This window comes from Enterobacter chinensis (assembly GCF_034008295.1).
Taxonomy (GTDB): domain Bacteria; phylum Pseudomonadota; class Gammaproteobacteria; order Enterobacterales; family Enterobacteriaceae; genus Enterobacter; species Enterobacter chinensis.
This window is the reverse complement of record NZ_JARDVI010000011.1, coordinates 1-57,209: the sequence shown is the minus strand read 5'-3', so window position 1 is coordinate 57,209 and position 57,209 is coordinate 1. Positions and strand designations below refer to the sequence as shown.

Here is a 57,209-nt window from a genome sequence, read left to right as displayed (position 1 = left end):
TCTTTATTCACCGTGGCCGGAGGAGGCCAACCGTACGCTAACCGGTCATCTGGCGATGTACCATTTTGCGCCAACGGAAAATTCCCGCCAGAACCTGCTGCGTGAAAATATCGCTGAGAACAAAATCTTTGTGACCGGCAATACGGTTATTGATGCTTTGATAGGAGTTCGTGACCGTATATTGGCAAATAGCTCCCTTCAGCAAGACCTCGCTGCCCGCTATCCCTTCCTGCACAACGGTAAAAAAACCATCCTGGTCACCGGTCACCGCCGCGAGAGCTTTGGCCGGGGTTTTGAGCAAATCTGCCATGCGCTGGCTGAAATTGCCGCGCAAAATGAAGATGTGCAGATTGTCTATCCGGTGCATCTCAACCCTAACGTCAGCGAGCCGGTTAACCGCATTCTGGGCCATGTCGACAATGTTCTACTGATTGAACCGCAGGACTACATGCCGTTTGTCTGGCTGATGAACCATGCCTGGCTGATCCTCACCGATTCCGGCGGAATTCAGGAAGAAGCGCCTTCCCTCGGTAAACCGGTGCTGGTGATGCGTGAAACGACCGAGCGTCCGGAAGCCGTCAAAGCGGGAACCGTGCGCCTGGTCGGAACCAACACACAGTTGATTGTCGAAGAGGTCACGCGCCTCCTGCACGACGATGAAGCGTATCAGGCGATGAGCCGAGCCCATAATCCTTATGGTGACGGGCAGGCTTGTGGCCGTATTTTGCATGCACTTAAAAACAATCGGGTATCGCTATGAGTTTTACTACCATCTCTGTCATTGGTCTTGGCTACATCGGCTTGCCCACCGCGGCGGCGTTTGCCTCTCGTCAAAAACAGGTTGTCGGTGTGGATATCAACGCCCGCGCGGTGGAAACCATTAACCGTGGCGAAATTCATATTGTGGAGCCCGATCTCGACCGTGTGGTGAAAGAAGCGGTGGATGGAGGTTTCCTGCGTGCCAGTACAACACCTGTTGAAGCGGATGCGTACCTGATTGCCGTTCCAACGCCTTTTAAAGGTGACCACGAGCCCGACATGGCCTTCGTCGAGGCGGCAGCGAAATCCATTGCACCTGTGCTGAAGAAAGGGGCGCTGGTGATTCTGGAGTCGACCTCTCCCGTCGGTGCTACCGAGCAGATGGCACAGTGGCTGGCCGAAGCGCGCCCTGATTTACGCTTCCCGCAGCAGGCGGGCGAGCAGGCTGATATCAATATCGCCTACTGTCCGGAGCGCGTGCTGCCGGGCCAGGTCATGGTGGAACTGATTAAAAACGACCGCGTCATTGGCGGTATGACGCCAGTCTGTTCCGAGCGTGCCAGCGCGCTGTACAAGATTTTCCTCGAAGGCGAATGCGTGGTGACAAACTCCCGCACCGCTGAGATGTGCAAGCTGACGGAAAACAGCTTCCGGGACGTGAATATCGCCTTCGCGAATGAACTGTCGCTGATCTGCGCCGATCAGGGAATTAACGTCTGGGAGTTGATCAGCCTGGCCAATCGTCATCCGCGCGTAAACATTCTCCAGCCTGGTCCGGGCGTGGGCGGACACTGTATCGCCGTCGACCCATGGTTTATCGTGGCGCAGAATCCTGCGCAGGCTCGTCTGATCCGCACCGCGCGTGAAGTGAACGACAGCAAACCTCACTGGGTGCTCAATCAGGTAAAAACCACGGTGGCGGATTGTCTGGCAGAGAGCGGCAAGCGCGCCAGCGAGCTGAAAATTGCCTGCTTTGGTCTGGCATTTAAACCGAACATTGACGACCTGCGCGAAAGCCCGGCAATGGAAATTGCTGAGATGATTGCCGAATGGCATAAGGGCGAAACGCTGGTGGTCGAGCCAAACATTCATGACCTTCCGGCAAAACTGGCAGGCCACTGCACGCTGACAGCGCTGGACGATGCGCTGGCGACGGCGGATGTGCTGGTGCTGCTGGTGGATCATAAAGAATTTAAAGCGATGTCCGGTACTGCTGTTCGTCAGCAGTATATTGTGGATACCAAAGGCGTCTGGCGGTGAGCAACCTGAATGGGGTACTCGAGCCTCTGCAGTGGGAGAGTACCTTTTTCGGCCTGCCATCGGCTATCGTGCGCCTGCGCGACGATGCGCCAGTACTGACTGAATCGGATTTTACCGCCTGGCAACGGGTGCAGGCTAAGATCCCGGCGGACCGTGCTGACCTGCTTGACGCGCTCCAGCACCACGGTTTTCAGCTGGTTGAAGGTGAGGTAGACCTTTCCATTACCCTTTCCCGCCACGATGCATCTGGCGCGGAAATGGCAACCGAACGGGATATTCCCGTGCTGCGTCAGATGGCGGCCCAGGCGTTCGCGCAGAGCCGCTTTCGCGCGCCCTGGTACGCACCTGACGATAGTGGACGTTTCTACGCCCAGTGGGTGGAGAATGCGGTCAAAGGCACGTTCGACCATGTCTGCCTGGTTTTTCGTGCAGCGGACGGGCAGAACCAGGGATTTGTCTCGCTGCGTAAGCTCAACGAGCGCGAGGCGCGTATTGGCTTATTAGCCGGGCGTGGCATGGGTGAGAAACTGATGCAGGCAGCGCTGCACTGGGCGCAGCAGCAAAAGCTCGTGACGCTGCGGGTGGCGACCCAGGTGGGTAACACCGCCGCGCTTAAACGTTATATTGCGAGTGGTGCCAACATCGACGCCACCGCCTACTGGTTATACAGGTGACAAGATGATTCCATTTAACGCACCCCCCGTCGTCGGAACTGAACTCGACTATATGCAGTCTGCCATGGGCAGCGGCAAACTCTGCGGTGACGGCGGTTTTACCCGTCGCTGTCAGCAGTGGATGGAGCAGCGTTTTCGCAGTGCCAAAGTGCTGCTGACTCCGTCCTGTACGGCATCGCTGGAAATGGCGGCCCTGTTGTTGGATATCCAGCCCGGTGATGAAGTGATTATGCCGAGTTATACCTTCGTCTCCACGGCGAACGCGTTTGTCCTGCGCGGGGCGAAAATCGTCTTTGTGGATATCCGCCCGGATACCATGAACATTGATGAGACGCTGATTGAAGCGGCGATCACTGACAAAACGCGAGCGATTGTTCCGGTTCACTACGCGGGCGTGGCCTGTGAAATGGACACCATCATGGCGCTCGCCAAAAAACATAACCTGTATGTGGTGGAAGATGCTGCGCAGGGTGTGATGTCCACCTACAAGGGACGTGCGCTGGGTACCATCGGTCACATCGGCTGCTTTAGCTTCCACGAAACTAAAAACTACACCGCGGGTGGAGAAGGTGGTGCGACGCTGATTAACGATCGCGCGCTGGTTGAGCGTGCGGAAGTGATCCGCGAAAAAGGCACCAACCGCAGCCAGTTCTTCCGCGGGCAGGTAGACAAATACACCTGGCGCGATATTGGCTCAAGCTATCTGATGGCGGATCTGCAGGCGGCGTACCTGTGGGCGCAGCTGGAAGCGGCGGAACGTATCAACCTTCAGCGTCTTTCCCTGTGGCAAACGTATTACGATGCGCTTGAGCCTCTGGCAAAAGCCGGGCGTATTGAACTGCCAACCATCCCGGCAGACTGCGTCCACAATGCCCACATGTTCTACATCAAGCTGCGCGATAACGACGACCGTAGCCAGCTCATCGCCTGGCTGAAAGAAGCCGAAATTATGGCGGTGTTCCACTATATCCCGCTGCATTCCAGTCCGGCCGGAGAAGCGTTTGGCACGTTTGCGGGTGAAGATCGCTACACTACCAAAGAAAGTGAGCGTTTGCTTCGCCTGCCACTGTTCTATAACCTCGCGCCAGTTAACCAGCGTACGGTGATCAATACCCTTCTGAGCTATTTCGGCTGATATGTCTCTGGCAAAAGCATCGGTGTGGACCGCCGCGTCCACACTTGTAAAAATTGGCGCCGGTCTGCTGGTCGTCAAGCTGTTGGCCGTCTCCTTTGGCCCCTCCGGCGTGGGGCTGGCGGGTAATTTCCGCCAGCTTGTCACCGTCCTTGGCGTGCTGGCGGGTGCCGGTATCTTCAACGGCGTGACCAAATACGTTTCTCAGTACCATGATGATGCGGCTCAGCTTCGCAGGGTGGTGGGCACCTCTTCGGCGATGGTCACGGTTTTTTCGACCCTGATGGCGATAGTCTTTCTGCTGGCGGCGGCCCCCATCAGCCAGGGATTGTTCGGGCACACCCATTATCAGGGGCTGGTGCGTCTGGTTGCGTTGGTTCAGATGGGCATTGCCTGGGCTAACCTGCTGCTGGCGTTGATGAAAGGTTTTCGTGATGCTGCCGGGAACGCCCTTGCCTTAATCCTGGGCAGCGTCATTGGCGTTATTGCTTACTACTTCTGCTATCGCCTCGGTGGCTATGAAGGCGCGCTGCTCGGGCTGGCGCTGGTGCCGGCACTGGTTGTTGTTCCCGCGGCGCTTATGCTGATGCGTCGGGGCGTCATCCCGCTGAGCTACCTGAAACCGCAATGGGATAAGGTGCTTGCCAGCCAGCTGGGTAAATTTACCCTGATGGCGCTCATCACCTCCGTCACGCTACCTGTAGCCTACGTGATGATGCGAAACCTGCTGGCGGCGCATTATAGCTGGGATGAAGTCGGGATCTGGCAGGGAGTAAGCAGCATTTCCGACGCCTACCTCCAGTTTATTACGGCTTCCTTTAGCGTTTATTTGCTGCCAACATTATCGCGTCTGACGTCGAGGCAGGATATCACCCGTGAGATTTTCCGATCTCTGCGCTTTGTGTTGCCGGCTGTTGCGGCTGCCAGCTTTACCGTCTGGTTATTGCGCGATGTCGCCATCTGGCTGCTGTTCTCGGCGAAGTTCACCGCCATGCGCGATCTCTTTGCCTGGCAACTGGTGGGCGATGTGTTGAAAGTGGGTGCTTACGTTTTCGGCTATCTGGTGATTGCAAAAGCGTCCCTGCGGCTGTATATCCTGGCGGAAATTAGCCAGTTCGCATTACTGACCTCGTTCTCGCACTGGTTGATACCCGCACACGGTGCGTTGGGGGCGGCTCAGGCCTACATGGCAACCTATATCGTTTATTTCGCTGCCTGTTGCGGCGTATTTTTATTGTGGCGTAAACGCGCATGACTGCACTGATTCACATCCTGGGATCGGATATCCCACACCATAACCAGACCGTTTTGCGGTTCTTCAACGACGAGCTGGCATCGGGTAATCCTGATGCGCGTGAGTTTATGGTTGCAGGTCAGGATAAGGGCCTGAGTTCAGCATTTCCGACGCTGAAGATCAGCTTCTGGCCGGATAAGGCCACGCTGGCGAAAGCGGTCATTGCCAAAGCCAAAGCGGATCGTGAGCAACGATTCTTCTTTCACGGACAGTTTAATACCGGCCTGTGGCTGGGGCTTCTCAGCGGGGGAATCAAGCCTTCCCAGTGTAGCTGGCATATCTGGGGAGCCGATCTCTACGAAGTCTCCCGCGGCTGGAAATTCCGTCTTTTCTATCCGCTGCGCCGCATGGCACAGGGAAGGGTGGGCTGTGTTTTTGCTACCCGTGGCGATCTCAACTATTTTGCGAAGCAGCACCCGAACGTGCGCGGCGAATTACTCTATTTCCCAACCCGCATGGATCCGTCGCTAAACGCCATGGCGAATGACGCGGTGCGTGAAGGCAAGCTGACGATCCTGGTGGGGAATTCCGGCGATCGCAGTAACGAACATGTGGCAGCGCTCAGAGCGGTGCATCAGCAGTTTGGCGACACGGTGAACGTGGTGGTGCCGATGGGCTATCCCGCCAATAATGACGCCTACATTGATGAGGTTAGCCATCAGGGGCTTGCGTTATTCAGCGCGGATAATTTGCATATTCTGCGGGATAAGCTGGAATTTGATGAGTATCTCGCGTTGCTGAGAAAATGCGACCTCGGGTATTTCATCTTTGCCCGTCAGCAGGGCATTGGCACACTTTGCTTGCTTATTCAGGCAGGGATCCCTTGCGTGCTAAACCGCGACAACCCGTTCTGGCAGGATATGGCCGAACAGCATCTTCCGGTGCTGTTCACCACCGATGTGCTCAATGAAGAGGTTGTTCGGGAAGCACAGCGACAGCTGGCGCTGGTGGATAAAAATTCCATCGACTTCTTTAGCCCGAATTACCTCACGCCGTGGCACCGTGCGCTGCGTATCGCTGCAGGAGACAAAGCATGAGCCAGTTGCAATTCAGCGGGTTGCTGGTCGTTTGGCTCCTGAGCGCCCTGTTTATCGCCACGCTCACCTGGTTCGAATTCCGTCGCGTACGTTTCAACTTTAACGTGTTCTTCTCGTTATTGTTTCTGCTGACGTTCTTTTTCGGTTTCCCGCTGACCAGCATTCTGGTCTTCCGTTTTGACGTGAGCGTCGCGCCCCCGGAAATTCTGCTCCAGGCGCTTCTGGCAGCGACCTGCTTCTATGCGGTGTACTACGTCACCTATAAAACGCGTCTGCGTTCCGTGCAGGCTGCCGCGCCGCGTCGGGCGCTTTTTACCATGAATCGAGTGGAGACCCACCTGACATGGGTGATGTTGATGACGATTGCCCTGGTCAGTGTCGGCATCTTCTTCATGCATAACGGCTTCCTGCTGTTCAAGCTCCACTCCTACAGCCAGATTTTTTCTGCCGAAGTCTCGGGCGTGGCGCTTAAGCGGTTCTTCTACTTCTTCATCCCGGCGATGCTGGTGATCTTCTTCCTGCGCCAGGACAGTAAAGCGTGGCTGTTCTTCCTGGTCAGCACCGTCGCGTTTGGTATTCTGACCTATATGATTGTGGGCGGTACGCGCGCCAATATCATCATCGCCTTCGCCATCTTCCTGTTTATCGGCATCATCCGCGGCTGGATCTCACTGTGGATGCTGGTTGCGGCCGGGGTGTTTGGCATTGTGGGGATGTTCTGGCTGGCGCTGAAGCGGTATGGAATGAACGTGGCAGGTGACGAGGCGTTTTACACGTTCCTTTACCTCACGCGCGATACGTTCTCGCCGTGGGAAAACCTGGCATTACTGCTGCAAAATTACGACAAGATTGATTTCCAGGGGCTGGCGCCGATTGTTCGCGACTTCTACGTCTTTATCCCTTCCTGGCTATGGCCTGACCGGCCTGGCGTGGTGCTGAATACGGCGAACTACTTTACCTGGGAAGTGCTGAACAACCATTCCGGTCTGGCAATCTCCCCTACGCTTATCGGTTCACTGGTGGTGATGGGTGGGGCGTGGTTCATTTTGCCCGGGGCGGTTGCCGTGGGGTTGATTATTAAGTGGTTCGACTGGCTTTACCTGCGCGGCAACGAAGAGACTAATCGCTACAAAGCGGCCATTTTGCACAGCTTCTGCTTTGGTGCCATTTTCAATATGATCGTTCTGGCGCGTGAAGGGCTGGACTCGTTCGTTTCACGCGTGGTGTTCTTTATGGTCGTTTTCGGCGTCTGCCTGTTGCTGGCCAAACTGTTGTACTGGCTGTTTGACAGCGCAGGGCTTGTGCACAAGCGCGAGCGACAGGGCAGCACATCGCTGTCGCAAGTCTGAGTAAGGATAGTAATGACTGATAATATTTCTGCACCGCGCTATGCGCTACGTGGTCTGCAGCTTATTGGCTGGCGCGACATGCAGCACGCGCTGGATTTTCTGTTCGCCGACGGCCAGATGAAATCCGGCACGCTGGTCGCCATCAATGCGGAAAAGATGCTGGCGGTGGAAGATAACGCCGAGGTCAAAAGCCTGATAGAAGCGGCTGAATTCAAATACGCGGACGGGATCAGCGTGGTCCGCTCTATCCGTAAAAAGTTTCCTGATGCTAATGTTTCCCGCGTGGCGGGTGCCGATCTCTGGGAGCAGCTCATGGCTCGCGCAGGCGCGCAGGGCACGCCAGTGTTCCTGATTGGTGGGAAGCCAGAGATACTGGCTCAGACTGAGGAGAAACTGCGTCGTCAATGGAATGTTAATATTGTCGGCAGCCAGGATGGTTACTTCAAACCTGAAGATCGGCTGGCGCTGTTTGAGCGCGTTCGTGACAGCGGGGCGAAAATTGTCACCGTGGCGATGGGCTCCCCGCGCCAGGAGATCCTGATGCGTGACTGCCGTCAGGTTTGTCCGGACGCTCTCTACATGGGCGTCGGCGGCACGTACGACGTCTTTACCGGCCACGTTAAGCGCGCGCCGAAGGTTTGGCAAAATCTGGGGCTGGAATGGTTGTATCGCCTGTTATCGCAACCGACGCGTATTAAACGACAGATCCGTCTGCTTCGCTACCTCGCCTGGCATTACACCGGAAAAATGTAATCAAAATGTAGCGCGATATGCTATTCGCGCTGCAACTCGCCTGCAAAACTGCTGATAATCTGTGCAATGCATTCATTTTTTTAATGCATCGTTTGCCATTTGGCAGATTTTAAGAAACCATTCGCACCGTATTTTAGTACCCCTAAAAAACAATACCCGGTCTTAAGCCGGGAAACAGCAAACACAATCGAGGATCTATGGCAGAGAAAAAACCGGAGCTACAGCGTGGGCTGGAAGCTCGTCATATTGAACTGATAGCGCTGGGCGGCACTATCGGCGTGGGCCTGTTTATGGGCTCTGCAAGCACGCTCAAATGGGCAGGCCCTTCCGTATTACTGGCGTACATTATCGCCGGGTTGTTTGTTTTCTTCATCATGCGTTCCATGGGCGAAATGCTCTTCCTGGAGCCGGTAACCGGCTCCTTTGCCGTTTACGCGCATCGTTATATGAGCCCGTTCTTCGGCTACCTGACGGCCTGGTCATACTGGTTTATGTGGATGGCGGTGGGCATCTCAGAGATCACCGCGATAGGGGTCTACGTCCAGTTCTGGTTCCCGGACATGGTCCAGTGGATACCCGCACTGATTGCCGTGGGACTGGTGGCGCTGGCAAACCTGGCAGCCGTGCGTCTTTATGGTGAAATCGAGTTCTGGTTTGCGATGATCAAAGTCACCACCATCATCGTGATGATTGTCGTCGGCCTGGGCGTGATTTTCTTCGGCTTTGGCAACGGTGGACATGCAATCGGCTTTGGTAACCTGACCGAAAACGGCGGCTTCTTCGCCGGCGGCTGGAAGGGCTTCCTGACGGCGCTGTGTATCGTTGTGGCCTCGTATCAGGGCGTGGAGCTGATTGGCATTACCGCCGGTGAAGCGAAAAACCCGCAGGTTACGCTGCGTAGCGCGGTGGGCAAAGTGCTGTGGCGTATCCTGATTTTCTATGTGGGCGCGATCTTCGTCATCGTGACTATCTTCCCATGGAACGAAATTGGCACGACGGGGAGCCCGTTTGTTTTAACCTTCGCCAAAATTGGTATCACGGCGGCGGCGGGTATCATCAACTTTGTCGTCCTTACGGCAGCGTTGTCAGGCTGTAACAGCGGAATGTACAGCTGCGGGCGTATGCTCTATGCGCTCTCGAAGAATAACCAGCTGCCTGCGGCGATGAGCAGAGTCTCACGTGTCGGCGTTCCTGTCGCGGGTGTAGCAGTATCCATTGTGATCCTGCTGATTGGCTCTTGCCTGAATTACATCATTCCTAATCCGCAGCGCGTGTTCGTTTACGTCTATAGCGCCAGCGTACTGCCGGGCATGGTGCCGTGGTTTGTGATCCTCATCAGCCAGCTGCGTTTCCGTCATGCGCATAAAAAGGCGATTGAAAGCCATCCGTTCCGGTCAATTCTGTTCCCCTATGCGAACTATTTGACGATGGCGTTCCTGATTTGCGTATTAATCGGAATGTACTTTAATGAAGATACCCGCATGTCGCTGTTTGTCGGGGTGATCTTCCTGGCGGCAGTGACAGCTGCCTATAAGCTTTTTGGCCTGGGTCGCCGTGCCACCACGCAGAAAGTGGAGGAATAAGCGGCAAAATGTGCAAACCATAACCAAACGCGCATTTTTTTCAAAAAAGCACTAGACAGCGGGGACGGAGGTACGTAATATCCAGCCCCGCAACGGCGCTAAGCGCCCGTAGCTCAGCTGGATAGAGCGCTGCCCTCCGGAGGCAGAGGTCTCAGGTTCGAATCCTGTCGGGCGCACCATTTACCCGGTGCTAGAGCTGCGGTGGTCTGAGAAGTAGTCAGTACCGCGTGAAAGAATACAGTGGTGGCTATAGCTCAGTTGGTAGAGCCCTGGATTGTGATTCCAGTTGTCGTGGGTTCGAATCCCATTAGCCACCCCATTATTGAAAGAGTTGTGAATTGCGAAGGTGGCGGAATTGGTAGACGCGCTAGCTTCAGGTGTTAGTGTCCTTTGGATGTGGGGGTTCGAGTCCCCCCCCTCGCACCACGACTTTTAAAATGAATTGAACTAAAAATTCAAAAAAAGCAGTACATCGGCGAGTAGCGCAGCTTGGTAGCGCAACTGGTTTGGGACCAGTGGGTCGGAGGTTCGAATCCTCTCTCGCCGACCAATTTTGAACCCCGCTTCGGCGGGGTTTTTTGTTTTCTGCGACTTCTCATCCCTGTAGTGATTCCCCGACAGCGCCCTGTTTCATTGTCGCGATTCAGCGACATATAACCAATTGAAAATAAAAGCATTAATTATCCGTGGGTTTTGCTGTCTCCTCCTGGCGACATATTTCTGCATTTATCGATACGTTGTAGAGCTTAAGACGGTGCTTAACAGCATAATTTCCTTTTATCTTAAAATGTTGCGTCATGTAAAACTTCTGGATGTCATGTTGGCACGTTACGTGCAATAATATACGCGTAGATGCTCATTCCATCTCTTATGTTCGCCTTAGTGCCTCATAAACTCAGGAATGACGCAGAGCCATTTACGGTGCTTATCGTCCACTGACAGATGTCGCTTCGGCCTCATCAGACACCATGGACACAACGTTGAGTGAAGCACCAAATATGTTGTCTTACAGACCTGTTTTAACGCCTGCTTTTATAGCAGGCGTTTTTTTATGGGCGTAAAAAAGGAGGCCATTTGGCCTCCTGATTAATTACTGCTGCGTACCGTTATTTTGCAGCGTCAACAGCAACCCATCACGCCGCATGGCGGCCGCCTCTTCCGGCTTATGCTGCTTGTCCAGCGCATCGGCAAGCCACGCGTAGTCAAAGGCATCCGGACGCTGCTTCAGCGCCGCGCGGAAGGCGAGGCTCGCCTCCTGCCATTCACCGTGCTTCATCAGCGACTGACCGAGTGTGCTCCACAGCAGCGGTCGGTCACCGACGGTTTTAATCTGCTGACGCAGCACTTTCTCGACTTGCTCAGGGTTGTTGGTTTTCAGGCGCGGGATCACCATCACCAGACGATCGTCGTACTGGCGCTTCAGACCGTCGAGGAGAATCTCCTGTGCAGTGTCGTGATCGTCACATTCAATCAGATGTTCCGCCATCGCCACCTGCAAAGGAACCTGCTGGCGCGTTTTACGGCTCTGATTCTTCCACCACGTTTTCAGACCGTCGCTGCCCAGGTCGGCACGCGCCTGATCCATCAGGCCAATCCATGCCAGACGCTGAAGCTCATCACGATGTTCATCATCACCGACCTCGGCCTTTGCCATTGACGGAATGATGTCCAGCAGCGAGCCCCACGCGCCGGTACGAATATAGGCCTGCTCGGCAAGACGCAACACTTCCGGATGACGTGGCGCGACTTCCAGCAGGCGGTCGATGCCGTGGCGAGCCGCGTGATCCTCATTGCGCGCCAGCTGCAGACGAACGCGCGTAATTTCCACCGGAATCGGATCGCCATGCGCCAGCTCTGCCGCCCGTTCCAGGTGCTGATTGGCGCGTGCTTCGTCACCGCGCTGCTGCGCCGCTTCAGCAGCCAGCAGATAGTTCACCACCGGCTGTTCGGCATGATCGGCGTTTTTCGACATCAGCTTTTCAACCTGCTGATAGTCACCCTCGGCGAGCTTAAGCAGAGCCTGTTCGGTCTGTTTGCGGGCGCGGCGGCGCTTACGGCCAACGAACCAGCCGCGCGTATGGGCACCGGTGCGGAAAATACGGCGCAGGATCCACTCCAGAACAAACAGCACCACCACGCCGAGGATCAGAATGATCACTAAGCCCGTAACGCTGGTTTCGATGTTGTAGTTATCGGTCTGGATCAGCACATAGCCTTGATGGCCCGCGAGCATCGGCCCCAGGACGATCCCGGCGATCAGCAGGATAAAGAGTAAGAGGACTTTTAGCATCGTTACTCTCCCTGCGGCGCGCTTTCAGACGCGGGTGCGGAAGCAGGAGCCGCTGCCGCTCCACCCGTCTGCTCTGCCGGTACGCCCGGTTGCGCCAGCAGGTTACGTACGCGCGTCTGCATCAGTTTCTCCAGAATCGGCTGGCTGGCCAGCTTATCCGGCACGTTCATGGTGATGTTCTGCTGGCTCAGTTTATCAATGTCTTCGAGGAAGGCGGTGGTCGTCGCATCATCGGTGTTGTAGTAGGCGCGTACCCACGTTGAGACGTTATCCAGCGCCTGTTTGTAGGTCTCTTCCTGATGACGCGGCACGGCCTGTGCCGCCACCAGCAGGCGGGAGCGAATGTTTTCGCGCAGATAGATATCCTGGTTCGGCGCCAGCAGCGGCACGGCGGTTTCGTCGCGACGGCGGATGGTGATAAAGCTGTCCATAAAGTTCTGCCAGCTTTTTTGCAGGTTCACGCGCCATTCGCTCAGGGAACTGGACAGCTCGGTGCCGTCGGAATCCATCGGGGAGTCGTCGTCGTTGTTATCCGCCAGCTGCAGGTTATCAATCTGATTCGAGAGCTGGTTCACTTTAAGGATAATGCCGTCGTAGTCCACCTGCGAGACGGCGGAGAGGCTGGCGATGTCTTCGGTGATCGCACGGCGTGCGGTGATAAGACTTGGATCGTTCATGTCTGCCAGGCTTGCATCAGCGCTTTTCAGCAGCGCGGCGGCAGTGGTGACGTCTTGATCGCTCCAGAGCTTACGTCCGGCGAGCTTCACCAGGAAGTCAGCCTGTGAGAGCAGCCAGGTTTTGGCATCGGTGCCGGAAATCGTGGCGACTTTCTGCTGCACTTCGCCCAGCTGTTTGGTCAGTTCTTCCTGTTTGCTGTTCGCATCGGCAAGCGCGGCAGCCTGCTGTTTAATCACGGTTTCCAGCTCGGTTTTCTGCGTCTCCTGCGCTTTTTGCAGAGCAGTGAGCTGATTCACCAGCGCATCGCTGGTGGACGTCTGGTTAGCACCCTGTTGTTTCACCAAACCGTACAGACCAACGCCTGCTGCCAGCGCAATGGCGATGGCAATCGCGCTCAGCGTGAGGCTCGTTTTGTTGCTGCCGTTTTTCTTCTCAGCGGTTTTCTCAGTCGTCTCTGGCTGTGGCGTTGTCTCCACAGTCTCCCTGGTCTCTTCAACCACGGCGGAGGATTTATCGTGTTCCGTCATTATGGCTTCCCATTTGAGAGTTATTGTAATGCGCGCAGCAGCGCATCGTTGTCGGCGTTATCAGCGATCCGAATATCATGCCAGCCCAGTTCCCGGGCCTGGTTCGCCAGACGCTCACTGACGACCAGAAGCCGACAGTGGAGTAACCAATTTTCACGATACCATTGCGGTACAAGTGACCAGAGCCGCTGCAGCATTTCACCGCTGGTCACGACCAGGGTCGTAATGCCGCGCGTATGCCAGCGCATCGCCTCTTCTGCACCATCATAATGTTTTGCACAACGCTGGTAACACTCGCAGAACGTGACGTTAGCCCGGCGTTCGCGCAGCGTTTCACCCAACAGTTCGCGTCCGCCGTTACCGCGTAAAATCAGCGCGCGTTTTCCGGCAATGGTTTGTAATTCAGGTAATTGTAGCAAGACTTCACTGATTTCCCGATCTAACGGGTAACGAACATCCGCACCGCTTACGGTATGCAGCGCAAGCGCCGTTGTGCGGCCAATCGCGAAATAGCGTGGGGCGGTTGGCCAGGACAGGCCCTGCTGTTGCAGCTGCGCGTGGGCAAATTCCACGGCATGTTGCGACAACGCAAACAGCAGGTCGCCTTCCTGAAGGGTATTCATCTGGTCGGCGAGCGTAGAGAGCTCCCGACCCGGGGAGAATTCAATGAGCGGAAAACTCCAGGCCACCTGCCCCAGTGCGCGCAGACGGCTCACTAATTGCTCTCCTGCGGGAGAAGGGCGGGTGACGAGAATACTCATGCAGGGGGTTCTCCATTATAAACCTCAGCCAGAATTTCGCGGGCGCCGTTATCCAGTAACTCTTCTGCCAGCGAGACGCCAAGCTGTTCGGCATCTTGCGCTTTACCGCGACGTTCGCCACGCACCATCTGCGAACCGTCCGGGGCGCCCACCAGCGCACGCAGCCACAGTTCGCCGTTCGTCAATTCAGCATAGCTGCCAATCGGAACCTGGCATCCCCCTTCGAGGCGGGTATTCATCGCACGCTCGGCTTTTACGCGGATAGCGGTGTCGTCATGGTTCAGCGGGGCAAGCAGCTCGCGGGTACGCGCATCGTCCAGACGGCACTCAATGCCAACGGCGCCCTGGCCAACGGCTGGCAGCGACAGCTCTGGCGGTAACGCCACGCGAATGCGTTCCTCTAGCCCCAGACGTTTCAGGCCTGCAACAGCGAGAATAATGGCATCGTAATCGCCGTTATCCAGCTTGCCCAGACGCGTGCCGACGTTCCCGCGCAGCGAGCGAATGATCAGGTCAGGACGACGCTCCGCCAGCTGACACTGACGGCGTAAACTGGACGTGCCAACCACGCTACCCTCAGGCAGCGCATCGAGCGAGTCGTAGTGGTTAGAGACAAATGCGTCACGCGGATCTTCGCGCTCGCAGATGGTCACCAGCCCCAGCCCTTCCGGGAACTCAACAGGCACGTCTTTCATCGAATGTACGGCGATATCGGCGCGTTTCTCAAGCAATGCCAGTTCCAGTTCTTTGACAAACAGGCCTTTGCCGCCCACTTTCGCCAGCGGCGTATCCAGGATCACGTCACCGCGCGTGACCATCGGCACCAGCTCGACGCGCAATCCACTGTGGCAGGCTTCAAGGCGCTGCTTAACATAATGTGCCTGCCAGAGCGCGAGAGGGCTTTGGCGTGTGGCAATTCTCAAAACATTGTCTAACATGCTTGTTACCGTCATTATCAATCGCTAACCATCCTAACATTGTTGACTCTGGGATGGCAGTTTTACGGTTGATGAAGAGTGAGAGGGACAAGGCGGCGTATTCGTCAGCCATAGCCGTATTCAGGAATTTACACGTACAGAACGGTGCTACACTTGTATGTAGCGCATCTTTCTTTACGGTCAACCGGCAAGGTGTTAAATTGATCACGTTTTAGACCATTTTTTCGTCGGTACCACCATAATGATAAGGGCGAAAAAGGGTAACGGTTATCTTTTTGAAATACTGCGGGCCCGCTGTTATTCATGTTTTGAATAGCTTGCGCCACCCGGAAACATCAGGCGATACGTCTTGTACCTCTATATTGAGACTCTGAAACAGAGACTGGATGCCATAAATCAACTGCGTGTGGATCGCGCGCTTGCTGCTATGGGCCCTGCTTTCCAGCAGGTATACAGTCTGCTGCCGACATTATTGCACTATCACCATCCGCTGATGCCTGGCTACCTTGACGGTAACGTTCCCCAGGGCATTTGCCTTTTCACGCCTGATGAAACCCAACAGCACTATCTGAGTGAGCTTGAACTCTATCGCGGCATGCCGCCACAGGAGTCCCCGAAAGGTGAACTGCCGATTACCGGCGTTTACTCTATGGGGAGTACCTCATCGGTAGGGCAAAGCTGTTCTTCGGACCTGGACATCTGGGTCTGTCATCAGTCCTGGCTTGATAACGAAGAGCGCCAGCTGCTGCAACGTAAATGCAGCCTGCTGGAAAGCTGGGCGGCGTCGCTCGGCGTGGAAGTGAGCTTCTTCCTGATTGATGAAAACCGATTCCGTCATAACGAAAGCGGCAGTCTGGGTGGTGAGGACTGCGGCTCGACCCAGCACATCCTGTTGCTGGATGAATTTTACCGTACTGCTGTGCGTCTGGCCGGTAAGCGTATTCTGTGGAATATGGTGCCGTGCGATGAAGAAGAGCATTACGACGATTACGTGATGTCGCTGTACTCGCAGGGTGTCCTGACGCCAAACGAATGGCTGGACCTCGGCGGCCTGAGCTCTCTGTCAGCGGAAGAGTACTTTGGCGCAAGCCTCTGGCAGCTCTATAAGAGTATTGACTCACCGTACAAAGCGGTGCTGAAAACGCTGCTGCTGGAAGCCTATTCCTGGGAATACCCGACGCCGCGCCTGCTGGCGAAAGATATCAAGCAGCGTTTGCACGACGGGGAGATCGTCTCCTTCGGGCTGGACGCCTACTGCATGATGCTGGAGCGCGTGACCGAATACCTGAAAGCCATTGACGACACCACGCGTCTTGACCTGGTGCGTCGATGTTTCTATCTCAAAGTCTGTGAGAAATTGAGCCGCGAGCGCGCATGCGTGGGCTGGCGTCGTGAAGTGGTCAGTCAGTTAGTGAAAGAGTGGGGATGGGACGAAGAGCGTTTGTCCATGCTCGACAACCGCGCCAACTGGAAAATCGATCAGGTGCGTGAAGCGCACAACGAACTGCTCGATGCGATGATGCAAAGCTACCGTAACCTGATCCGCTTTGCGCGTCGTAATAACCTCAGCGTTTCAGCCAGCCCGCAGGATATCGGTGTGTTGACCCGTAAACTGTACGCCGCGTTTGAAGCGCTGCCGGGTAAAGTCACTCTGGTTAACCCGCAGATTTCGCCTGACCTCTCAGAACCGAACCTGACCTTTATCTATGTCCCGCCGGGTCGCGCGAACCGCACCGGGTGGTATCTTTACAACCGTGCGCCAAGCATGGATTCGATCGTCAGCCATCAACCGCTGGAATATAACCGTTACCTGAACAAGCTGGTGGCCTGGGCCTGGTTTAACGGCCTGCTGACCTCGCGCACCCGCCTGTTTATCAAAGGCAACGAGGTGGTTGATCTCGCTAAGCTGCAGGAGATGGTGGCGGATGTCTCACACCACTTCCCGCTGCGTCTGCCTGCGCCAACGCCGAAAGCGCTCTACAGCCCATGTGAGATTCGCCATCTGGCGATCATCGTTAACCTGGAATACGACCCGACGGCGGCCTTCCGCAATCAGGTGGTCCATTTCGACTTCCGCAAGCTGGACGTTTTTAGCTTTGGCGAGCAGCAAAATTGCCTGGTGGGTAGCGTGGATCTGCTTTACCGCAACTCGTGGAATGAAGTGCGTACCCTGCATTTCAACGGCGAGCAGGCGATGATCGAAGCGCTGAAAACCATTCTCGGTAAAATGCACCAGGACGCCGCGCCACCGGACAGCGTGGAAGTGTTCTGCTACAGCCAGCACCTGCGTGGGTTGATTCGTACCCGCGTGCAGCAGCTGGTTTCTGAATGTATCGAACTGCGTCTCTCCAGTACCCGTCAGGAAACCGGGCGCTTTAAAGCGCTGCGCGTCTCCGGCCAGACCTGGGGCCTGTTCTTCGAACGTCTCAACGTGTCGGTACAGAAGCTGGAAAACGCCATCGAGTTCTACGGCGCGATTTCGCACAACAAGCTGCATGGTCTGTCGGTGCAGGTGGAAACCAACCACGTTAAGCTGCCGCAGGTGGTGGACGGTTTTGCCAGTGAAGGGATTATTCAGTTCTTCTTCGAAGAGTCGGGCGACGATGCCGGTTTCAATATCTACATCCTGGATGAGACCAACCGCGCCGAGGTGTATCACCATTGTGAAGGCAGTAAAGAGGAGCTGGTGCGCGACGTCAGCCGCTTCTACTCCTCTTCGCATGATCGTTTCACCTACGGCTCAAGCTTTATCAACTTTAACCTGCCGCAGTTCTACCAGATTGTGAACGTCGACGGTCGTACGCAGGTGATTCCGTTCCGGACCCAGGCCGTCACGCCTGTCGCGCCTGCAAATCAGGACACCGCGCCGCTGTTGCAGCAGTATTTCTCCTGAGCCTTTTCGCTCGCCCGGTGGCGGCTACGCCTTACCGGGTCTACAACAGCTCGGTTCCGTAGGCCGGGTCAGCGCAGCGCCACCCGGCACAGAAACTATCTGAAACTCACGACCTCACCCGCCTGCGCGGTCGCCGCCTGTTCCAGCAGATCCCAGAACGTGACGCCGCTACGGTCGCAAACCCATTCCCCGTCTTTCAGATCGAAATGATAGCCGCCCTGTTTGGCGGCCAGCCATACCTGGTGAAGCGGCTCCTGGCGGTTAATAATAATTTTGCTGCCATTTTCGAAGCTCAGGGTCAGAATACCGCCGTTGATTTCACAATCGATATCGCTGTCGCCGTCCCAGTCGTCGAGACGCTCTTCGATGGTCATCCACAGGTTGTCGGCAAGGCGATGGAATTCACTGTCGTTCATGGTTTTGTTCCTGTTTTTCGTGATGCCGGCAGTATAACCCTAAATAAATCCCGTTGCAGGAAAGCGGCAAACTCTTGCTTTTGTGTCTTCTCCTGCGATGATAGAAACAGATTTGAACTTACGGGCAACTTTATAATGAAAAACGCTTTCCGAACGCTTGCCGTTCTCATCACGCTGTTTAGCCTGACGGGCTGCGGACTGAAGGGACCACTGTACTTCCCGCCAGCGGATAAAACCGCGCCGCCGCCGACGAAACCTGTGAACAGCGGTATTGAATCTACTACGCCAGATACTAACGATCGTGGCGACAACGGTGGTCCGACTCAGGTAAATCTCTGACGACAACGTTCTGTACCCGCGCAATGGAGCAAATGATGCAGTTCTCTAAAATGCATGGCCTTGGCAACGATTTTATGGTCGTCGACGCGGTAACGCAGAATGTGTTTTTCTCCCCGGAACTGATCCGTCGCCTGGCGGATCGGCATCTGGGCGTGGGGTTCGATCAGCTGCTGGTGGTTGAGCCACCGTACGATCCTGACCTCGATTTCCACTACCGTATTTTTAACGCGGACGGCAGCGAAGTTAACCAGTGCGGCAACGGCGCGCGCTGTTTTGCCCGCTTTGTCCGCCTGAAAGGGCTGACCAACAAGCGTGATATTCGCGTCAGCACGGCCAATGGTCGCATGGTGCTCAGCGTCACTGATGATGAGCTGGTACGCGTGAACATGGGCGAGCCTAACTTTGAGCCCTCCGTTGTGCCGTTTCGCGCAAACAAAGCGGAAAAGACCTATATTATGCGTGCGGCCGAGCAGACAGTATTGTGCGGCGTCGTCTCAATGGGTAACCCGCACTGCGTGATTCAGGTTGATGATGTGGAAACTGCCGCCGTCGAAACGCTCGGCCCGGTGCTGGAAAGCCACGAACGTTTCCCGGAGCGCGCGAACATCGGTTTTATGCAGGTGGTAGCGCGTGAGCACATCCGCCTGCGGGTTTACGAGCGCGGCGCGGGCGAGACGCAGGCCTGCGGAAGCGGTGCCTGTGCGGCAGTGGCCGTGGGCATCTCTCAGGGGTTACTGGCAGAAGAGGTTCGCGTGGAGTTACCGGGCGGTCGGCTAGATATCGCCTGGAAAGGACCGGGTCATCCACTGTATATGACTGGCCCGGCGGCACATGTCTATGACGGGTTTATCCATCTATGAAACAACCAGGGGAAGAACTGCAGGAAACAGTGACGGAGCTGGACGACAGAGCTGTTGTTGATTATCTGCTGCGCAATCCTGAGTTTTTTATTCGCAATGCACGCATCGTCGAAGAGATGCGCGTGCCGCATCCGGTTCGCGGAACCGTGTCGCTGGTCGAATGGCACATGGCACGCTCGCGCAACCACATCAATCAGCTTGAAGAGAACATGACGCTGCTGATGGAACAGGCCAGTACTAACGAAAGTCTGTTCTATCGTCTTCTGCATCTGCAGGCGCGTCTGGCATCGGCGCACAGTCTCGAAGAGTTCCTCAGCCGCTTCCACCGCTGGGCGCGCGAGCTTGGGCTTGCGGGCGCAACGATCCGTCTTTTCCCTGACCGCTGGCGCATTGGCGCACCGTCGGGGTTTACCCATCTGGCACTTAGCCGTCAGGCGTTTGAACCGCTGCGCATTCAGCGTCTGGGCCATGAGCATCACTACCTTGGGCCATTGAACGGACCTGAACTGCTGGTGGTGTTACCCGAAGCTAAAGCGATAGGCTCGGTGGCGATGTCGCTGATGGGGCGCGATGGCGATCTGGGGGTCATGTTATTTACCAGCCGCGATGCACATCACTATGAGCAAGGGCAAGCCACGCACCTGCTGCAGGAGATCGCTCTGATGCTGCCTGAGCTGCTGGAGCGCTGGATTGAGCGAGTATGACGGACGGACTGCTCTCTGCTGACGTCTCGCGCTTTTTGCGCTATCTGGGCGTGGAGCGTCAGCTTAGCCCCATTACTCTGCTTAATTACCAGCGTCAGCTTGATGCCCTCATGCAGATTGCCGACGAGATCGGCCTGAAAAGCTGGCAGCACTGTGACGCTGCGACGGTTCGCGGGTTTGTCGTGCGGAGCCGCAGAAAAGGATTAGGCCCGGCAAGCCTGGCGCTCAGGCTCTCTGCGCTGCGCAGTTTCTTCGACTGGCTGGTCAGTCAGGGAGGCTTAAAAGCCAACCCGGCAAAAGGGATCGCCACGCCAAAAGCGCCGCGCCATCTGCCTAAAAATATCGACGTTGACGACGTAAACCGCCTGTTGGATATCGATCTGAACGATCCGTTGGCCGTACGCGACCGCGCGATGCTGGAGGTGATGTACGGTGCCGGGCTGCGTCTTTCAGAGCTGGTTAATCTTGATTTAAAACACCTCGACCTGGACACCGGCGAAGTGTGGGTCATGGGCAAGGGCAGCAAAGAGCGCCGCCTGCCGATTGGCCGCAACGCGGTATCCTGGATTGAGCACTGGCTTGACCTGCGCGGGCTGTTTGGCGCAGAAGAGGACGCGCTGTTCCTGTCGAAACTCGGTAAGCGGATCTCGGCGCGTAACGTGCAGAAGCGCTTTGCGGAGTGGGGCATTAAGCAGGGGCTGAACAGCCACGTTCACCCGCACAAGCTGCGTCACTCCTTTGCGACACACATGCTTGAGTCGAGCGGCGATCTGCGCGGCGTGCAGGAGCTGCTTGGCCACGCAAATCTGTCGACCACTCAAATCTATACCCACTTAGACTTCCAACACCTTGCCTCGGTGTATGACGCGGCGCATCCACGCGCCAAACGGGGGAAATAATGCGTTTTTACCGCCCACTCGGTCAGATTTCAGCCCTGACGTTTGACCTTGATGACACCTTATATGACAACCGCGAAGTGATCCTGCGTACCGAGCAGGAGTCGCTGACGTTTGTCCAGAACTACCATCCGGCGCTGAAGACGATGCAGAACAAGGATTTCCAGACGCTGCGTCAGTCCCTGCGGGAGACCGAGCCGGACATTTACCACGATGTGACCGAATGGCGTCGTCGCGCGGTTGAGCAGGCGATGCTCAACGTGGGGCTGAGCGCGCAAGATGCGGCCATTGGGGCTGAAGCGGCAATGGAAAACTTCGCCAAATGGCGCAGCCGTATCGATGTGCCGCAGGAGACCCACGACACGCTGGCGAAACTGGCAGAGAAATGGCCGCTGGTGGCCATCACAAACGGCAATGCCCAGCCTGAGCTGTTTGGTCTCGGCGATTACTTTGAATTTGTGCTGCGTGCCGGTCCCCACGGGCGCTCCAAGCCGTTCAGTGATATGTACCATCTTGCAGCGGAAAAACTGAATCTGTCGCTGGGTGAAATTCTGCACGTGGGGGATGACCTCACCACAGACGTGGCGGGTGCCATCCGCTGCGGCATGCAGGCCTGCTGGATCAAGCCGGAAAAAGCCGACCTGATGATCGCCTCCGATAGCCGTCTTCTGCCACACCTGGAAATTTCGCGGTTGGCATCCCTCACGACGCTGATATAATCATCAATTGTTCTGTATAAATTAACAGGGTTTTGGCGAATGTCATTCGCCTGCCCGACATGACGTGACGGTGCCAATGGACGTTTCTTACCTGCTCGACAGCCTTAATGACAAACAGCGTGAAGCAGTTGCCGCCTCGCGCACCAACATGCTGGTTCTGGCAGGGGCGGGCAGTGGTAAGACGCGCGTTCTGGTTCACCGTATCGCCTGGTTGCAGAGCGTGGAAAACTGCTCACCGTACTCCATCATGGCGGTCACGTTTACCAACAAGGCGGCGGCGGAGATGCGCCACCGTATCGCCCAACTGATGGGCACCAGCCAGGGCGGCATGTGGGTCGGCACCTTCCATGGCCTGGCGCACCGCCTGCTGCGCGCGCACCATATGGACGCCAACCTGCCGCAGGATTTCCAGATCCTCGACAGCGAAGACCAGCTCCGTCTGCTCAAACGCCTGATTAAGGCGATGAATCTTGACGAGAAGCAGTGGCCGCCGCGTCAGGCGATGTGGTACATCAACGGCCAGAAAGACGAAGGGCTGCGCCCGCACCATATTCAGAGTTTCGGCAACCCGGTCGAGCAGACCTGGCAAAACGTCTACAAGGCCTATCAGGAAGCGTGCGATCGTGCCGGTCTGGTGGATTTCGCCGAGCTGCTGCTGCGCGCCCACGAGCTGTGGCTCAACAAGCCGCACATCCTGCAGCACTATCGTGAACGCTTCACCAATATCCTGGTGGACGAATTCCAGGATACCAACAACATCCAGTACGCATGGATCCGCCTGCTGGCCGGTGATACCGGCAAGGTAATGATCGTAGGCGATGATGACCAGTCGATCTACGGCTGGCGCGGGGCGCAGGTGGAGAACATCCAGCGCTTCCTCAAGGACTTCCCCGGCGCGGAAACCATCCGTCTGGAGCAGAACTACCGCTCGACGAACAACATCCTCAGCGCGGCTAACGCCCTGATCGAAAACAACAACGGGCGTTTGGGTAAAAAGCTGTGGACCGACGGCGTCGACGGCGAACCGATTTCGATTTACTGCGCCTTCAACGAGCTCGACGAAGCCCGCTTTGTGGTGAACCGCATCAAAACCTGGCAGGACAACGGCGGCGCCCTGGAGCAGTGCGCCATTCTCTACCGCAGCAACGCCCAGTCGCGCGTGCTGGAAGAGGCGCTGCTGCAGGTGAGCATGCCTTACCGTATTTATGGCGGTATGCGCTTCTTCGAACGTCAGGAAATCAAAGATGCGCTCTCGTATCTGCGTCTGATTGCAAACCGCAACGACGACGCGGCGTTTGAGCGCGTGGTCAACACGCCGACCCGTGGCATTGGAGACCGCACGCTGGACGTGGTGCGTCAGGCCTCTCGCGATCGCCAGCTGACGCTGTGGCAGGCATGCCGCGAGCTGTTGCAGGAAAAAGCGCTCGCCGGTCGTGCCGCCAGCGCGCTGCAGCGTTTCCTCGAACTGATTGATGCTCTGGCGCAGGAAACGGCCGACATGCCGCTGCACGTGCAGACCGACCGGGTGATTAAAGACTCCGGCCTGCGCACCATGTATGAGCAGGAAAAAGGCGAGAAAGGCCAGACCCGTATTGAGAACTTAGAGGAACTGGTCACGGCAACGCGCCAGTTCAGCTACAACGAAGAAGATGAAGACCTGATGCCGCTTCAGGCGTTTCTCTCTCACGCCGCGCTGGAAGCAGGCGAGGGACAGGCGGATACCTGGCAGGATGCGGTTCAGCTCATGACCCTGCACTCCGCCAAAGGTCTGGAGTTCCCGCAGGTGTTTATCGTCGGCATGGAAGAGGGGATGTTCCCTAGCCAGATGTCGCTGGATGAGGGGGGACGCCTGGAAGAGGAGCGTCGCCTGGCCTACGTGGGCGTGACGCGCGCGATGCAAAAGCTGACGCTAACCTACGCCGAAACCCGCCGTCTGTACGGTAAAGAGGTCTATCACCGTCCGTCGCGCTTTATCGGTGAACTGCCGGAAGAGTGCGTGGAAGAGGTGCGTCTGCGGGCGAGCATCAGCCGTCCGGTCAGCCATCAGCGTATGGGCTCGCCGATTGCGGAAACCGACACCGGCTACAAGCTGGGCCAGCGCGTGCGCCATTCGAAGTTTGGCGAAGGTACCATTGTGAATCTGGAAGGCAGCGGCGAGCACAGCCGCCTGCAGGTGGCGTTCCAGGGGCAGGGTATCAAATGGCTGGTGGCGGCCTATGCGAAGCTGGAAACAGTCTAACATTCAGAAAAATATCATTATTTTGTAATAATCTGCTAGCCTTATACATTGAAGGTCAATTAATGCCCTTCAGCGTTCCGTTGCGTGTTGACGCCACAGTTATAGCTGGCGTAACATGCGCGCACGATTACGCTAAGAGGACATTCGCCTTGGACACACCCAGTAGATACTGGCTCAATTCCCTGTCATCCAGGAACAACTCCTAAGGCTATCTCCCCTTGCTGATGGCCTTAGTGGTTGTCAGCGACATGCACTATTCCCGTCGCGCTGAGTCAGGCTGTTTAATGGTCTGAAACCCAATTTGTTTCTGTGTGCCCACCGAACTGTCCGATATTTTTTGCATTGGGAGTCCCGGTCATGTTGAGCGCATTTCAACTCGAAAATAACCGACTGACTCGGCTTGAAGCCGAAGAGTCACAGCCCCTCGTTGATGCCGTATGGGTGGATCTGGTCGAGCCGGACGACGATGAACGCCTGCGCGTACAATCTGAGCTGGGACAAAGCCTGGCGACACGCCCGGAACTGGAAGACATCGAAGCATCCGCACGTTTTTTTGAAGACGAAGACGGTCTGCATATTCACTCCTTCTTCTTCTTTGAAGATGCTGAAGACCACGCGGGTAACTCTACCGTGGCGTTTACCATTCGTGATGGCCGTCTGTTTACCCTGCGCGAGCGCGAACTGCCTGCGTTTCGTCTCTACCGCATGCGCGCCCGCAGCCAGGCCATGGTGGATGGTAACGCCTACGAGCTGCTGCTCGATCTGTTCGAAACCAAAATTGAACAGCTGGCGGATGAAATTGAAAACATCTACAGCGATCTGGAAAAGCTCAGCCGCGTGATCATGGAAGGCCATCAGGGCGATGAGTACGACGAAGCGCTCTCCACTCTGGCGGAGCTGGAAGATATCGGCTGGAAGGTGCGTTTGTGTCTGATGGATACCCAGCGTGCGCTGAACTTCCTGGTGCGCAAGGCGCGTCTGCCGGGCGGCCAGCTGGAGCAGGCGCGGGAGATCCTGCGAGATATCGAATCCCTGCTGCCGCACAACGAATCCCTGTTCCAGAAGGTCAACTTCCTGATGCAGGCGGCGATGGGCTTTATCAACATCGAGCAGAACCGCATCATCAAGATCTTCTCGGTGGTTTCGGTGGTGTTCCTGCCACCGACGCTGGTGGCCTCCAGCTACGGGATGAACTTTGAGTTTATGCCGGAGCTGAAGTGGAGCTTTGGTTACCCGGGGGCGATTATCTTCATGATCCTCGCCGGGCTGGCACCGTATCTGTACTTTAAGCGTCGTAACTGGCTGTAAAAATCTGGCGGGTGGCGCTGCGCTTACCCGCCCTACAAAACACCTACATTCCTTTGCGGGCCCTGCGCTGGGTATAAATGGCATCTGCAACGAAAATCGCCAGCGCCACCCAGATAAAGGCGAAGGTCACCATCTTATCCGCGCCTGGCACTTCGCCGTAAAACACCACCGCCAGCAGGAACATCAGCGTCGGGCCAATGTACTGGAAGAAGCCCAGCGTGGAGAGACGCAGACGCGTCGCCGCACCGGTGAAGCACAGCAATGGAATCGTCGTCACCACGCCCGCCGCCATCAGCATCAGATTCAGCGACCACGGGTTGCTGCCCATATGGCTGGTTGGGCTGTCGGCGATGCCGAAGAGATAAATCGCCGCGACCGGCAGCAGCCACAGGGTTTCAAACAACATCCCGGTTTGTGCTTCCACCGCAATCTTCTTGCGCACCAGGCCGTAGAAGGCAAAGCTGAACGCCAGACCGAGGGCAATAATCGGCAACGAGCCGAACGTCCAGAGCTGAACCAGCACGCCACAGAAGGCCAAAATGACGGCCACCCATTGCATCCGGCGGAAGCGCTCGCCGAGGAAAATCATCCCCAGCACGATGTTCACCAGCGGGTTAATGAAGTACCCCAGGCTCGCTTCGAGCATGTGATGGTTATTCACCGCCCAGATAAACAGCAGCCAGTTGCCGCCAATCAGCACCGCAGAGAGCGCCAGCAGGAAGACCTTTCCAGGGGTTTTAAACAGCGTTTTGACGCCCGACCACTGACGGCTGAGGCTCATCAGCGCGATCATAAAAAAGAATGACCAGATAACGCGGTGAGTGAGGATCTCATCGGCCGGAACGTAAGCGATAAGCTTGAAATACGCCGGGGCGATACCCCAAATAAAATAAGCGGCAAGGGCGAGTAAAACGCCCTGCCGCGTCTGTTTAGCATCCATCGGGAAAATCCATTACAAAAAAGTGAATTAATTTTACCCGATTTTGCTGCCTCAACCCACCATATAAGTGGCGGTTGCGCTGGCGATATAAACTTGTTCTTCGTTATGTAATTCAACGCGAGCAACGGCAACTTTATTTCCCGCACGCAGCAGGCTGCTGGTACAGGTAAAGCGATTTCCGCGCCCCGGGCGAAGATAGTCGACGCGCAAATCAATGGTGCCCATGCGCGCCAGACGCTGGCGGAGTTCGTCTTCATTGATGGTGTCATGGCGGGTCAGCGTACTGCCCACGCAGACCAGGCCTGCCGCGACGTCCAGCGCAGAGGCAATCACGCCGCCGTGCAAAATACTTTGCGCCCAGTTACCTACCATCATCGGCTGGTTGTTGAAACTCAGCTGGGCAAAGTCTTTTTCGTAACGCTCCAGCTCCAGTCCCAGCGCGCGGTTAAACGGCATATGGTAAACAAAAATCTCGCCCACGAGTTTTAACACTTCTTCGGCGGTAAGCATGGCTGACATGAGGCATCACATCCTTATTGTTAATGAAATGTTGATTTTATGCCTCAGCAATAAGGAATTCCACTTTCAGAAACGAGGATGCAGCAGTTGTCGCAGAAGTATGTAGAATGTTCGCCACATAACTATTCAAGTAATTTTACTCTTTTGCAGGAGAACACCACCGATGCGGACGTATCTGGCCTGGTTACTGGCGGCGGTTGCGCTGCCCCTCACAGCATATGCGCAGGAAGCCACGATCAAAGAGGTGCATGATAAACCAGCCGTTCATGGCAGTATTATCGCGAACCTTCTTCAGGAGCATGACAATCCGTTCACGCTCTATCCGTATGACACCAACTACGTGATTTACACCCAGACCAGCGATCTCAACAAAGAGGCGATAAGCTCCTATAACTGGTCTGATAACGCGCGTAAAGATGAGGTGAAGTTCCAGCTCAGTCTCGCCTTCCCGTTCTGGCGCGGCATTCTGGGGCCGAATTCGGTGCTCGGTGCGTCTTACACGCAGAAATCCTGGTGGCAGCTCTCTAACAGCGGGGAGTCCTCGCCGTTCCGTGAAACGAACTACGAGCCACAGCTGTTCCTCGGTTTTGCAACGGATTATGAATTTGCTGGATGGACGTTGCGTGATGTTGAAGTGGGCTTTAACCATGATTCCAACGGTCGTTCCGACCCGACTTCCCGAAGCTGGAACCGCGCCTATACGCGCCTGATGGCGCAGAACGGTAACTGGATGGTGGAAGTGAAGCCGTGGTACGTGGTGGGCGAAACCGATGACAACCCGGATATCACCAAATACATGGGTTACTACCAGCTCAAAGTCGGCTACCAGCTGGGCGATGCCGTGCTCAGCGCCAAAGGCCAGTACAACTGGAACACCGGCTACGGTGGCGCGGAAGTGGGCTTAAGCTACCCAATGACGAAGCACGTTCGTATCTATACGCAGGTATACAGCGGTTACGGCGAGTCGCTTATCGACTACAACTTCAACCAGACTCGCATCGGCGTTGGCGTGATGCTGAACGATATTCTCTAGCCTGCTCGAATGTTTTTGCGTTAAACGTTGAAGTTTCTCTCTCAGGCGCTGAAAATAGCGCCTGTTTTATTTTTCGCATATGGGGTTAATGTGGCGCAGGCGGAAGTATTGAATCAGGAGTCGCTGGCTAAACAGGTTTTGCATGAAACCTTTGGCTATCAGCAGTTCCGCCCTGGCCAGGAAACCATCATTGAAACGGTGCTGGAAGGTCGCGATTGCCTGGTGGTGATGCCGACCGGCGGCGGTAAATCCCTCTGTTATCAGGTGCCCGCGCTGGTGCTTAACGGCCTGACGGTCGTGGTATCGCCTCTGATTTCACTGATGAAAGACCAGGTTGACCAGCTGCTCGCCAACGGCGTGGCGGCAGCCTGTCTTAACTCCACGCAAACCCGTGAGCAGCAGCAAGAGGTGATGGCCGGATGCCGCACCGGGCAGATCCGCCTGCTGTATATCGCGCCGGAACGCCTGATGCTGGATAACTTCCTCGACCATCTCGCGCACTGGAACCCGGTCCTGCTGGCGGTGGATGAAGCGCACTGTATCTCCCAGTGGGGACACGATTTCCGCCCGGAATACGCTGCGCTCGGCCAGCTGCGCCAGCGCTTCCCCGAGCTGCCGTTTATGGCGCTTACCGCCACGGCAGATGACACCACCCGTCTGGATATTGTTCGCCTGCTGGGGCTGAACGACCCTTATATTCAGGTCAGCAGCTTCGACCGCCCCAACATCCGCTACATGCTGATGGAAAAATTCAAGCCGCTGGATCAGCTCTTACGCTACGTGCAGGAGCAGCGCGGCAAGTCCGGCATTATCTACTGCAACAGCCGTGCGAAGGTCGAAGACACCGCCGCACGTCTGCAAAACCGCGGCTTTAGCGCGGCGGCCTACCATGCCGGGCTAGAGAACCACATCCGTGCCGACGTGCAGGAGAAGTTCCAGCGCGATGACCTGCAAATTGTGGTGGCGACGGTGGCGTTCGGCATGGGGATCAACAAGCCCAACGTGCGCTTTGTGGTGCACTTCGACATTCCTCGCAATATCGAATCCTACTATCAGGAAACCGGCCGTGCCGGGCGTGACGGCCTGCCAGCGGAAGCGATGCTGTTTTACGATCCGGCCGATATGGCATGGCTGCGCCGCTGCCTGGAGGAAAAACCGCAGGGACAGCTCCAGGATATCGAACGCCACAAGCTCAACGCGATGGGCGCGTTTGCCGAAGCGCAAACCTGCCGTCGTCTGGTGCTGCTCAACTACTTTGGTGAAGGGCGACAGGAGCCGTGCGGCAACTGCGATATCTGCCTGGATCCGCCGAAACAGTACGATGGGCTGATGGACGCGCGTAAGGCGCTCTCGACCATCTACCGTGTGAATCAACGCTTCGGGATGGGCTACGTGGTGGAAGTGCTGCGCGGTGCTAATAACCAGCGTATTCGCGACATGGGCCACGACAAGCTCCCTGTCTACGGTATTGGCAAGGAGCAGAGCCACGAGCACTGGGTCAGCATTATCCGCCAGCTGATTCACCTCGGCTTTGCCACACAAAACATTGCTCAGCACTCCGCGCTACAGCTTACCGAAGCGGCGCGTCCGGTCCTGCGCGGTGACATTGAACTGAAGCTCGCCGTGCCGCGCGTTCTCGCCCTGAAGCCGCGGGTGATGCAAAAATCGTACGGCGGCAATTACGACCGCAAGCTGTTTGCCAAACTGCGCAAGCTGCGTAAAGCCATTGCTGATGAAGAGAACATTCCGCCTTACGTGGTGTTCAACGACGCGACGCTGATTGAGATGGCCGAACAGATGCCCCTCAGCGCCAGCGAAATGCTCAGCGTCAACGGCGTCGGCACGCGCAAGCTGGAGCGCTTCGGTAAGGAGTTTATGGCGCTCATCCGTTCACATGCCGATGGTGATGATGAGGAGTAGTCAGCCGGGCGAAAAAGTGCCAGGATGATGACTCACTGAATTATTTCCCCGCGAGCTAATTATGTTAATGCTATTTCTTACCGTGGCGTTGGTGCACATCGTTGCGCTGATGAGCCCGGGCCCAGACTTTTTCTTCGTGTCACAAACGGCCGTCAGCCGCTCCCGCAAAGAGGCGATGATGGGCGTGCTCGGTATCACCATGGGCGTCATGGTCTGGGCGGCGGTCGCGCTGCTTGGCCTGAACCTGATTCTGGCAAAGATGGCCTGGCTGCATAACATCATTATGGTTGGCGGTGGCCTGTACCTGTGCTGGATGGGCTACCAGATGCTGCGCGGGGCGCTGAAGAAAGAAGAGAAAAAACCGGAAGAGCCAAAGGTTGAGCTGGCAACGGGCGGCCGCAGTTTTGTAAAAGGGCTGCTGACCAACCTGGCGAACCCGAAAGCCATTATCTATTTCGGCTCAGTATTTTCGCTGTTTGTCGGCGATAACGTCGGCGCGGGTGCGCGCTGGGGCATCTTCCTGCTGATCGTCGTTGAAACCTTTGCCTGGTTCACCATCGTGGCAAGCCTGTTTGCCTTACCGGCGATGCGCCGCGGCTATCAGCGCATCGCGAAGTGGATTGACGGCTTCGCCGGCGCACTGTTCGCCGGCTTCGGCATTCATCTCATCATTTCTCGCTAAGCATGACGCGCTGACGCAAGCAGCGCGCCAACCAGCATAAACAGCGAACCAAAGACTTTGTTCAGGGCCTTCATCTGCTTAGGCCCTTTAATCCACGCCGCAATCCGCTGCGCCAGCGTCGCGTAACCAATCATCACGATGATATCGACGATAATGGTGGTCGCGCCCAGTACCACGTACTGCATCACCTGGGGCTGATGCGGAACGATAAACTGCGGGAACAGCGCGGCGAGGAAGACGATGCTTTTCGGGTTGGTGAGGTTGACGAAAACCGCGCGTTTAAACAGATGGCCGCGGTTTTGCGTCTGAGCGAGCGTATTCAGGTTGATGGAGCCCGCCGCGCGCCACTGCTGAATACCCAGCCAGATCAGATACGCTGCCCCGGCCCATTTCAGCACCTCAAAAGCCAGTACAGAGCGGGAGAACAGGGTGCCCAGACCAATCCCGACCAGGACGATGTGAATGCCCAGCCCGGCCTGCAAACCGGCAATCGACGCTGCCGCACCGCGATAGCCGTGGTTGATGGAAGTGGTCATGGTGTTAATGGCGCCCGAGCCCGGTGAAAGGCTAAGGATGATGGATGTCAGCAGGTAAGCGAACCACCACTCGAAGGTCATTTGAAACTCCCGAATCGTCTGTTTTTATGCCACAATACGCTATTGTTGAGTCATTTTGTGACCGGTTACGAAAAAACGATATTCCTTGGCTTACGTGAGTGGAAACCCGATGTTTCAGCAGAAAAAGGACTGGGAAACACGAGAAAACGCATTTGCTGCTTTCTCCATGGGGCCGCTGACCGATTTCTGGCGCCAGCGTGAGGAAGATGAGTTTACGGGCGTCGGTGATATACCGGTACGCTTTGTGCGTTTTCACGATAAGAAAAATGACCGGGTCATCGTGGTCTGTCCCGGGCGTATCGAGAGCTACATCAAATACGCCGAACTGGCCTATGACCTGTTCCATCTGGGCTTCGATGTACTGATTATCGATCACCGCGGGCAGGGGCTTTCGGGCCGCCTGTTATCGGATACGCATCGCGGCCATGTGGATAACTTCAGCGACTACGTCGACGATCTCGCCGCGTTCTGGCAGCAGGAAGTCGAGCCTGGTCCATGGCGGAAGCGCTATATTCTGGCGCACTCTATGGGCGGTGCGATTTCAACGCTGTTTTTACAGCGTCACGAACATAAATGCGACGCCATTGCGCTCACCGCGCCGATGTATGGCATCGTCATGCGCTTTCCGGACTGGATGGTGCGTCATATTCTCGACTGGGCTGAGGGCCATCAGCGCATTCGTGAAGGCTACGCCATTGGTACCGGGCGCTGGCGGGCGTTGCCGTTTGCGATGAACGTGCTGACCCACAGCCGACAGCGTTATCGTCGTAACCTGCGTTTTTATGCCGACGAACCGCGCCTGCGCGTGGGCGGCCCGACATATCACTGGGTGCGGGAAGGGATCCTTGCCGGTGAGCAGGTTCTGGCGGGCGTCGCGAATGACGATACGCCAACGCTCCTGATTCAGGCTGAAGAAGAGCGTGTGGTGGATAACCGCATGCATGACCGCTTTTGCGAACTCCGCGCTGCCGCCGGCCACCCTTGTGAAGGGGGAAAACCGTTGGTCATCAACGGCGCGTACCATGAGATCCTTTTTGAAAAGGACGCTATGCGCTCAGTCGCGCTTAACGCCATCGTCGAGTTTTTCGACCGGCATAACTGATTTTCTATTGAGGTTAAATTTCCCTATGTACCAGGTTGTTGCATCTGATTTAGATGGCACGCTGCTTTCTCCCGACCACACCCTGTCGCCTTACGCGAAAGAGACCTTAAAGCTTCTGACCGCCCGGGGCGTGAACTTTGTGTTTGCCACCGGCCGCCACCACGTAGACGTAGGGCAGATCCGCGATAATCTTGAGATCAAATCGTACATGATCACCTCTAACGGTGCGCGCGTGCATGATACCGACGGCAACCTGATCTTTACCCACAACCTGGATCGCGATATTGCCGCCGATCTGTTCGGGGTAGTACATAACAACCCGAATATCGTCACCAACGTTTACCGCGACGACGACTGGTTTATGAACCGCCACCGCCCGGAAGAGATGCGCTTCTTCAAAGAGGCCGTATTCCAGTACTCGCTGTACGAGCCGGGTCTGCTGGAGCCGGAAGGGATCAGCAAGGTATTCTTCACCTGTGTAGACCATGAGGAATTGCTGCCGCTGGAGCAGGCAATTAACGCGCGCTGGGGCGATCGCGTTAATGTGAGCTTCTCAACGCTGACCTGTCTGGAAGTGATGGCCGGGGGCGTATCCAAAGGCCACGCGCTGGAAGCGGTTGCGAAACGTCTGGGCTTCGAGCTGAAAGACTGCATCGCCTTTGGTGACGGTATGAACGATGCCGAAATGCTTTCTATGGCGGGCAAGGGCTGCATTATGGAGAACGCGCACCAGCGCCTGAAAGACCTGCACCCGGAGCTGGAAGTGATCGGCACCAACGCTGACAACGCGGTACCGAAGTATCTGCGCAAGCTATTCCTTGAATAATCTTCATTTGATTATTTATCGCTCAGTTGTCAACTAAAGAGTTCGCTACAATGCCTGTCCTTCTTTCTGAGAGACAAGCATTGTGGCGCTACTCATTATCACCACTATCCTGTGGGCCTTCTCCTTTAGCCTGATTGGCGAATACCTTGCCGGTTCGGTCGACAGCTACTTCTCGGTGCTGATGCGCGTGGGGCTGGCGGCGCTGGTGTTCCTGCCGTTTCTGCGTACGCGCGGGCAATCGCTGAAAACGATTGTGTTGTATATGCTGGTGGGGGCGATGCAGCTCGGCATCATGTATCTGTTTAGCTTCCGGGCTTACGTCTACCTTTCCGTCTCTGAATTCCTGCTGTTCACCGTGCTAACGCCGCTCTATATCACGCTGATCTACGATTTGCTCAGCAAGCGCCGCCTGCGCTGGGGATACCTGCTGAGCGCGGCACTGGCGGTGATCGGCGCGGCGATTATTCGCTATGACAAAGTCAGCGATCACTTCTGGACCGGGCTGATGTTCGTCCAGCTCGCCAACATCAGTTTTGCCATCGGCATGGTGGGCTACAAACGCCTGATGGAAACCCGTCCGATGCCGCAGCATAACGCGTTTGCCTGGTTCTATATGGGCGCCGCGATTATCGCGGTGGCGGCGTGGTTTATGCTTGGTAACCCGCAAAAGCTGCCGACCACCTCCGTGCAGTGGGGCGTTCTGATCTGGCTGGGCGTTGTGGCATCAGGGCTGGGGTATTTCATGTGGAACTACGGCGCTACTCAGGTAGACGCCGGTACGCTGGGGATCATGAACAACGTGCATGTCCCGGCAGGGTTGCTGGTCAACCTCGCCATCTGGCAGCAACAGCCGCACTGGCCGAGCTTCATTATTGGGGGAACGGTGATCCTGGCTTCGCTGTGGGTCCATCGACGCTGGGTCGCTCCGCGCTCCGCACAAACGGAAGATGGTCGCACGCGTGGTTCCGCGCTGAGCGAATAAACGCCTCTGTAATCGGCTGACGCTGCTCGCCATCGCGCACGGCGGCGTACAGCCTGCTCCACAGTCCTTCACCCAGGGTTTTTGTGACCACCAGACCCTGGCGTTCAAAACTCTCCACTACCCAGTGCGGCAGCGCTGCGATACCCATTCTGGCCGCCACCATCTGAATCAACAGCAGGGTGTTATCCACGCTTTTCAGCTGCGGGCTAATGCCTGCCGGCTGCAGGAAGTGACGCCAGATATCCAGACGACTGCGCTGAACCGGGTAAATCAGCAGCGTTTCCGTCGCCAGGTCTTCCGGCGTGATGCGCGTTTTGGCTGCCAGCGGATGATCCGGCGCCAGCACCAGGCGCACTTCATAATCAAACATCGGCGAATAGTGCAGGCCGCTGCGCGGCAGAATATCGGACGTCATCACCAGATCCAGCTCGCCCTGCTGCAGTGAGGGCTGCGGGTCGAACGTCACGCCGGATTTAAAGTCCATCTCTACCTGCGGCCACTTCTGGCGGAAGTTCTCAAGCGCGGGGGTTAGCCACTGAATACAGCTGTGGCATTCAATCGCGATACGCAGTTTGGTCTGCTGCGGTTCGTTACACGCCTGCAGCGCGCTGGCGATCTGTGGCAATACCTGATTCGCCAGCTGCAGCAGGATCTCGCCCTGAGGCGTAAAGCGCAGCGGCTGGCTCTTACGCACAAAAAGACGAAATCCAAGGCGTTGTTCCAGATCGCTGAACTGGTGAGAAAGGGCGGACTGGGTCTGGTGCAGCGTGGCCGCCGCCGCCGCGAGCGAGCCGCAGTTCCGCAACGCTTGTAGCGTTTTCAGGTGTTTAATTTCGATCATGAAAGTCCTTCACTTCGCCATGAACATTTTGCGCTTGAGGAATATACAGTACCTGCCAATTATAGATGTGTAAACATCTGGACGTCTAAATAACGAATTTCACAAGGGGCACACCATGACAATCCGCAATCACACTCTCGGTTTCCCTCGCGTTGGCCTGCGTCGCGAGCTGAAAAAAGCGCAAGAAAGCTACTGGGCGGGTAACGCCACCCGTGAAGAGCTGCTGGCGGTGGGACGCGAGCTGCGCGCCCGTCACTGGGATCAGCAAAAACAGGCGGGCATTGACCTGCTGCCGGTGGGCGATTTCGCCTGGTACGACCATGTTCTGACGACCAGCCTGCTGCTTGGCAACGTGCCGGCTCGTCATCAGAACAAAGATGGATCGGTAGATATCGATACCCTGTTCCGCATCGGCCGTGGCCGTGCACCAACGGGGGAGCCAGCGGCAGCGGCGGAAATGACCAAGTGGTTCAACACCAACTATCACTATATGGTGCCGGAGTTCGTCAAGGGCCAGCAGTTCAGGCTGACCTGGACGCAGCTGCTGGATGAAGTGGACGAAGCGCTGGCGCTGGGTCATCAGGTGAAGCCCGTATTGCTGGGGCCAGTCACCTACCTGTGGCTGGGTAAAGTTAAAGGCGAGCAGTTTGACCGACTCAGCCTGCTGAAGGATATTCTGCCGGTCTATAAACAGGTACTGATTGAGCTGGGGAAACGCGGCATACAGTGGGTACAAATCGACGAACCTGCGCTGGTGCTCGAACTGCCCAAGGTTTGGCTCGATGCCTTCAAACCGGCGTATGAGGCACTCACCGATCAGGTAAAACTCCTGCTGACCACCTATTTCGAAGGCGTGACGCCAAACCTGAAAACCATTACCGCGCTGCCGGTTCAGGGCCTGCACGTTGACCTCGTACACGGTAAAGATGACGTGGCGGAACTGCATAAGCGGCTGCCAGCGGACTGGCTGCTCTCTGCCGGTTTGATCAACGGCCGTAACGTCTGGCTTGCCGATCTCACTGAGAAATACGCCCAGATTAAGGACATCGTTGGCAAACGTGAGCTGTGGGTGGCCTCTTCCTGTTCTCTGCTGCACAGCCCGATCGATCTGAGCGTCGAAACCCGTCTGGATGCCGAGGTAAAAAGCTGGTTTGCCTTCGCCCTGCAAAAGTGCGAAGAGCTGGCCCTGCTGCGCGACGCGCTGAACAGCGGCGACACGGCGGCAATAGCAGAATGGAGCGCACCGATTCAGGCGCGCCGTCACTCGGCTCGCGTCCATAACCCGGCGGTGGAAAAACGCCTGGTGGCCATCACCGCCCAGGACAGCCAGCGTCAGAGCCCGTATGAAGTGCGCGCCGACGCGCAGCGCGCCCGCTTCAACCTGCCTGCGTGGCCGACCACCACAATTGGTTCCTTCCCGCAGACCACCGAGATCCGCGGCCTGCGTCTGGATTTCAAAAAAGGCAATCTGGATGCGAATCACTACCGCACCGGTATCGCCGAACACATCAAGCAGGCGATTATCGAGCAGGAACGTCTGGGTCTGGACGTGCTGGTGCACGGTGAGGCCGAGCGTAACGACATGGTGGAATACTTCGGTGAACATCTGGACGGTTTCGTGTTTACCCAGAACGGCTGGGTGCAGAGCTACGGCTCCCGCTGCGTGAAGCCACCGGTGGTTATCGGTGACGTCAGCCGCCCGGAAGCGATCACCGTGGAGTGGGCGAAATACGCGCAGTCCCTGACGGACAAGCCGGTGAAAGGCATGCTCACCGGTCCGGTAACGATTCTTTGCTGGTCCTTCCCGCGTGAAGACGTGACCCGTGAAACCATCGCGAAGCAAATTGCGCTGGCATTGCGTGACGAAGTGGCCGATCTCGAAGCCGCAGGCATTGGCATCATCCAGATTGACGAACCGGCGCTACGCGAAGGCTTGCCGCTGCGCCGCAGCGACTGGGATGCGTATTTACAGTGGGGCGTGGAAGCGTTCCGCATCAACGCCGCGGTCGCGAAGGACGACACCCAGATCCACACCCACATGTGTTACTGCGAATTTAACGACATCATGGATTCGATTGCCGCGCTGGACGCTGACGTGATCACCATCGAGACCTCGCGTTCAGACATGGAACTGCTGGAGTCGTTTGAAGAGTTCGACTACCCGAATGAGATTGGACCGGGCGTGTACGACATTCACTCCCCGAACGTGCCGAGCGTGGAGTGGATTGAAGCCCTGTTGAAAAAAGCGGCTCAGCGCATTCCGGCAGAACGCCTGTGGGTGAACCCGGACTGCGGACTGAAAACCCGCGGCTGGGCGGAAACCCGCGCAGCGCTCGCCAACATGGTGAAGGCGGCGCAGAACTTGCGTCAGGGTTGAGGCGTTAGTTCACTTCCGTTATGTAGGCCCGGCAAGGCGTAACCGCCACCGGGCTTTTTTTTACACTTTCTTCCCGCCGTACTGACTAAACCACGCCAGCATTCTCTGCCAGCCATCTTTGGCTGATTCAGCGTGATAGCTCGGACGATAATCGGCGTTAAACGCATGCCCGGCATCCGGGTACACCACAATCTCTGCCTTTGCATTTGCTGCACGGAGCGCATGGCGCATGGTCTCTACCGAATCCAGCGAAATACCGGTGTCCTGACCGCCGTACAGCCCTAATACCGGGGCATTTAACTCAGTGGCAATATCAACGGGATGTTTCGGTGAATTCAGCGTTTTTTCACCCACCAGTTTGCCGTACCAGGCGACAGCGGCTTTGAGTTGCGGGTTATGCGCGGCATACAGCCAGCTAATGCGTCCGCCCCAGCAGAAACCGGTGACCAGCAGGCGGTGTGGATCGCCCCCGTTGCGCGCCGCCCAGCTGGCGACGTGATCGAGATCGGCCAGTACCTGAGCGTCAGGAACTTTGCTGACCAGGTTACTGAGCAATGTGGGAATATCGCTGTAGTCGTTCGGATCGCCCTGACGGAAGTAGAGCTCTGGGGCAACGGCCAGATACCCTTCGAGCGCCAGCCGGCGGCAGAGATCGCGAATGTGTTCATGAACACCAAAAATCTCCTGGATCACAATCACGATGGGCAGCGGGCCGTCTGCCGATTTTGGCCGTGCGTGATAAGCAGGCATATTCTCCCCCTGCGAGGGAATGGAGGTCTCACCCGCGGTAATTGCCGCTTCTGGCGTCGACACGATGGTTGAAGCATGCGGAGCCGCAGCAGGTGCAAATCCGGTTTTTTCAGTCATGGCATTCTCCGTACCAATGAGTTAGCGCAAAGGTAAATATAGACACCAGGTTAACAACTCACAGTGCCTTAAACGGTCTATCTTTTGTGCAGCACCTGGCGATATAACTTGTTAATGTGATGTGAATCACTTTTTGATGGAAAATTAATGCAATCATTTTCATTCATGGTGAGGAGCGTCACGAAATTAAGCTTGCCGCTTCTGTAAAGTACCGTTTTACTTCTTCTGACTAACCGACCCACAGAGGAGTCACCTATGTCTAAGTCTGATGTTTTTCATCTCGGCCTCACCAAAAACGATTTACAAGGGGCTACGCTCGCAATCGTCCCGGGCGATCCTGAGCGTGTGGAAAAGATCGCCGCGCTGATGGATAAGCCGGTCAAGCTGGCAGCTCATCGTGAATTCACCACCTGGCGTGCAGAGCTGGATGGTAAAGCCGTGATCGTGTGTTCTACCGGTATCGGTGGCCCGTCTACTTCTATTGCTGTTGAAGAGCTGGCGCAGCTGGGCATTCGTACTTTCCTGCGTATCGGTACCACCGGCGCTATTCAGCCGCATATCAACGTTGGTGATGTGCTGGTCACGACCGCGTCCGTGCGTCTGGACGGGGCGAGCCTGCACTTTGCACCAATGGAATTCCCGGCGGTGGCTGATTTCGAATGTACGACTGCGTTGGTTGAAGCGGCGAAATCCGTTGGCGCAACCACCCACGTGGGCGTAACCGCCTCTTCCGACACCTTCTACCCGGGCCAGGAGCGTTACGACACCTTCTCAGGCCGCGTGGTAAGCCGCTTTAAAGGCTCAATGGAAGAGTGGCAGTCCATGGGCGTGATGAACTACGAAATGGAATCCGCAACGCTGCTGACCATGTGCGCAAGCCAGGGTCTGCGTGCCGGTATGGTGGCGGGCGTTATCGTCAACCGTACTCAGCAGGAGATCCCGAACGCCGAAACCATGAAGCAGACCGAAAGTCATGCGGTGAAAATCGTGGTGGAAGCCGCGCGTCGCCTGATCTAATCCTCTCTTCTGAAAACAAAGGCCGACACGTTCGGCCTTTATTTTTTGCGTAGCGCCTTGCAGGAAAACCCTTTCAAACTGGACGTTTATACAGCACAATTCTATTTTGTGCGGGTAATACGTTGATGCAGGGGGCATTGTGGATATCTCAGTCCTGATTTATGCGGTGATTGCGCTGGCGGGCGTGGGGATGGGCTGGCTCATTTCCAGCTACCAGCATGCACAGCAGAAGGCCGACCAGCTGGCCGAGCGAGAAGAGATAGTCGCCGATTTAAGCGCGGCAAAACAGCAGCTTGCTCTGAGTGAACACTGGCGAGATGAGTGTGAACTGCTCAATAACGAGCTGCGCAATCTGCGTGATATCAACACCTCACTGGAGGCCGATCTCCGCGAAGTGACCACCCGCCTCGAATCCACCCAGCTTCATGCGGAAGACAAAATCCGCCAGATGATCAACAGCGAGCAGCGCCTCAGCGAACAGTTTGAGAACCTCGCCAACCGTATTTTCGAGCACAGCAACCGCCGCGTTGACGAACAGAACCGCCAGAGCCTGAACAGCCTGCTGACGCCCCTGCGTGAACAGCTTGACGGTTTTCGTCGCCAGGTGCAGGACAGCTTTGGTCAGGAAGCCCGCGAGCGGCACACGCTGGCGCATGAGATTCGCAATCTCCAGCAGCTGAATGCCCAGATGGCGCAGGAAGCGGTCAACCTGACCCGCGCGCTTAAAGGGGATAACAAAACGCAGGGCAACTGGGGAGAAGTCGTGCTGACCCGCGTACTGGAAGCCTCTGGCTTGCGGGAAGGGTATGAATACGAAACGCAGGTGAGTATCGAAAACGATGCCCGCTCGCGTATGCAACCGGATGTGATTGTGCGGCTGCCGCAGGGCAAAGATGTGGTGATTGACGCCAAAATGACGCTCGTTGCCTACGAACGTTACTTTAATGCGGAAGATGACTACACGCGTGAGTCTGCCCTCCAGGAGCACATAGCCTCCGTGCGTAACCACATTCGCCTGCTCGGCAGAAAAGACTATCAGCAGCTGCCGGGGCTCCGCTCGCTCGACTATGTATTGATGTTTATTCCTGTTGAGCCGGCGTTCCTGCTGGCGCTGGACAGACAGCCTGAACTGATCACCGAAGCGCTGAAAAATAACATTATGCTGGTGAGTCCAACCACGTTGCTGGTGGCCCTGCGGACGATTTCAAACCTGTGGCGCTATGAACACCAGAGCCGTAATGCCCAGCAGATCGCCGATCGCGCCAGCAAGCTGTACGATAAAATGCGCCTGTTCGTGGACGATATGTCTTCCGTTGGGCAAAGCCTGGATCGCGCGCAGGATAACTATCGTCAGGCAATGAAAAAACTCTCTTCTGGGCGCGGCAATCTGCTTGCACAAGCCGAAGCTTTCCGCAGCCTGGGGGTGGAGGTCAAACGCGAGATTAATCCGGAATTGGTTGAACAGGCCACAGAGCAGGATGAAGAGTTCAGGCTGCGTGAGGGCGCTGTTGGGCAAAATACTGGCAGTGAAGACAACGATTTAGCGGCGGAATTATCGCCAGAGTCGTCGCCAGCGCGTTTCTTTCGCGGTGGTTGAATCGTAGGGCAAATGCGCCCAATCTGTTACACTTGACCGACATTTTACTTTACTGATTAGCAGGCTCTGAGATGGCTGACGATTCACAAGACACAACGCACTTTGGCTTTCAGACTGTAGCCAAAGCGCAGAAAGCTGACATGGTGGCCCACGTATTTCATTCCGTGGCGGCGAAGTACGATGTGATGAATGACCTGATGTCGTTCGGCATTCATCGCTTGTGGAAGCGCTTCACCATTGACTGTAGCGGCGTGCGTCGCGGACAAACTGTACTGGACTTAGCCGGCGGTACGGGCGATTTAACCGCGAAATTCTCCCGTCTGGTGGGCGAAACTGGTCGCGTTGTTCTCGCAGATATTAATGACTCTATGCTGAAAATGGGACGCGAGAAGCTGCGTAACATTGGCGTGGTGGGGAATGTGGAATATGTGCAGGCAAACGCCGAAGCGCTGCCGTTCCCGGACAATACCTTCGACTGCATCACTATCTCCTTCGGTCTGCGTAACGTTACCGATAAAGAGAAAGCGCTGCGCTCCATGTACCGTGTGCTGAAACCGGGTGGACGCCTGCTGGTGCTCGAGTTCTCCAAACCTATTATTGAGCCGCTGAGCAAAGCTTACGACGCCTATTCCTTCCACGTGCTGCCGCGCATCGGTGAGCTGGTGGCCAACGATGCGGAAAGCTACCGCTATCTGGCGGAATCTATCCGTATGCACCCGGATCAGGACACATTAAAAGCTATGATGCAGGATGCAGAATTTGAGAACGTTGAATATTTCAACCTGACGGCGGGTGTCGTCGCGCTGCATCGCGGTTACAAATTCTGAGTGGAGGTGTCCCGTGCCCTTTAAACCCTTAGTCTCCGCAGGCATCGAGAATGTACTGAATGCTTTTCTGTATCGCGCTCCGGCGCTGAAAGCCGCACGTCAGCGGTTGAACGGAAAGGTATTACGTATTGTTTTAAAAGAGTTCTCGACGCCGCTTGTGCTGGTCTTCAGCGAACGCCAGCTTGACGTTCTGGGGGAGTGGGAAGGTGAAGCCGACTGCTCGGTCATCACGCACATGAGCGTGCTGCCAAAACTGCGCGATCGGCAACAATTAACGGCGCTTATCCGCAGCGGTGAACTGGAAGTGGAGGGCGACATTCAGGTCGTGCAGAACTTCGTTGCGCTCACCGATCTGGCAGAGTTCGATCCGGCAGAACTGCTCGCGCCCTTCATCGGCGACATTGCCGCCGAAGGCATCGGGAAAGTCCTTCATGGCGGAGCGTCCTTTGCACGCAAAAGCTTTCAACGTCAGCAACGCTATACGGCGGAAGTGCTGACGGAGGAGTGGCGAATGGCCCCCGGGTCACTGGAAGTTGCGTGGTTTGCGGAAGAGACCGCTGCTACTGAACGTGCGGTTGACGCGTTAACCAAACGGCTGGAAAAACTGGAGGGCAAATGACGCCTGGTGAAATTCGGCGCCTCTATTTCATTATTCGTACCTTTTTGAGCTACGGGCTCGATGAGCTTATCCCCAGAATGCGTATTACGCTGCCGCTTCGCATCTGGCGGCGGATGCTGTTCTGGATGCCCAATCGCCATAAAGGTCAGCCGCTGGGCGAGCGTCTGCGCCTGGCGCTGCAGGAACTTGGTCCGGTGTGGATTAAGTTCGGACAGATGCTCTCGACCCGCCGCGATCTCTTCCCGCCTCTGATTGCTGATGAGCTCGCGATGCTGCAGGATCGCGTCGCACCGTTTGACGGCGCGCGCGCGAAAAAGCAAATTGAAGAGGCGATGGGAAATATTCCCGTCGAGAGCTGGTTTGACGATTTCGATATTCAGCCACTGGCGTCGGCCTCTATCGCACAGGTGCACACCGCGCGTCTGAAAGAAAACGGCAAAGAAGTCGTTATTAAAGTCATTCGTCCGGACATCCTGCCCATCATCAAAGCAGACATGAAGCTGATTTATCGTCTGGCGCGCTGGGTGCCACGCTTGCTGCCGGACGGGCGTCGTCTGCGTCCGATGGAAGTGGTGCGGGAATATGAAAAAACGCTGATTGATGAGCTTAACCTGCTGCGCGAATCGGCAAACGCCATTCAGCTGCGTCGTAACTTTGAAAACAGCCCGATGCTCTATGTACCTGAAGTCTATTCTGACTACTGCAGCCAGAACATGATGGTGATGGAGCGTATTTACGGTATTCCGGTTTCGGATGTGGTGGCCCTGGAAAAACAGGGAACGAACATGAAGCTGTTGGCCGAACGTGGCGTACAGGTCTTCTTTACCCAGGTGTTCCGCGACAGCTTTTTCCATGCGGACATGCACCCAGGCAACATCTTCGTGAGCTACGAACACCCTGAAGATCCTAAGTATATCGGTATCGACTGCGGGATTGTGGGGTCGCTGAATAAAGAAGATAAACGCTATCTGGCTGAGAATTTCATCGCTTTCTTCAACCGCGACTACCGCAAAGTGGCCGAGCTGCACGTCGATTCCGGCTGGGTTCCACCGGACACCAACGTCGAAGAATTCGAGTTTGCGATCCGAACCGTTTGCGAACCGATTTTTGAAAAACCGCTGGCGGAAATCTCCTTCGGGCACGTGCTGTTAAACCTGTTCAACACCGCTCGCCGCTTTAATATGGAAGTTCAGCCGCAGCTAGTTTTACTTCAGAAAACATTACTTTACGTTGAGGGTGTAGGCCGACAGCTCTATCCTCAGTTAGACTTGTGGAAGACCGCGAAACCTTTCCTGGAATCCTGGATTAAGGATCAGGTTGGCATTCCGGCGCTGGTGCGCTCGCTGAAAGAGAAAGGCCCGTTCTGGATAGAGAAAATGCCTGAAATTCCTGAACTGGTTTATGACAGTTTGCGTCAGAGCAAGAACCTTCAACACAGTATGGATAAAATCGCCCGCGAGCTTCAGTCCAGCCGCGTTCGTCAGGGACAGTCACGCTATCTCTTTGGGATTGGCGCAACGCTGCTGCTGAGCGGTACGCTGCTGCTGATCAACCGTCCGGACTGGCAGATGATGCCCGCCTGGCTGATGGCTGGCGGAGCTGTTGTCTGGCTGGTCGGCTGGCGAAAAACGCTCTGAGTTCGTCGCCTTCGACGGGCCGCATACGTATAATGCGGCCTGACTAATTAATCATCTATTCCTGAGGAACATGTATGGGTGGTATCAGTATCTGGCAATTGTTGATCATTGCCGTCATCGTTGTGCTGCTGTTTGGCACCAAAAAGCTCGGTTCTATTGGTTCCGATCTGGGCGCGTCTATCAAAGGCTTCAAGAAAGCGATGAGCGATGATGAGAGTAAGCAGGATAAAACCAGCCAGGACGCTGACTTTACTGCTAAATCCATCTCCGACAAGCAAGAAGAAGCCAAAAAGGAAGAAGCCAAAAGCCACGATAAAGAGCAGGTGTAAGCCGTGTTCGATATTGGTTTTAGTGAGCTGTTGCTGGTCTTTGTGATTGGCCTGATCGTGTTGGGGCCGCAGCGTCTGCCGGTGGCAGTGAAAACCGTTGCGGGCTGGGTGCGTGCGCTGAGATCGCTGGCATCGACCGTTCAGAATGAGTTGGCTCAGGAGCTTAAGCTGCAGGAATTTCAGGAAAGCCTGAAAAAGGTTGAGAAGGCGAGCATGGATAACCTGACGCCGGAACTGAAAGCCTCAATGGATGAACTGCGTGAAGCGGCGGAATCCATGAAGCGCTCTTACAGCGTCAACGATCCTGAAAAAGCGAGCGATGAAGCGAACACCATTCATAACCCGGTGGTGAAGGGCAGCGAGGAGCAGCGTGAGGGCGTAACGCCAGCCAGCGCTGAACATCAGGCTGCCGCGCCGGAACAGACGCCGCAGGAAACCGAAGTGAAAAAACAGGCGCAGCCGGAAGACCCCGTGATAAAAGTGGCGGAGACGAAGCCCGTTGCACCTGTTTCCGAATCATCCCCCTCGTCGAGTGATAAAGCGTAAACATGGCAGTAGATGATACTCAACCGCTCATTACGCACCTCATTGAGCTGCGTAAGCGCCTGTTAAACTGCATTATTGCGGTTCTTGTTATTTTTCTATGCCTGGTCTATTTCGCCAACGATATCTACCAGGTTGTCTCTGCACCGTTGATTAAGCAGATGCCGCTGGGCGCAACGATGATTGCGACGGACGTGGCTTCTCCGTTCTTTACCCCCATTAAGCTTACCTTTTGGGTATCGCTGATTGCCTCTGCGCCGGTCATTCTGTATCAGGTCTGGGCATTTGTGGCGCCGGCCTTGTATAAGCATGAACGTAAGCTGGTGATCCCGCTGCTGGTCTCCAGCTCCTTGCTGTTTTATATCGGCATGGCGTTTGCCTATTTCGTTGTCTTCCCGCTGGCCTTCGGCTTCCTGACGCACACCGCACCGGAAGGGGTTCAGGTGTCGACGGATATCGCCAGCTACCTCAGTTTTGTGATGGCGTTGTTTATGGCGTTCGGCGTGGCATTCGAAGTGCCGGTGGCCATTGTGCTGCTTTGCTGGGTAGGGGTAACCACGCCAGATGACCTGCGTAAGAAGCGTCCGTATATCCTGGTAGGCGCATTTGTGGTCGGTATGCTGCTGACACCGCCGGATGTTTTCTCGCAGACGCTGCTGGCCATACCGATGTACTGCCTGTTTGAGGTCGGCGTATTCTTCTCGCGTTTCTATGTGGGTAAAGGGCGTCGATCGGATGACGAAGACGATACGTCCGACAAGACCACTGAAGAGTAAAACCAGCCGCCCGTCAGGGCGGTTGTTATATGGGGATTAGCATGTTTGATATCGGACTCAACCTGACCAGCTCGCAGTTTGCGAAAGATCGCGATGAGGTGGTTGCGCGTGCTTTTGACGCTGGCGTAAAAGGACTGTTGCTGACGGGGACCAACCTGCATGAAAGCGAGCAGGCACAGCAGCTGGCGCAACGCTACGATCGTTGTTGGTCTACCGCTGGCGTGCATCCTCATGACAGCAGCCAGTGGGCCCCGGCTAGTGGCGAAAACCTGTACAGGCTCGCGAAGACGCCAGACGTTGTGGCTATCGGCGAATGCGGTCTCGATTTCAACCGTAACTTTTCTACGCCTGAAGAGCAGGAAAGGGCTTTCACTGCCCAGCTTGCACTGGCGGCAGAGCTTGAAATGCCCGTATTTATGCACTGCCGTGACGCGCATGAGCGTTTCCTGGCACTTCTGGATCCGTGGCTGGAGAAACTGCCCGGCGCGGTGCTGCACTGCTTTACCGGCTCCCGGCAGGAGGCGCTGGATTGCCTGATGCGAGGGCTTTATCTGGGCATTACGGGCTGGGTTTGCGATGAGCGCCGCGGGCTTGAGCTTCGGGAACTGTTACCGGCGATCCCGGCTGACCGGTTGCTCTTTGAAACCGATGCGCCTTATCTGCTGCCGCGCGATATGAAACCCAAACCGGCATCACGGCGAAATGAGCCCGCCTGGCTGGGGCACATTGTTGAGAGCGTAGCGAAGTGGCGCGGAGAGGATCCGCAATGGCTTTCCGCGCAGACGGATGACAACGTGCGTGCTCTGTTCGGGATACGTTTTTAAACTTTGCGGAAGTCGGTGTTTTTAACGCTCTGAAGCACCTGCTTGTTCAGCAGATTGAGCAACAGCATGGAGCGTGCTTCACCGTCCGGTTCGGCAAAAATCGCCTGCAGACCTTCGAAAGCACCTTCTGTAATAACAACGCAATCGCCCGAGTAAGGGGTTTCCGGGTCGGTGATCCCTTCAGGCTGTTGATAAATTGATAGCTGATGAATGACCGTCGACGGAACCGTTGCCGGATGGGCACCAAAACGGACAAAGTGGCTGACGCCGCGCGTTGCGCTGATGGTGGTAGTGTGGATGACTTCCGGATCGAACTCCACGAACAGATAGTTCGGGAATAACGGCTCACTTACGGTTGTGCGCTTCCCGCGCTGCATCTTTTCAAGCGTGATCACGGGCGTCAGGCAATTTACAGACTGACGTTCAAGATGTTCCTGCGCGCGCTGAAGTTGCCCGCGTTTGCAATACAGTAAATACCAGGCCTGCATAATCACTCTTTCCCTTAGTTCGGGGCGCAAGCATATCAAAACCCTGGCGGGATCGCTAAGTTGATTATAATGGGGGAAAACGGAACAGAACGCATAAGTTCACGCTTGTTTAACAAAATTACAGCATCAAGCAGGCTTACGCCGTATAATGAAGCGCTTACAGAGAGGCCATGATTAACTGCATGAAATACCACGATCTCCGCGACTTCCTGACGCTGCTGGAAAAGCAGGGTGAACTCAAACGCATTACACTTCCTGTTGATCCTTATCTGGAGATGACAGAAATAGCTGACCGCACCCTGCGTGCCGGTGGCCCCGCCTTACTGTTTGAAAATCCGAAAGGGTACTCCATGCCGGTGTTGTGCAACCTGTTTGGTACACCACGTCGTGTCGCACTGGGGATGGGGCAGGAGGATGTCACGGCGCTGCGTGAAGTGGGTAAACTGCTGGCGTTTCTGAAAGAGCCGGAGCCACCTAAAGGCTTCCGCGATCTGTTCGACAAACTGCCGCAGTTTAAGCAGGTGCTGAACATGCCCACCAAACGCCTGCGTGGCGCACCGTGCCAGCAGAAAGTGCTGGAAGGCGATGCGGTTGATCTGACCAAAATCCCTATCATGCAGTGCTGGCCTGAAGATGCCGCTCCGCTGATCACCTGGGGGCTTACCGTTACGCGCGGCCCGCACAAAGAGCGTCAGAATCTGGGTATTTACCGCCAGCAGTTAATTGGCAAAAATAAGCTCATCATGCGCTGGCTGTCGCATCGCGGCGGCGCACTCGATTTCCAGGAGTGGTGTGCTGCGCATCCGGGTGAACGTTTCCCGGTGTCTGTCGCGCTAGGTGCCGATCCGGCCACCATTCTCGGGGCGGTAACGCCCGTACCGGATACGCTCTCTGAATATGCGTTTGCAGGCCTGCTGCGCGGGACCAAAACGGAAGTCGTGAAGTGTATCTCTAACGATCTCGAAGTCCCGGCCAGTGCAGAAATTGTGCTGGAAGGTTACATTGAGCAGGGGGAACTGGCACCGGAAGGCCCCTACGGTGATCACACCGGCTATTACAACGAAGTGGATAACTTCCCGGTGTTTACCGTTACGCACATTACCCAGCGTGAAGATGCGATTTATCACTCCACCTACACCGGACGTCCACCGGACGAACCAGCGGTACTGGGCGTGGCGCTGAATGAAGTGTTTGTGCCCATCCTGCAAAAGCAGTTCCCGGAAATCGTTGATTTTTATCTGCCGCCTGAAGGATGCTCGTATCGCATGGCGGTGGTCACGATGAAGAAACAGTATCCTGGCCACGCTAAACGCGTAATGATGGGCGTATGGTCTTTCCTGCGCCAGTTTATGTATACCAAATTTGTTATTGTCTGCGATGATGACGTTAACGCCCGCGACTGGAATGACGTCATTTGGGCCATTACCACGCGAATGGACCCGGCGCGCGATACGGTGTTAGTCGAAAACACGCCGATAGATTACCTGGATTTTGCCTCGCCGGTTTCCGGCCTTGGCTCAAAAATGGGACTGGATGCCACAAATAAATGGCCTGGCGAAACCGACCGTGAATGGGGTCGCCCGATCAAAAAAGATCCTGCTGTGACCGCGCGAATTGACGCGATCTGGGACGAACTGGCCATAATGAGTAACGGTAAGCCTGGATCTGACCGTTAAGCCCTATAGACTTCCCGACAGAGAGAGCGAATGACAACCTTAAGCTGTAAAGTGACCTCGGTAGATGCCATCACCGACACCGTATATCGCGTCCGTATAGTGCCAGAAGCGCCATTCTCTTTCCGCGCTGGTCAGTACTTAATGGTCGTGATGGATGAGCGTGATAAGCGTCCTTTCTCTATGGCCTCAACGCCAGCAGAGCAGGAATTTATTGAGCTTCATATTGGTGCGTCAGAGCTTAACCTGTATGCGATGGCGGTAATGGATCGGATCCTGAAGGAACGTGAAATCGTGGTGGATATTCCACACGGTGATGCGTGGCTGCGCGATGACGAAGACCGTCCGCTGATCCTGATTGCTGGCGGTACAGGCTTCTCGTATGTGCGTTCTATTCTGTTGACCGCCCTGGCGCGTAATCCAGACCGTGATATCACCATTTACTGGGGTGGCCGCGAAGAGAAACATCTGTACGACCTGTCTGAGCTGGAAGCGCTGAGCGTAACCCATCCTAACCTGCGCATTGAACCGGTGGTTGAACAGCCGGAAGAGGGCTGGCGTGGGCGTAGCGGTACGGTGCTGACGGCGGTACTGCAGGATCATGGCACTCTGGCAGGGCACGACATCTATATCGCTGGCCGCTTTGAGATGGCGAAAATTGCCCGCGATCTGTTCTGTAATGAACGTGACGCGCGTGAAGACCGTCTCTTCGGCGATGCGTTTGCCTTCATTTAAATAAAAAACCCGCCCCTGACAGGCGGGAAGAACGGCAACTAAACTGTCTCTCTTCGCCAATGACGCCATAACTGCGTTGGCTGCGCTCGTTCACCCGAATCACTTACTTGAGTAAGCTCATCGGGATTCGCTCGCTCGCCGCCTTGTTCTGACGTCATTGGCTTTGAGATACTTTTCCTGATTTACACTCTCTCAAACACCGTCGCGATACCCTGACCCAACCCAATACACATCGTTGCCAGACCAAACTGAGCATCTTTGCGTTCCATCAGGTTAATCAGCGTTGTGCTGATACGCGCCCCGGAGCAGCCCAGCGGGTGACCGAGGGCGATCGCGCCGCCGTTGAGGTTAATCTTCTCGTCTACCTGATCCATCAGCCCCAGATCTTTAATGCATGGCAGGATCTGTGCGGCGAACGCCTCGTTCATCTCAAACAGGTCGATATCGCTGGCGGTTAATCCCGCTTTTTTCAGCGCCAGCTTTGAAGCCGGAACCGGACCGTAACCCATGATCGAAGGATCGCAGCCCACGACTGCCATCGAACGTACCCGAGCGCGAGGCGTTAACCCCAGCTCGCGAGCGCGGCTTTCGCTCATCACCAGCATTGCGGCTGCCCCGTCGGACAGCGCCGACGAAGTACCTGCCGTGACCGTACCGGTGACCGGATCAAACGCAGGTCGTAGGGTGGAAAGTGCTTCTACGGTGGTTTCCGGGCGGATCACTTCGTCGTAGCTGAACTGCTTCAGAACGCCGTCAGCATCGTGACCGCCGGTCGGGATGATCTCATTCTTAAAGGCACCGGATTGTGTCGCGGCCCATGCGCGAGCGTGAGAGCGGGCGGCGAAGGCATCCTGCATTTCACGACTGATGCCGTGCAGACGAGAGAGCATCTCAGCGGTCAGGCCCATCATCCCCGCAGCTTTCGCCACGTTACGGCTCATGCCAGGGTGGAAATCGACTCCGTGGCTCATCGGTACGTGACCCATATGCTCCACGCCGCCGACCAGGCAGGCCTGGGCATCGCCGGTCATGATCATACGTGCCGCGTCGTGCAGCGCCTGCATGGATGAACCACACAGCCGGTTAACGGTAACGGCCGAAACTGAATGCGGGATCTCCGCCAGCAGTGACGCATTACGGGCGATGTTGAAGCCCTGCTCCAGGGTCTGCTGCACGCAGCCCCAGTAGATATCGTCGAGCGCAGCAGGATCCAGCGCCGGGTTTCGCGCCAGCAGGCTACGCATAAGATGCGCGGAGAGGTCTTCCGCACGCACGTTACGGAATGCACCGCCTTTTGAACGGCCCATCGGGGTGCGAATCGCATCAACAATGACAACCTTTTCCATTGTGACTCCTTAAGCCGTTTTCAGCTCGCCAACCGGACGGGCTGGCTCAACTGATGGATAATAGGGTTCGTTATGGCGCGCCTTATTGCGCAGCCCTTCCGGCACTTCATACAGCGGGCCGAGGTGCTGATACTGCTGAGCCATATCGAGATAACGGGCGCTGCCGAGCGTGTCCAGCCAGCGGAACGCGCCGCCGTGGAATGGAGGGAAGCCCAGGCCGTACACCAGCGCCATGTCGGCTTCTGCCGGGCTGGCGATGATGCCTTCTTCGAGGCAACGCACCACTTCGTTGATCATCGGAATCATCATTCGGGCGATGATCTCATCGTCGGTGAAGTCGCGTTTCGGCTGACTGACGTCGGCCAGCAGGCCATCCACCACGGCATCTTCTTCTTTCTTCGGTTTACCTTTGCTGTCTTCTTTATAGCGCCAGAAGCCCAGGCCGTTTTTCTGACCGAAGCGGTTGGCGTCGAACAGGGCGTCAATCGCGTCGCGATAATCTTTCTGCATGCGCTGCGGGAAGCCCGCCGCCATGACTGCCTGAGCGTGGTGGGCGGTATCAATACCGACCACATCCAACAGATACGCAGGGCCCATTGGCCAGCCGAACTGTTTTTCCATCACTTTATCGATTTTGCGGAAGTCTGCACCATCGCGCAGCAGCTGGCTGAAACCGGCGAAGTAAGGGAACAGGACGCGGTTGACGAAGAAGCCCGGACAGTCGTTGACCACAATCGGCGTCTTGCCCATTTTGCTCGCCCACGCCACCACTTTGGCGATGGTATTGTCAGAAGTTTTTTCCCCACGGATCACTTCGACCAGCGGCATACGGTGTACCGGGTTGAAGAAGTGCATCCCGCAGAAGTTTTCCGGACGCTTCAGCACGCTTGCCAGCTCGCTGATTGGAATGGTGGAGGTGTTAGAAGCCAGCACGGTCTCAGGACGAACCTTGTCTTCCGTTTCCGCGAGAACTGCTTTTTTGACTTTCGGATTCTCGACGATGGCTTCGACCACCACGTCGACACGGTCGAAACCGCTGTATTCCAGCACAGGCTGGATGGTGGAGATCACACCCGCAAGTTTCAGCCCGTCAATTTTGCCGCGCTCCAGCTGTTTATTCAGCAGCTTGGCCGCTTCGGTCATGCCCAGCGTCAGGGATTTCTCGCTGATGTCTTTCATCACTACCGGCACGCCTTTCCAGGCCGACTGGTAAGCGATGCCGCCACCCATAATGCCAGCGCCGAGTACCGCCGCATGTTTTGGCGTCTCAACGTTTTTGGTCAACTGTTTGGCTTTCCCTTTCACGAACTGATCGTTGAGGAAGATACCGACCAGCGCGCGAGCTTCATTGGTGTGCGCCAGTGGGACAAAACTCTGATTTTCAAGCTTCAGCGCTTCATCGCGACCAAGGCGAGCCGCGGCTTCAATGGTTTTCACCGCCGTGATTGGTGCCGGATAGTGTTTACCTGCCGTCTGCATCACCATGCCTTTGGCGATGGTGAAGCTCATGGTGGCTTCAATCTTACTGAGCTTTAACGGCTCCAGCTTCGGCTGACGTTTGGCTTTCCAGTCGAGATCGCCGTTAATCGCCTGACGCAAAATGGCGACAGCGCCTTCAACAAGTTTCTCTGGTTTAACGACGCCGTCGACCAGGCCAATTTTCTGCGCCTGTTCTGCACCAACATCTTTACCTGCGGCAATAATCTCAAGTGCGCTGTCTGCACCCAGCATGCGCGGCATACGCACGGAGCCGCCAAAGCCCGGCATGATACCCAGCTTCGTTTCCGGCAGGCCAATGCGCAGGTCCGGCGTAGCCAGGCGGTAATCAGTAGCTAACACGCATTCGCAGCCACCGCCCAGCGCGTAGCCGTTAACGGCGGAAATAGTCGGGACGGGCAGATCTTCCAGACGGTTAAAGACGCTGTTCGCAAAGTGCAGCCACTGGCTCAACTGTTCTTCAGGCACCAGGAACAGCGAGAGGAATTCGGTGATATCGGCACCGACAATAAAGGCCGCTTTGTTCGATCGCAGCAGCAGCCCTTTTAATTCAGTTTGTTTTTCAAGTACATCCAGCGCCTGGCCAAGACTGGCCACCGTCGCGGTATCGAGCTTGTTCACTGAGCCGGGGGCATCGAACACCAGTTCGGCAATGCCATCTTCCAGCCAGTTGAGGTACAGGGTGTCGCCTTTGTAAAGCATGTCAGTCTCCTGAATCCAGCAAGTGGATCTGGTCATACCAGATGAAACGGAGTGTGGAATTTATGTTAATAAAATGCAAATTACTCATTAAGAAATTGCTGCATTGATCACGGTCGGTGGAAATCACGCAGCTGGAGAGAGGTGTGCTAAGATGCGATGACTTGAGCTCAAGAAAACGTAAGGATGAATGATGGACTCACTGGCTTCGCTTTATAAAAATCATATCGTTACCCTACAGGAACGTACCCGTGATGTACTGGCGCGCTTCAAGCTGGATGCCCTGCTGATCCACTCCGGCGAGCTGATGAATACGTTTCTTGATGACCATGCTTATCCGTTTAAGGTCAACCCGCAGTTTAAAGCCTGGGTGCCAGTAACCCAGGTGCCAAATTGCTGGCTGCTGGTGGATGGCGTGAACAAGCCGAAACTGTGGTTCTACCTGCCGGTCGATTACTGGCACAACGTTGAACCGCTGCCGACCTCTTTCTGGACGGAAGAAATTGATGTTATTGCGCTGCCAAAAGCGGACGGCATTGGCAGCCAGCTGCCTGCCGCGCGTAGCAATATCGGCTACATTGGTCCGGTTCCGGAGCGAGCCTTAGGTCTGGATATTCCGGCAGACAAACTTAACCCGAAAGGGGTGCTGGATTACCTGCACTATTACCGCGCGTATAAAACCGACTACGAACTTTACTGCATGCGTGAAGCGCAGAAAACGGCAGTGAATGGCCACCGCGCCGCGCACGAAGCGTTCCAGTCGGGTATGAGCGAGTTCGACATCAACCAGGCTTACCTGACCGCGACAGGCCACCGCGATACCGACGTGCCGTACAGCAATATTGTTGCGCTAAACGAGCATGCTTCCGTCCTGCATTACACCAAACTCGATCACCATGTACCGTCTGAGATGCGCAGCTTCCTGCTTGACGCAGGCGCCGAGTACAACGGTTACGCAGCTGACCTTACCCGTACCTGGGCAGCGAATGCGGATACCGATTTCGCGCAGCTGATCAAAGACGTCAACGATGAACAGCTGGCGCTTATTGGCACCATGAAAGCGGGTACCAGCTATGTGGATTACCACATCCAGTTCCATCAGCGCATCGCGAAGCTGCTGCGTAAGCATCAGATTGTGAAAGACATGAGCGAGGAGGCGATGGTCGAGAACGATCTGACCGGGCCATTCATGCCGCACGGTATTGGTCACCCGTTGGGCCTGCAGGTTCACGACGTAGCGGGTTTTATGCAGGATGATACCGGTACGCATCTGGCGGCACCGTCTAAATATCCTTACCTGCGCTGCACACGTATTCTTGAGCCGCGTATGGTGCTGACGATTGAACCGGGGATCTACTTTATCGAATCCCTGCTGGCGCCGTGGCGTGAAGGTCAGTTCAGCAAGCACTTTAACTGGGAAAAAATTGAGGCGCTGAAACCGTTTGGCGGTATTCGCATCGAAGATAACGTAGTGGTTCACGAAAACGGTATCGAGAACATGACGCGAGACCTGAAGCTGGCCTGATGGAAAGCTGGCTGATACCGGCTGAACCGGTCACCTTTGTTGAGGAAATCAAGAAAAGCCGCTTTATTACGCTGCTGGCGCATACCGACGGCGTAGAAGCGGCAAAAGCGTTTGTCGAGTCCGTTCGGGCTGAGCATCCTGACGCACGCCACCACTGCGTGGCGTGGGTGGCAGGGCCGCCGGACGATTCGCAGCAGTTGGGGTTTTCCGACGACGGTGAACCGGCGGGAACGGCCGGTAAACCCATGCTCTCCCAGCTGATGGGCTGCGGCGTGGGTGAGATTACCGCCGTGGTGGTGCGCTACTACGGCGGCATTTTGTTAGGTACCGGTGGGCTGGTCAAAGCGTATGGCGGAGGGGTTCAGCAAGCGCTGAATATACTCATAACCACCCGCAAAACGCCGCTCACCGAATATACTTTACTGTGTGATTACGCCCAGTTATCCGGCATCGAAGCATTGCTGAGGCAGTTTAACGGTGTCATCGCACACAGTGAATATCAGGCAATGGTGCAATTACGCGTGGCGCTTCCTCAGGCGGAACTGGCTGCTTTTTCAGCAAAACTTGCTGATTTTAGTCGTGGTTCGTTGCAATTGCTGCCGATTGAAGAATAATCCCCACCTCACTTTTGAATACCAAAGGAAGCGGCAGAGATGCATTTTCGTGCCATAACCCGAATCGTTGGACTGCTGGTCATACTCTTTTCCGGGACGATGATTCTCCCTGGACTGGTGGCGCTTATCTACCGGGACGGCGCGGGACGGGCATTTACCCAGACCTTCTTTGTCGCGCTGGCGATTGGCTCGCTGCTGTGGTGGCCGAACCGTCGGCAGAAAGGTGAGCTGAAATCTCGCGAAGGATTTCTGATTGTGGTCCTGTTCTGGACGGTGCTGGGAAGCGTCGGTTCGCTGCCCTTTATCTTCTCTGAACAGCCTAACCTCAGCATCACGGATGCCTTTTTTGAATCGTTCTCGGGTTTAACGACGACCGGAGCGACGACGCTGGTAGGTCTGGATTCGCTACCGCACGCCATTCTCTTTTATCGCCAGATGCTGCAGTGGTTCGGTGGTATGGGGATCATCGTCCTGGCCGTGGCCATCCTGCCTATTCTGGGCGTGGGTGGGATGCAGCTCTATCGCGCCGAAATGCCCGGGCCGCTGAAAGATAACAAGATGCGCCCGCGTATTGCCGAGACGGCGAAAACCCTGTGGCTGATTTATGTCTTGCTGACGGTAGCCTGTGCGCTTGCGCTATGGTTTGCCGGGATGCCTGCTTTTGATGCTATCGGACACAGCTTCGCGACGATCGCGATTGGTGGGTTCTCCACTCACGATGCCAGCGTCGGCTACTTCGACAGCCCTACGATAAATACCATCATTGCGATTTTCCTGCTGATCTCCGGCTGTAACTATGGCCTGCACTTCTCTTTACTGAGCGGGCGCAGCCTGAAGGTGTACTGGCGCGATCCGGAGTTCCGCATGTTTATTGGTGTCCAGCTTACGCTGGTCATCATTTGTACCCTGGTGCTGTGGTTCCACGATGTGTATAACTCGGCGTTGACGACCCTGAATCAGGCGTTCTTCCAGGTGGTATCGATGGCGACGACCGCCGGGTTTACCACGGACAGTATTGCGCGCTGGCCGCTGTTCCTGCCGGTGTTGCTGCTGTGCTCTGCGTTTATTGGTGGCTGTGCGGGGTCAACGGGCGGTGGTCTGAAGGTAATTCGTATTCTGCTGCTGTTCAAACAGGGCAACCGTGAGCTGAAACGTCTGGTCCACCCAAACGCGGTCTACAGCATCAAACTGGGTAACCGCGCGCTGCCGGAACGTATCCTCGAAGCGGTGTGGGGATTCTTCTCGGCGTATGCACTGGTCTTTATCGTCAGTATGCTGGCGATTATCGCGACAGGGGTGGATGATTTCTCCGCCTTTGCGTCCGTCGTAGCAACATTGAACAACCTTGGGCCTGGCCTGGGGGTTGTGGCGGATAACTTTGCCAGCATGAACCCGGTCGCGAAATGGATCCTCATCGCCAACATGCTGTTTGGTCGTCTTGAGGTCTTTACGCTGCTGGTGCTGTTCACCCCTACATTCTGGCGCGAGTAAGGAGCCGTTGATGAAAACACTGATTCTTTTCTCTACGCGAGACGGGCAAACGCGTGAGATTGCCGCGTATCTGGCGTCGGAATTAAAAGAGCTGGGTATTTACTCGGATGTGGTAAACCTGAATCGCGCGGAGCAAATTGCCTGGCAGGATTACGACCGCGTGGTGATTGGCGCGTCAATTCGTTACGGGCATTTCCATCCGGCGCTGGATCGCTTTGTGAAAAAGCACACGGCGGTGCTCAATAAATTGCCCGGTGCGTTTTACTCGGTCAATCTGGTCGCGCGTAAAGCCGAGAAGCGTACGCCGCAGACCAACAGCTACACGCGCAAGTTTTTACTCAGCTCGCCGTGGCAGCCAGACCTGTGCGCCGTTTTTGCCGGCGCGCTGCGCTACCCTCGCTATCGCTGGTATGACCGCTTCATGATCCGCCTGATTATGAAGATGACGGGGGGCGAAACCGATACGCGTAAAGAAGTGGTTTATACCGACTGGTCGCAGGTGGCCAGTTTTGCACGGGAAATAGCGCATTTAACGGGCAATTCGCGACTTAAATAAGCGTTAAGTTTGAAAAGTGAGCGAACGAAAAGTTTTTTGTATTTTGTGCTTGTCACACCGGAATAACTCCCTATAATGCGCCTCCACTGACACGGAACAACGGCACACACGCCGCCGGGTCAGCAGAGAAAAGCGAAAATAAACGCTTGACTCTGAGGCGGGAAAGCGTAATATGCACACCCCGCGCCGCTGCGAAAAGCGAAGCGGCACTGCTCTTTAACAATTTATCAGACAATCTGTGTGGGCACTCAAAGTGACATGGATTCTTAATGTCTTCGGACAATAAATGAATACCAAGTCT

54 protein-coding genes and 4 tRNA genes (1 of these 58 running past the window's edge) are annotated in these 57,209 nt (G+C 55.9%); 44 read left to right on the top strand and 14 right to left on the bottom strand.

Annotation, left to right across the window (positions count from 1 at the left end; all coding sequences use genetic code 11):
• The 13 genes from wecB to PYW49_RS22960 all read left to right on the top strand — a co-directional run.
• Positions 1-760: the 3' portion of a non-hydrolyzing UDP-N-acetylglucosamine 2-epimerase gene (gene wecB / locus PYW49_RS23020; RefSeq protein ID WP_134348942.1), read on the top strand. The gene continues 371 nt to the left of window position 1, outside the view; 760 of the gene's 1,131 nt are visible here — the last part of the coding sequence; its start codon lies beyond the left edge, outside the window; the stop codon is at positions 758-760.
• Positions 757-2,019 (top strand): UDP-N-acetyl-D-mannosamine dehydrogenase, encoded by a 1,263-nt coding sequence (gene wecC, locus PYW49_RS23015; protein WP_320387645.1) that lies wholly within the window; start codon positions 757-759, stop codon positions 2,017-2,019. Before wecB ends, wecC begins: the two co-directional genes overlap by 4 nt.
• Positions 2,016-2,693 (top strand): dTDP-4-amino-4,6-dideoxy-D-galactose acyltransferase, encoded by a 678-nt coding sequence (gene rffC / locus PYW49_RS23010; RefSeq protein ID WP_320387644.1) that lies wholly within the window; start codon positions 2,016-2,018, stop codon positions 2,691-2,693. The genes wecC and rffC overlap by 4 nt, the downstream gene beginning before the upstream one ends.
• A gap of 4 nt (positions 2,694-2,697) precedes the next feature.
• A complete protein-coding gene (gene rffA / locus PYW49_RS23005; protein WP_134348945.1) occupies positions 2,698-3,828 on the top strand; it encodes a dTDP-4-amino-4,6-dideoxygalactose transaminase in 1,131 nt (376 codons plus the stop codon).
• Between the two features lies 1 nt (position 3,829).
• Positions 3,830-5,080, top strand: a complete 1,251-nt coding sequence (gene wzxE / locus PYW49_RS23000; RefSeq protein ID WP_320387642.1) for a lipid III flippase WzxE — start codon at positions 3,830-3,832, stop codon at positions 5,078-5,080.
• A complete protein-coding gene (locus PYW49_RS22995) occupies positions 5,077-6,156 on the top strand; it encodes a TDP-N-acetylfucosamine:lipid II N-acetylfucosaminyltransferase (protein ID WP_134348947.1) in 1,080 nt (359 codons plus the stop codon). Before wzxE ends, PYW49_RS22995 begins: the two co-directional genes overlap by 4 nt.
• Positions 6,153-7,505, top strand: coding sequence for an ECA oligosaccharide polymerase (gene wzyE, locus PYW49_RS22990; RefSeq protein ID WP_320387640.1), 1,353 nt, complete (start codon positions 6,153-6,155; stop codon positions 7,503-7,505). The genes PYW49_RS22995 and wzyE overlap by 4 nt, the downstream gene beginning before the upstream one ends.
• A 12-nt stretch (positions 7,506-7,517) precedes the next feature.
• The gene (gene wecG, locus PYW49_RS22985) at positions 7,518-8,258 is read left to right on the top strand and encodes a lipopolysaccharide N-acetylmannosaminouronosyltransferase (protein WP_134348949.1); all 741 of its coding nucleotides are present in this window, start codon (positions 7,518-7,520) and stop codon (positions 8,256-8,258) included.
• Positions 8,259-8,455: 197 nt separating this feature from the next.
• Entirely contained in the window at positions 8,456-9,841 is a 1,386-nt protein-coding gene (gene thrP / locus PYW49_RS22980) for a bifunctional threonine/serine APC transporter ThrP (RefSeq protein ID WP_134348950.1), read from the top strand.
• A gap of 102 nt (positions 9,842-9,943) precedes the next feature.
• Positions 9,944-10,020: transfer RNA gene (locus PYW49_RS22975), tRNA-Arg, on the top strand.
• Positions 10,021-10,084: 64 nt separating this feature from the next.
• Positions 10,085-10,160 (top strand) — tRNA-His (locus tag PYW49_RS22970).
• A gap of 21 nt (positions 10,161-10,181) precedes the next feature.
• Positions 10,182-10,267: transfer RNA gene (locus PYW49_RS22965), tRNA-Leu, on the top strand.
• Between the two features lie 47 nt (positions 10,268-10,314).
• Positions 10,315-10,391: transfer RNA gene (locus PYW49_RS22960), tRNA-Pro, on the top strand.
• Between the two features lie 540 nt (positions 10,392-10,931).
• Here the strand turns inward: PYW49_RS22960 and hemY are convergent.
• The 4 genes from hemY to hemC are packed head-to-tail and all read right to left on the bottom strand — an operon-like array spanning position 10,932 to position 15,035.
• A complete protein-coding gene (gene hemY / locus PYW49_RS22955; protein ID WP_134348951.1) occupies positions 10,932-12,131 on the bottom strand; it encodes a protoheme IX biogenesis protein HemY in 1,200 nt (399 codons plus the stop codon).
• Between the two features lie 2 nt (positions 12,132-12,133).
• Positions 12,134-13,336: a uroporphyrinogen-III C-methyltransferase gene (hemX, locus tag PYW49_RS22950; protein WP_134348952.1), complete on the bottom strand. Its 1,203-nt coding sequence runs from the start codon at positions 13,334-13,336 to the stop codon at positions 12,134-12,136.
• A gap of 20 nt (positions 13,337-13,356) precedes the next feature.
• Positions 13,357-14,097: a uroporphyrinogen-III synthase gene (hemD, locus tag PYW49_RS22945; protein ID WP_320387638.1), complete on the bottom strand. Its 741-nt coding sequence runs from the start codon at positions 14,095-14,097 to the stop codon at positions 13,357-13,359.
• Entirely contained in the window at positions 14,094-15,035 is a 942-nt protein-coding gene (hemC, locus tag PYW49_RS22940; RefSeq protein ID WP_134348954.1) for a hydroxymethylbilane synthase, read from the bottom strand. The genes hemD and hemC overlap by 4 nt, the downstream gene beginning before the upstream one ends.
• Before the next feature lie 349 nt (positions 15,036-15,384).
• On the opposite strand from hemC, the gene cyaA reads away from it, so the two are divergent.
• Positions 15,385-17,928, top strand: coding sequence for a class I adenylate cyclase (cyaA, locus tag PYW49_RS22935; protein WP_134348956.1), 2,544 nt, complete (start codon positions 15,385-15,387; stop codon positions 17,926-17,928).
• A gap of 95 nt (positions 17,929-18,023) precedes the next feature.
• Here the strand turns inward: cyaA and cyaY are convergent, their stop codons facing one another.
• Positions 18,024-18,344: an iron donor protein CyaY gene (gene cyaY / locus PYW49_RS22930; protein WP_028018192.1), complete on the bottom strand. Its 321-nt coding sequence runs from the start codon at positions 18,342-18,344 to the stop codon at positions 18,024-18,026.
• A gap of 135 nt (positions 18,345-18,479) precedes the next feature.
• Here cyaY and lptM point away from each other — a divergent pair, with 135 nt between their 5' ends.
• The 8 genes from lptM to corA all read left to right on the top strand — a co-directional run bounded on the left by lptM (position 18,480) and on the right by corA (position 25,409).
• Positions 18,480-18,683 (top strand): LPS translocon maturation chaperone LptM, encoded by a 204-nt coding sequence (gene lptM, locus PYW49_RS22925; RefSeq protein WP_134348957.1) that lies wholly within the window; start codon positions 18,480-18,482, stop codon positions 18,681-18,683.
• Positions 18,684-18,718: 35 nt separating this feature from the next.
• The gene (gene dapF, locus PYW49_RS22920) at positions 18,719-19,543 is read left to right on the top strand and encodes a diaminopimelate epimerase (RefSeq protein ID WP_134348983.1); all 825 of its coding nucleotides are present in this window, start codon (positions 18,719-18,721) and stop codon (positions 19,541-19,543) included.
• Positions 19,540-20,247 carry a DUF484 domain-containing protein gene (locus PYW49_RS22915; protein ID WP_134348958.1) on the top strand — a complete coding sequence of 236 codons (708 nt, stop codon included), beginning with the start codon at positions 19,540-19,542 and terminating at the stop codon, positions 20,245-20,247. Before dapF ends, PYW49_RS22915 begins: the two co-directional genes overlap by 4 nt.
• Positions 20,244-21,146, top strand: coding sequence for a tyrosine recombinase XerC (xerC, locus tag PYW49_RS22910; protein ID WP_320387636.1), 903 nt, complete (start codon positions 20,244-20,246; stop codon positions 21,144-21,146). The genes PYW49_RS22915 and xerC overlap by 4 nt, the downstream gene beginning before the upstream one ends.
• Positions 21,146-21,862, top strand: a complete 717-nt coding sequence (yigB, locus tag PYW49_RS22905) for a 5-amino-6-(5-phospho-D-ribitylamino)uracil phosphatase YigB (RefSeq protein ID WP_320387634.1) — start codon at positions 21,146-21,148, stop codon at positions 21,860-21,862. Before xerC ends, yigB begins: the two co-directional genes overlap by 1 nt.
• A gap of 76 nt (positions 21,863-21,938) precedes the next feature.
• Positions 21,939-24,101 carry a DNA helicase II gene (uvrD, locus tag PYW49_RS22900; protein WP_126546349.1) on the top strand — a complete coding sequence of 721 codons (2,163 nt, stop codon included), beginning with the start codon at positions 21,939-21,941 and terminating at the stop codon, positions 24,099-24,101.
• 149 nt (positions 24,102-24,250) lie between these two features.
• Positions 24,251-24,307, top strand: a complete 57-nt coding sequence (gene ysgD, locus PYW49_RS22895) for a YsgD/CorL family protein (RefSeq protein WP_212743980.1) — start codon at positions 24,251-24,253, stop codon at positions 24,305-24,307.
• 151 nt (positions 24,308-24,458) lie between these two features.
• A complete protein-coding gene (gene corA, locus PYW49_RS22890) occupies positions 24,459-25,409 on the top strand; it encodes a magnesium/cobalt transporter CorA (protein WP_080330379.1) in 951 nt (316 codons plus the stop codon).
• A gap of 43 nt (positions 25,410-25,452) precedes the next feature.
• On the opposite strand, the gene rarD is transcribed toward corA, so the two are convergent.
• Complete coding sequence (rarD, locus tag PYW49_RS22885) at positions 25,453-26,349, bottom strand: EamA family transporter RarD (RefSeq protein WP_320387631.1); 897 nt, start codon at positions 26,347-26,349, stop codon at positions 25,453-25,455.
• 51 nt (positions 26,350-26,400) lie between these two features.
• The gene (yigI, locus tag PYW49_RS22880; RefSeq protein ID WP_008501538.1) at positions 26,401-26,868 is read right to left on the bottom strand and encodes an acyl-CoA thioesterase YigI; all 468 of its coding nucleotides are present in this window, start codon (positions 26,866-26,868) and stop codon (positions 26,401-26,403) included.
• Positions 26,869-27,031: 163 nt separating this feature from the next.
• On the opposite strand from yigI, the gene pldA reads away from it, so the two are divergent.
• The 3 genes from pldA (at position 27,032) to rhtC (ending at position 30,503) form a co-directional block, all read left to right on the top strand.
• On the top strand, positions 27,032-27,901 hold the full coding sequence (gene pldA, locus PYW49_RS22875) for a phospholipase A (RefSeq protein WP_087822933.1): 870 nt from the start codon (positions 27,032-27,034) through the stop codon (positions 27,899-27,901).
• A 90-nt stretch (positions 27,902-27,991) separates the two neighbouring features.
• Positions 27,992-29,821: an ATP-dependent DNA helicase RecQ gene (recQ, locus tag PYW49_RS22870; RefSeq protein WP_320387630.1), complete on the top strand. Its 1,830-nt coding sequence runs from the start codon at positions 27,992-27,994 to the stop codon at positions 29,819-29,821.
• Between the two features lie 61 nt (positions 29,822-29,882).
• Positions 29,883-30,503, top strand: a complete 621-nt coding sequence (gene rhtC, locus PYW49_RS22865; protein ID WP_134348964.1) for a threonine export protein RhtC — start codon at positions 29,883-29,885, stop codon at positions 30,501-30,503.
• On the opposite strand, the gene rhtB is transcribed toward rhtC, so the two are convergent.
• Positions 30,500-31,120, bottom strand: a complete 621-nt coding sequence (rhtB, locus tag PYW49_RS22860) for a homoserine/homoserine lactone efflux protein (RefSeq protein ID WP_047959687.1) — start codon at positions 31,118-31,120, stop codon at positions 30,500-30,502. The genes rhtC and rhtB overlap by 4 nt on opposite strands.
• Positions 31,121-31,229: 109 nt before the next feature.
• On the opposite strand from rhtB, the gene pldB reads away from it, so the two are divergent.
• The 3 genes from pldB (at position 31,230) to PYW49_RS22845 (ending at position 34,030) form a co-directional block, all read left to right on the top strand.
• Positions 31,230-32,222, top strand: coding sequence for a lysophospholipase L2 (pldB, locus tag PYW49_RS22855; protein ID WP_134348965.1), 993 nt, complete (start codon positions 31,230-31,232; stop codon positions 32,220-32,222).
• A 25-nt stretch (positions 32,223-32,247) separates the two neighbouring features.
• Positions 32,248-33,048: a sugar/pyridoxal phosphate phosphatase YigL gene (gene yigL / locus PYW49_RS22850; RefSeq protein WP_134348966.1), complete on the top strand. Its 801-nt coding sequence runs from the start codon at positions 32,248-32,250 to the stop codon at positions 33,046-33,048.
• An 82-nt stretch (positions 33,049-33,130) separates the two neighbouring features.
• The gene (locus tag PYW49_RS22845) at positions 33,131-34,030 is read left to right on the top strand and encodes a carboxylate/amino acid/amine transporter (RefSeq protein WP_134348967.1); all 900 of its coding nucleotides are present in this window, start codon (positions 33,131-33,133) and stop codon (positions 34,028-34,030) included.
• Here PYW49_RS22845 and metR read toward each other — a convergent pair.
• Positions 33,918-34,871, bottom strand: a complete 954-nt coding sequence (gene metR / locus PYW49_RS22840; RefSeq protein ID WP_048339012.1) for an HTH-type transcriptional regulator MetR — start codon at positions 34,869-34,871, stop codon at positions 33,918-33,920. The two genes, PYW49_RS22845 and metR, sit on opposite strands and share 113 nt — an antisense overlap.
• Before the next feature lie 115 nt (positions 34,872-34,986).
• Between metR and metE the strand changes: the two genes are divergently transcribed.
• A complete protein-coding gene (metE, locus tag PYW49_RS22835) occupies positions 34,987-37,248 on the top strand; it encodes a 5-methyltetrahydropteroyltriglutamate--homocysteine S-methyltransferase (RefSeq protein WP_320387628.1) in 2,262 nt (753 codons plus the stop codon).
• Positions 37,249-37,308: 60 nt separating this feature from the next.
• Here metE and PYW49_RS22830 read toward each other — a convergent pair whose 3' ends face one another.
• Complete coding sequence (locus PYW49_RS22830) at positions 37,309-38,115, bottom strand: dienelactone hydrolase family protein (RefSeq protein WP_320387626.1); 807 nt, start codon at positions 38,113-38,115, stop codon at positions 37,309-37,311.
• Positions 38,116-38,370: 255 nt separating this feature from the next.
• Between PYW49_RS22830 and udp the strand changes: the two genes are divergently transcribed.
• The 9 genes from udp to tatD all read left to right on the top strand — a co-directional run bounded on the left by udp (position 38,371) and on the right by tatD (position 46,284).
• Positions 38,371-39,132 carry a uridine phosphorylase gene (gene udp / locus PYW49_RS22825; RefSeq protein ID WP_003860792.1) on the top strand — a complete coding sequence of 254 codons (762 nt, stop codon included), beginning with the start codon at positions 38,371-38,373 and terminating at the stop codon, positions 39,130-39,132.
• A 139-nt stretch (positions 39,133-39,271) separates the two neighbouring features.
• Positions 39,272-40,729, top strand: coding sequence for a DNA recombination protein RmuC (gene rmuC, locus PYW49_RS22820; protein WP_320387625.1), 1,458 nt, complete (start codon positions 39,272-39,274; stop codon positions 40,727-40,729).
• A gap of 71 nt (positions 40,730-40,800) precedes the next feature.
• Positions 40,801-41,556 (top strand): bifunctional demethylmenaquinone methyltransferase/2-methoxy-6-polyprenyl-1,4-benzoquinol methylase UbiE, encoded by a 756-nt coding sequence (ubiE, locus tag PYW49_RS22815; RefSeq protein WP_023309612.1) that lies wholly within the window; start codon positions 40,801-40,803, stop codon positions 41,554-41,556.
• Between the two features lie 13 nt (positions 41,557-41,569).
• On the top strand, positions 41,570-42,175 hold the full coding sequence (gene ubiJ, locus PYW49_RS22810; protein ID WP_320387624.1) for a ubiquinone biosynthesis protein UbiJ: 606 nt from the start codon (positions 41,570-41,572) through the stop codon (positions 42,173-42,175).
• Complete coding sequence (gene ubiB / locus PYW49_RS22805) at positions 42,172-43,812, top strand: ubiquinone biosynthesis regulatory protein kinase UbiB (protein ID WP_134348971.1); 1,641 nt, start codon at positions 42,172-42,174, stop codon at positions 43,810-43,812. The genes ubiJ and ubiB overlap by 4 nt, the downstream gene beginning before the upstream one ends.
• A gap of 74 nt (positions 43,813-43,886) precedes the next feature.
• Entirely contained in the window at positions 43,887-44,141 is a 255-nt protein-coding gene (gene tatA / locus PYW49_RS22800; protein WP_320387622.1) for a Sec-independent protein translocase subunit TatA, read from the top strand.
• A gap of 3 nt (positions 44,142-44,144) precedes the next feature.
• On the top strand, positions 44,145-44,687 hold the full coding sequence (gene tatB, locus PYW49_RS22795; protein ID WP_134348973.1) for a Sec-independent protein translocase protein TatB: 543 nt from the start codon (positions 44,145-44,147) through the stop codon (positions 44,685-44,687).
• Between the two features lie 2 nt (positions 44,688-44,689).
• Complete coding sequence (tatC, locus tag PYW49_RS22790) at positions 44,690-45,460, top strand: Sec-independent protein translocase subunit TatC (protein WP_008501520.1); 771 nt, start codon at positions 44,690-44,692, stop codon at positions 45,458-45,460.
• A gap of 41 nt (positions 45,461-45,501) precedes the next feature.
• The gene (tatD, locus tag PYW49_RS22785; RefSeq protein ID WP_320387619.1) at positions 45,502-46,284 is read left to right on the top strand and encodes a 3'-5' ssDNA/RNA exonuclease TatD; all 783 of its coding nucleotides are present in this window, start codon (positions 45,502-45,504) and stop codon (positions 46,282-46,284) included.
• Here tatD and rfaH read toward each other — a convergent pair.
• Positions 46,281-46,772, bottom strand: a complete 492-nt coding sequence (gene rfaH / locus PYW49_RS22780) for a transcription/translation regulatory transformer protein RfaH (RefSeq protein ID WP_320387617.1) — start codon at positions 46,770-46,772, stop codon at positions 46,281-46,283. The two genes, tatD and rfaH, sit on opposite strands and share 4 nt — an antisense overlap.
• 170 nt (positions 46,773-46,942) lie before the next feature.
• Between rfaH and ubiD the strand changes: the two genes are divergently transcribed.
• The gene (gene ubiD, locus PYW49_RS22775; protein ID WP_166790934.1) at positions 46,943-48,448 is read left to right on the top strand and encodes a 4-hydroxy-3-polyprenylbenzoate decarboxylase; all 1,506 of its coding nucleotides are present in this window, start codon (positions 46,943-46,945) and stop codon (positions 48,446-48,448) included.
• Between the two features lie 30 nt (positions 48,449-48,478).
• Positions 48,479-49,180 carry an NAD(P)H-flavin reductase gene (gene fre / locus PYW49_RS22770; RefSeq protein ID WP_134348977.1) on the top strand — a complete coding sequence of 234 codons (702 nt, stop codon included), beginning with the start codon at positions 48,479-48,481 and terminating at the stop codon, positions 49,178-49,180.
• A gap of 182 nt (positions 49,181-49,362) precedes the next feature.
• Here fre and fadA read toward each other — a convergent pair whose 3' ends face one another.
• Together fadA and fadB are read right to left on the bottom strand one after the other, a co-directional pair.
• The gene (fadA, locus tag PYW49_RS22765; RefSeq protein WP_320387616.1) at positions 49,363-50,526 is read right to left on the bottom strand and encodes an acetyl-CoA C-acyltransferase FadA; all 1,164 of its coding nucleotides are present in this window, start codon (positions 50,524-50,526) and stop codon (positions 49,363-49,365) included.
• A gap of 9 nt (positions 50,527-50,535) precedes the next feature.
• Positions 50,536-52,725, bottom strand: a complete 2,190-nt coding sequence (gene fadB / locus PYW49_RS22760) for a fatty acid oxidation complex subunit alpha FadB (RefSeq protein ID WP_320387615.1) — start codon at positions 52,723-52,725, stop codon at positions 50,536-50,538.
• A gap of 190 nt (positions 52,726-52,915) precedes the next feature.
• Here fadB and pepQ point away from each other — a divergent pair, with 190 nt between their 5' ends.
• The 4 genes from pepQ to hemG are packed head-to-tail and all read left to right on the top strand — an operon-like array spanning position 52,916 to position 56,908.
• Entirely contained in the window at positions 52,916-54,247 is a 1,332-nt protein-coding gene (pepQ, locus tag PYW49_RS22755) for a Xaa-Pro dipeptidase (protein WP_134348984.1), read from the top strand.
• On the top strand, positions 54,247-54,861 hold the full coding sequence (locus PYW49_RS22750) for an IMPACT family protein (protein WP_320387613.1): 615 nt from the start codon (positions 54,247-54,249) through the stop codon (positions 54,859-54,861). The genes pepQ and PYW49_RS22750 overlap by 1 nt, the downstream gene beginning before the upstream one ends.
• A 39-nt stretch (positions 54,862-54,900) precedes the next feature.
• The gene (gene trkH, locus PYW49_RS22745) at positions 54,901-56,352 is read left to right on the top strand and encodes a Trk system potassium transporter TrkH (RefSeq protein ID WP_023309600.1); all 1,452 of its coding nucleotides are present in this window, start codon (positions 54,901-54,903) and stop codon (positions 56,350-56,352) included.
• Between the two features lie 10 nt (positions 56,353-56,362).
• On the top strand, positions 56,363-56,908 hold the full coding sequence (gene hemG / locus PYW49_RS22740; protein WP_059385436.1) for a menaquinone-dependent protoporphyrinogen IX dehydrogenase: 546 nt from the start codon (positions 56,363-56,365) through the stop codon (positions 56,906-56,908).
• Between the two features lie 70 nt (positions 56,909-56,978).
• On the opposite strand, the gene PYW49_RS22735 is transcribed toward hemG, so the two are convergent.
• The coding region (locus PYW49_RS22735) for a hypothetical protein (protein ID WP_320387612.1) at positions 56,979-57,209 on the bottom strand (231 nt) is incomplete at its 5' end.

What these genes read in the sequence shown, in the direction of transcription:
- wecC (WP_320387645.1), top strand. Translation starts at nt 757, where the DNA reads ATGAGTTTTACTACCATCTCTGTCATTGGTCTTGGCTACATCGGCTTG.
- rffA (WP_134348945.1), top strand. Translation starts at nt 2,698, where the DNA reads ATGATTCCATTTAACGCACCCCCCGTCGTCGGAACTGAACTCGACTAT.
- wzxE (WP_320387642.1), top strand. Translation starts at nt 3,830, where the DNA reads ATGTCTCTGGCAAAAGCATCGGTGTGGACCGCCGCGTCCACACTTGTA.
- PYW49_RS22995 (WP_134348947.1), top strand. Translation starts at nt 5,077, where the DNA reads ATGACTGCACTGATTCACATCCTGGGATCGGATATCCCACACCATAAC.
- wzyE (WP_320387640.1), top strand. Translation starts at nt 6,153, where the DNA reads ATGAGCCAGTTGCAATTCAGCGGGTTGCTGGTCGTTTGGCTCCTGAGC.
- wecG (WP_134348949.1), top strand. Translation starts at nt 7,518, where the DNA reads ATGACTGATAATATTTCTGCACCGCGCTATGCGCTACGTGGTCTGCAG.
- thrP (WP_134348950.1), top strand. Translation starts at nt 8,456, where the DNA reads ATGGCAGAGAAAAAACCGGAGCTACAGCGTGGGCTGGAAGCTCGTCAT.
- hemY (WP_134348951.1), bottom strand. Translation starts at nt 12,131, where the DNA reads ATGCTAAAAGTCCTCTTACTCTTTATCCTGCTGATCGCCGGGATCGTC.
- hemX (WP_134348952.1), bottom strand. Translation starts at nt 13,336, where the DNA reads ATGACGGAACACGATAAATCCTCCGCCGTGGTTGAAGAGACCAGGGAG.
- hemD (WP_320387638.1), bottom strand. Translation starts at nt 14,097, where the DNA reads ATGAGTATTCTCGTCACCCGCCCTTCTCCCGCAGGAGAGCAATTAGTG.
- hemC (WP_134348954.1), bottom strand. Translation starts at nt 15,035, where the DNA reads ATGTTAGACAATGTTTTGAGAATTGCCACACGCCAAAGCCCTCTCGCG.
- cyaY (WP_028018192.1), bottom strand. Translation starts at nt 18,344, where the DNA reads ATGAACGACAGTGAATTCCATCGCCTTGCCGACAACCTGTGGATGACC.
- lptM (WP_134348957.1), top strand. Translation starts at nt 18,480, where the DNA reads ATGAAAAACGCTTTCCGAACGCTTGCCGTTCTCATCACGCTGTTTAGC.
- dapF (WP_134348983.1), top strand. Translation starts at nt 18,719, where the DNA reads ATGCAGTTCTCTAAAATGCATGGCCTTGGCAACGATTTTATGGTCGTC.
- PYW49_RS22915 (WP_134348958.1), top strand. Translation starts at nt 19,540, where the DNA reads ATGAAACAACCAGGGGAAGAACTGCAGGAAACAGTGACGGAGCTGGAC.
- xerC (WP_320387636.1), top strand. Translation starts at nt 20,244, where the DNA reads ATGACGGACGGACTGCTCTCTGCTGACGTCTCGCGCTTTTTGCGCTAT.
- yigB (WP_320387634.1), top strand. Translation starts at nt 21,146, where the DNA reads ATGCGTTTTTACCGCCCACTCGGTCAGATTTCAGCCCTGACGTTTGAC.
- uvrD (WP_126546349.1), top strand. Translation starts at nt 21,939, where the DNA reads ATGGACGTTTCTTACCTGCTCGACAGCCTTAATGACAAACAGCGTGAA.
- corA (WP_080330379.1), top strand. Translation starts at nt 24,459, where the DNA reads ATGTTGAGCGCATTTCAACTCGAAAATAACCGACTGACTCGGCTTGAA.
- rarD (WP_320387631.1), bottom strand. Translation starts at nt 26,349, where the DNA reads ATGGATGCTAAACAGACGCGGCAGGGCGTTTTACTCGCCCTTGCCGCT.
- yigI (WP_008501538.1), bottom strand. Translation starts at nt 26,868, where the DNA reads ATGTCAGCCATGCTTACCGCCGAAGAAGTGTTAAAACTCGTGGGCGAG.
- pldA (WP_087822933.1), top strand. Translation starts at nt 27,032, where the DNA reads ATGCGGACGTATCTGGCCTGGTTACTGGCGGCGGTTGCGCTGCCCCTC.
- rhtC (WP_134348964.1), top strand. Translation starts at nt 29,883, where the DNA reads ATGTTAATGCTATTTCTTACCGTGGCGTTGGTGCACATCGTTGCGCTG.
- rhtB (WP_047959687.1), bottom strand. Translation starts at nt 31,120, where the DNA reads ATGACCTTCGAGTGGTGGTTCGCTTACCTGCTGACATCCATCATCCTT.
- pldB (WP_134348965.1), top strand. Translation starts at nt 31,230, where the DNA reads ATGTTTCAGCAGAAAAAGGACTGGGAAACACGAGAAAACGCATTTGCT.
- yigL (WP_134348966.1), top strand. Translation starts at nt 32,248, where the DNA reads ATGTACCAGGTTGTTGCATCTGATTTAGATGGCACGCTGCTTTCTCCC.
- metR (WP_048339012.1), bottom strand. Translation starts at nt 34,871, where the DNA reads ATGATCGAAATTAAACACCTGAAAACGCTACAAGCGTTGCGGAACTGC.
- metE (WP_320387628.1), top strand. Translation starts at nt 34,987, where the DNA reads ATGACAATCCGCAATCACACTCTCGGTTTCCCTCGCGTTGGCCTGCGT.
- PYW49_RS22830 (WP_320387626.1), bottom strand. Translation starts at nt 38,115, where the DNA reads ATGACTGAAAAAACCGGATTTGCACCTGCTGCGGCTCCGCATGCTTCA.
- udp (WP_003860792.1), top strand. Translation starts at nt 38,371, where the DNA reads ATGTCTAAGTCTGATGTTTTTCATCTCGGCCTCACCAAAAACGATTTA.
- ubiE (WP_023309612.1), top strand. Translation starts at nt 40,801, where the DNA reads ATGGCTGACGATTCACAAGACACAACGCACTTTGGCTTTCAGACTGTA.
- ubiB (WP_134348971.1), top strand. Translation starts at nt 42,172, where the DNA reads ATGACGCCTGGTGAAATTCGGCGCCTCTATTTCATTATTCGTACCTTT.
- tatA (WP_320387622.1), top strand. Translation starts at nt 43,887, where the DNA reads ATGGGTGGTATCAGTATCTGGCAATTGTTGATCATTGCCGTCATCGTT.
- tatC (WP_008501520.1), top strand. Translation starts at nt 44,690, where the DNA reads ATGGCAGTAGATGATACTCAACCGCTCATTACGCACCTCATTGAGCTG.
- tatD (WP_320387619.1), top strand. Translation starts at nt 45,502, where the DNA reads ATGTTTGATATCGGACTCAACCTGACCAGCTCGCAGTTTGCGAAAGAT.
- rfaH (WP_320387617.1), bottom strand. Translation starts at nt 46,772, where the DNA reads ATGCAGGCCTGGTATTTACTGTATTGCAAACGCGGGCAACTTCAGCGC.
- ubiD (WP_166790934.1), top strand. Translation starts at nt 46,943, where the DNA reads ATGATTAACTGCATGAAATACCACGATCTCCGCGACTTCCTGACGCTG.
- fre (WP_134348977.1), top strand. Translation starts at nt 48,479, where the DNA reads ATGACAACCTTAAGCTGTAAAGTGACCTCGGTAGATGCCATCACCGAC.
- fadA (WP_320387616.1), bottom strand. Translation starts at nt 50,526, where the DNA reads ATGGAAAAGGTTGTCATTGTTGATGCGATTCGCACCCCGATGGGCCGT.
- fadB (WP_320387615.1), bottom strand. Translation starts at nt 52,725, where the DNA reads ATGCTTTACAAAGGCGACACCCTGTACCTCAACTGGCTGGAAGATGGC.
- pepQ (WP_134348984.1), top strand. Translation starts at nt 52,916, where the DNA reads ATGGACTCACTGGCTTCGCTTTATAAAAATCATATCGTTACCCTACAG.
- PYW49_RS22750 (WP_320387613.1), top strand. Translation starts at nt 54,247, where the DNA reads ATGGAAAGCTGGCTGATACCGGCTGAACCGGTCACCTTTGTTGAGGAA.
- trkH (WP_023309600.1), top strand. Translation starts at nt 54,901, where the DNA reads ATGCATTTTCGTGCCATAACCCGAATCGTTGGACTGCTGGTCATACTC.
- hemG (WP_059385436.1), top strand. Translation starts at nt 56,363, where the DNA reads ATGAAAACACTGATTCTTTTCTCTACGCGAGACGGGCAAACGCGTGAG.